The sequence below is a fragment of the Pseudomonas sp. TE31087 genome, assembly GCF_057284075.1.
Genome location: NZ_JBXVNN010000001.1, coordinates 2425586 through 2483256 on the forward strand (window position 1 = coordinate 2425586; position 57671 = coordinate 2483256).

The 57671-nt window shown below is 65.5% G+C and carries 44 protein-coding genes, 1 tRNA gene and 3 pseudogenes; 25 read left to right on the forward strand and 23 right to left on the reverse strand.

Going from position 1 to position 57671, the window contains the following annotated elements:
- Positions 1-45: 45 nt before the first annotated feature.
- Positions 46-489, forward strand: coding sequence for a universal stress protein (locus ACZ899_RS10825; protein WP_186733471.1), 444 nt, complete (start codon positions 46-48; stop codon positions 487-489).
- 82 nt (positions 490-571) lie between these two features.
- Here ACZ899_RS10825 and ACZ899_RS10830 read toward each other — a convergent pair whose 3' ends face one another.
- Positions 572-2503 carry an ATP-binding cassette domain-containing protein gene (locus ACZ899_RS10830; protein WP_234562011.1) on the reverse strand — a complete coding sequence of 644 codons (1932 nt, stop codon included), beginning with the start codon at positions 2501-2503 and terminating at the stop codon, positions 572-574.
- 207 nt (positions 2504-2710) lie between these two features.
- On the opposite strand from ACZ899_RS10830, the gene ACZ899_RS10835 reads away from it, so the two are divergent.
- Positions 2711-4639: a transglycosylase SLT domain-containing protein gene (locus ACZ899_RS10835; protein ID WP_234562009.1), complete on the forward strand. Its 1929-nt coding sequence runs from the start codon at positions 2711-2713 to the stop codon at positions 4637-4639.
- A gap of 66 nt (positions 4640-4705) precedes the next feature.
- Here ACZ899_RS10835 and ACZ899_RS10840 read toward each other — a convergent pair whose 3' ends face one another.
- Positions 4706-5509: an MOSC domain-containing protein gene (locus ACZ899_RS10840; protein ID WP_234562007.1), complete on the reverse strand. Its 804-nt coding sequence runs from the start codon at positions 5507-5509 to the stop codon at positions 4706-4708.
- A 40-nt stretch (positions 5510-5549) separates the two neighbouring features.
- Positions 5550-6479, reverse strand: a complete 930-nt coding sequence (locus ACZ899_RS10845) for a chemotaxis protein CheV (RefSeq protein WP_050704823.1) — start codon at positions 6477-6479, stop codon at positions 5550-5552.
- A gap of 338 nt (positions 6480-6817) precedes the next feature.
- Between ACZ899_RS10845 and ACZ899_RS10850 the strand changes: the two genes are divergently transcribed.
- The 3 genes from ACZ899_RS10850 (at position 6818) to ACZ899_RS10860 (ending at position 9242) form a co-directional block, all read left to right on the forward strand.
- The gene (locus ACZ899_RS10850) at positions 6818-7318 is read left to right on the forward strand and encodes a histidine kinase (protein ID WP_110738562.1); all 501 of its coding nucleotides are present in this window, start codon (positions 6818-6820) and stop codon (positions 7316-7318) included.
- 378 nt (positions 7319-7696) lie between these two features.
- Positions 7697-8593, forward strand: coding sequence for a sensor histidine kinase (locus ACZ899_RS10855; RefSeq protein ID WP_110738535.1), 897 nt, complete (start codon positions 7697-7699; stop codon positions 8591-8593).
- Positions 8583-9242 carry a response regulator gene (locus ACZ899_RS10860; protein WP_203647467.1) on the forward strand — a complete coding sequence of 220 codons (660 nt, stop codon included), beginning with the start codon at positions 8583-8585 and terminating at the stop codon, positions 9240-9242. Before ACZ899_RS10855 ends, ACZ899_RS10860 begins: the two co-directional genes overlap by 11 nt.
- Here ACZ899_RS10860 and yegS read toward each other — a convergent pair.
- Positions 9226-10113, reverse strand: a complete 888-nt coding sequence (gene yegS, locus ACZ899_RS10865; RefSeq protein WP_234562005.1) for a lipid kinase YegS — start codon at positions 10111-10113, stop codon at positions 9226-9228. The genes ACZ899_RS10860 and yegS overlap by 17 nt on opposite strands.
- A 266-nt stretch (positions 10114-10379) precedes the next feature.
- Here yegS and ACZ899_RS10870 point away from each other — a divergent pair, with 266 nt between their 5' ends.
- Positions 10380-11837, forward strand: coding sequence for a mannose-1-phosphate guanylyltransferase/mannose-6-phosphate isomerase (locus tag ACZ899_RS10870; RefSeq protein WP_234562002.1), 1458 nt, complete (start codon positions 10380-10382; stop codon positions 11835-11837).
- A gap of 63 nt (positions 11838-11900) precedes the next feature.
- A complete protein-coding gene (locus ACZ899_RS10875) occupies positions 11901-13136 on the forward strand; it encodes a glycosyltransferase family 4 protein (protein ID WP_234562000.1) in 1236 nt (411 codons plus the stop codon).
- On the opposite strand, the gene ACZ899_RS10880 is transcribed toward ACZ899_RS10875, so the two are convergent.
- Positions 13125-14345, reverse strand: a complete 1221-nt coding sequence (locus tag ACZ899_RS10880; protein ID WP_232856038.1) for a molybdopterin molybdotransferase MoeA — start codon at positions 14343-14345, stop codon at positions 13125-13127. The two genes, ACZ899_RS10875 and ACZ899_RS10880, sit on opposite strands and share 12 nt — an antisense overlap.
- Complete coding sequence (gene moaB / locus ACZ899_RS10885) at positions 14329-14868, reverse strand: molybdenum cofactor biosynthesis protein B (RefSeq protein ID WP_046856412.1); 540 nt, start codon at positions 14866-14868, stop codon at positions 14329-14331. The genes ACZ899_RS10880 and moaB overlap by 17 nt, the downstream gene beginning before the upstream one ends.
- 170 nt (positions 14869-15038) lie before the next feature.
- On the opposite strand from moaB, the gene ACZ899_RS10890 reads away from it, so the two are divergent.
- Together ACZ899_RS10890 and ACZ899_RS10895 are read left to right on the forward strand one after the other, a co-directional pair.
- Positions 15039-15260 carry a YgdI/YgdR family lipoprotein gene (locus tag ACZ899_RS10890; RefSeq protein ID WP_023632528.1) on the forward strand — a complete coding sequence of 74 codons (222 nt, stop codon included), beginning with the start codon at positions 15039-15041 and terminating at the stop codon, positions 15258-15260.
- 81 nt (positions 15261-15341) lie between these two features.
- A tRNA-Pro gene (locus ACZ899_RS10895) sits at positions 15342-15418 on the forward strand.
- Positions 15419-15668: 250 nt separating this feature from the next.
- Here ACZ899_RS10895 and mqo read toward each other — a convergent pair.
- The 4 genes and pseudogenes from mqo to ACZ899_RS10915 all read right to left on the reverse strand — a co-directional run bounded on the left by mqo (position 15669) and on the right by ACZ899_RS10915 (position 21208).
- Complete coding sequence (gene mqo / locus ACZ899_RS10900) at positions 15669-17234, reverse strand: malate dehydrogenase (quinone) (protein WP_234561998.1); 1566 nt, start codon at positions 17232-17234, stop codon at positions 15669-15671.
- A 396-nt stretch (positions 17235-17630) separates the two neighbouring features.
- Positions 17631-18398 carry a methyl-accepting chemotaxis protein gene (locus tag ACZ899_RS10905; RefSeq protein WP_409077831.1) on the reverse strand — a complete coding sequence of 256 codons (768 nt, stop codon included), beginning with the start codon at positions 18396-18398 and terminating at the stop codon, positions 17631-17633.
- A gap of 165 nt (positions 18399-18563) precedes the next feature.
- Positions 18564-18773: pseudogene (locus ACZ899_RS10910) on the reverse strand (methyl-accepting chemotaxis protein); the annotation flags it as partial.
- A 672-nt stretch (positions 18774-19445) separates the two neighbouring features.
- Positions 19446-21208 (reverse strand): annotated as a pseudogene (locus tag ACZ899_RS10915) (ABC transporter transmembrane domain-containing protein).
- A gap of 248 nt (positions 21209-21456) precedes the next feature.
- Between ACZ899_RS10915 and ACZ899_RS10920 the strand changes: the two are divergent.
- Positions 21457-21627, forward strand: coding sequence for a PA1571 family protein (locus ACZ899_RS10920; RefSeq protein WP_203647472.1), 171 nt, complete (start codon positions 21457-21459; stop codon positions 21625-21627).
- A 53-nt stretch (positions 21628-21680) separates the two neighbouring features.
- On the opposite strand, the gene pdxB is transcribed toward ACZ899_RS10920, so the two are convergent.
- From pdxB to rlmM, 3 genes are all read right to left on the reverse strand, one after another.
- Positions 21681-22823 carry a 4-phosphoerythronate dehydrogenase PdxB gene (gene pdxB / locus ACZ899_RS10925; RefSeq protein WP_234561996.1) on the reverse strand — a complete coding sequence of 381 codons (1143 nt, stop codon included), beginning with the start codon at positions 22821-22823 and terminating at the stop codon, positions 21681-21683.
- A 47-nt stretch (positions 22824-22870) separates the two neighbouring features.
- Positions 22871-23113, reverse strand: coding sequence for a sulfurtransferase TusA (tusA, locus tag ACZ899_RS10930; RefSeq protein WP_050704845.1), 243 nt, complete (start codon positions 23111-23113; stop codon positions 22871-22873).
- A gap of 140 nt (positions 23114-23253) precedes the next feature.
- The gene (gene rlmM / locus ACZ899_RS10935; protein ID WP_234561994.1) at positions 23254-24318 is read right to left on the reverse strand and encodes a 23S rRNA (cytidine(2498)-2'-O)-methyltransferase RlmM; all 1065 of its coding nucleotides are present in this window, start codon (positions 24316-24318) and stop codon (positions 23254-23256) included.
- Between the two features lie 219 nt (positions 24319-24537).
- On the opposite strand from rlmM, the gene acnA reads away from it, so the two are divergent.
- The 3 genes and pseudogenes from acnA to ACZ899_RS10950 all read left to right on the forward strand — a co-directional run bounded on the left by acnA (position 24538) and on the right by ACZ899_RS10950 (position 30050).
- Positions 24538-27279 carry an aconitate hydratase AcnA gene (acnA, locus tag ACZ899_RS10940; protein WP_234561992.1) on the forward strand — a complete coding sequence of 914 codons (2742 nt, stop codon included), beginning with the start codon at positions 24538-24540 and terminating at the stop codon, positions 27277-27279.
- A gap of 227 nt (positions 27280-27506) precedes the next feature.
- Entirely contained in the window at positions 27507-28283 is a 777-nt protein-coding gene (locus ACZ899_RS10945; protein ID WP_234561990.1) for a CPBP family intramembrane glutamic endopeptidase, read from the forward strand.
- A 200-nt stretch (positions 28284-28483) separates the two neighbouring features.
- Positions 28484-30050: pseudogene (locus ACZ899_RS10950) on the forward strand (methyl-accepting chemotaxis protein).
- A gap of 224 nt (positions 30051-30274) precedes the next feature.
- Here ACZ899_RS10950 and ACZ899_RS10955 read toward each other — a convergent pair.
- From ACZ899_RS10955 to ACZ899_RS10970, 4 genes are all read right to left on the reverse strand, one after another.
- Positions 30275-31159, reverse strand: coding sequence for a pseudouridine synthase (locus tag ACZ899_RS10955; RefSeq protein ID WP_234562018.1), 885 nt, complete (start codon positions 31157-31159; stop codon positions 30275-30277).
- A 50-nt stretch (positions 31160-31209) separates the two neighbouring features.
- On the reverse strand, positions 31210-31518 hold the full coding sequence (locus tag ACZ899_RS10960; protein WP_203647475.1) for a transcriptional regulator: 309 nt from the start codon (positions 31516-31518) through the stop codon (positions 31210-31212).
- A gap of 68 nt (positions 31519-31586) precedes the next feature.
- Positions 31587-31823, reverse strand: coding sequence for a glutaredoxin family protein (locus ACZ899_RS10965; RefSeq protein WP_050704806.1), 237 nt, complete (start codon positions 31821-31823; stop codon positions 31587-31589).
- Positions 31824-31895: 72 nt separating this feature from the next.
- On the reverse strand, positions 31896-33104 hold the full coding sequence (locus ACZ899_RS10970; protein ID WP_232856033.1) for an ammonium transporter: 1209 nt from the start codon (positions 33102-33104) through the stop codon (positions 31896-31898).
- Between the two features lie 304 nt (positions 33105-33408).
- Between ACZ899_RS10970 and ACZ899_RS10975 the strand changes: the two genes are divergently transcribed.
- The 6 genes from ACZ899_RS10975 (at position 33409) to ACZ899_RS11000 (ending at position 40898) form a co-directional block, all read left to right on the forward strand.
- On the forward strand, positions 33409-33720 hold the full coding sequence (locus tag ACZ899_RS10975) for an ElaB/YgaM/YqjD family protein (protein ID WP_186713711.1): 312 nt from the start codon (positions 33409-33411) through the stop codon (positions 33718-33720).
- A gap of 9 nt (positions 33721-33729) precedes the next feature.
- Positions 33730-34104 (forward strand): phage holin family protein, encoded by a 375-nt coding sequence (locus ACZ899_RS10980; protein WP_203647476.1) that lies wholly within the window; start codon positions 33730-33732, stop codon positions 34102-34104.
- Positions 34101-34430, forward strand: a complete 330-nt coding sequence (locus tag ACZ899_RS10985) for a hypothetical protein (RefSeq protein WP_203647477.1) — start codon at positions 34101-34103, stop codon at positions 34428-34430. The genes ACZ899_RS10980 and ACZ899_RS10985 overlap by 4 nt, the downstream gene beginning before the upstream one ends.
- A gap of 89 nt (positions 34431-34519) precedes the next feature.
- A complete protein-coding gene (locus ACZ899_RS10990; protein ID WP_234561988.1) occupies positions 34520-35851 on the forward strand; it encodes a deoxyguanosinetriphosphate triphosphohydrolase in 1332 nt (443 codons plus the stop codon).
- Positions 35852-36643: 792 nt separating this feature from the next.
- Positions 36644-37264 (forward strand): response regulator transcription factor, encoded by a 621-nt coding sequence (locus tag ACZ899_RS10995; protein ID WP_050704801.1) that lies wholly within the window; start codon positions 36644-36646, stop codon positions 37262-37264.
- Between the two features lie 7 nt (positions 37265-37271).
- Entirely contained in the window at positions 37272-40898 is a 3627-nt protein-coding gene (locus tag ACZ899_RS11000) for a transporter substrate-binding domain-containing protein (protein WP_442800002.1), read from the forward strand.
- 30 nt (positions 40899-40928) lie between these two features.
- Here the strand turns inward: ACZ899_RS11000 and ACZ899_RS11005 are convergent, their stop codons facing one another.
- Complete coding sequence (locus ACZ899_RS11005; protein WP_050704800.1) at positions 40929-41273, reverse strand: YggL family protein; 345 nt, start codon at positions 41271-41273, stop codon at positions 40929-40931.
- 186 nt (positions 41274-41459) lie between these two features.
- Between ACZ899_RS11005 and dacB the strand changes: the two genes are divergently transcribed.
- Positions 41460-42923, forward strand: a complete 1464-nt coding sequence (dacB, locus tag ACZ899_RS11010; protein ID WP_234561986.1) for a D-alanyl-D-alanine carboxypeptidase/D-alanyl-D-alanine endopeptidase — start codon at positions 41460-41462, stop codon at positions 42921-42923.
- A 919-nt stretch (positions 42924-43842) separates the two neighbouring features.
- Here the strand turns inward: dacB and ACZ899_RS11015 are convergent.
- Positions 43843-46239: a sensor domain-containing diguanylate cyclase gene (locus ACZ899_RS11015; RefSeq protein ID WP_232856031.1), complete on the reverse strand. Its 2397-nt coding sequence runs from the start codon at positions 46237-46239 to the stop codon at positions 43843-43845.
- A gap of 95 nt (positions 46240-46334) precedes the next feature.
- Positions 46335-48533, reverse strand: coding sequence for a bifunctional 23S rRNA (guanine(2069)-N(7))-methyltransferase RlmK/23S rRNA (guanine(2445)-N(2))-methyltransferase RlmL (gene rlmKL / locus ACZ899_RS11020; protein WP_203647480.1), 2199 nt, complete (start codon positions 48531-48533; stop codon positions 46335-46337).
- Positions 48534-49098: 565 nt separating this feature from the next.
- Between rlmKL and rmf the strand changes: the two genes are divergently transcribed.
- Positions 49099-49308 (forward strand): ribosome modulation factor, encoded by a 210-nt coding sequence (rmf, locus tag ACZ899_RS11025; protein ID WP_232856030.1) that lies wholly within the window; start codon positions 49099-49101, stop codon positions 49306-49308.
- A gap of 214 nt (positions 49309-49522) precedes the next feature.
- Here the strand turns inward: rmf and ACZ899_RS11030 are convergent, their stop codons facing one another.
- Positions 49523-50548, reverse strand: a complete 1026-nt coding sequence (locus ACZ899_RS11030; RefSeq protein ID WP_203647482.1) for a quinone-dependent dihydroorotate dehydrogenase — start codon at positions 50546-50548, stop codon at positions 49523-49525.
- 126 nt (positions 50549-50674) lie between these two features.
- Here ACZ899_RS11030 and ACZ899_RS11035 point away from each other — a divergent pair, with 126 nt between their 5' ends.
- The 4 genes from ACZ899_RS11035 (at position 50675) to ACZ899_RS11050 (ending at position 55659) form a co-directional block, all read left to right on the forward strand.
- Positions 50675-51889: a CmpA/NrtA family ABC transporter substrate-binding protein gene (locus tag ACZ899_RS11035; protein WP_234561247.1), complete on the forward strand. Its 1215-nt coding sequence runs from the start codon at positions 50675-50677 to the stop codon at positions 51887-51889.
- Between the two features lie 10 nt (positions 51890-51899).
- Entirely contained in the window at positions 51900-52475 is a 576-nt protein-coding gene (locus ACZ899_RS11040; protein WP_203647484.1) for an ANTAR domain-containing response regulator, read from the forward strand.
- 304 nt (positions 52476-52779) lie between these two features.
- A complete protein-coding gene (locus tag ACZ899_RS11045; protein ID WP_234561248.1) occupies positions 52780-53991 on the forward strand; it encodes a nitrate/nitrite transporter in 1212 nt (403 codons plus the stop codon).
- A 9-nt stretch (positions 53992-54000) separates the two neighbouring features.
- Positions 54001-55659 (forward strand): bifunctional protein-serine/threonine kinase/phosphatase, encoded by a 1659-nt coding sequence (locus tag ACZ899_RS11050; RefSeq protein ID WP_234561249.1) that lies wholly within the window; start codon positions 54001-54003, stop codon positions 55657-55659.
- A 220-nt stretch (positions 55660-55879) separates the two neighbouring features.
- On the opposite strand, the gene ACZ899_RS11055 is transcribed toward ACZ899_RS11050, so the two are convergent.
- The gene (locus ACZ899_RS11055) at positions 55880-56920 is read right to left on the reverse strand and encodes an OmpA family protein (protein WP_203647486.1); all 1041 of its coding nucleotides are present in this window, start codon (positions 56918-56920) and stop codon (positions 55880-55882) included.
- Positions 56921-57030: 110 nt separating this feature from the next.
- Complete coding sequence (gene sigX, locus ACZ899_RS11060) at positions 57031-57597, reverse strand: RNA polymerase sigma factor SigX (RefSeq protein ID WP_050704759.1); 567 nt, start codon at positions 57595-57597, stop codon at positions 57031-57033.
- Positions 57598-57671 lie beyond the last annotated feature (74 nt).

A 57671-nucleotide genomic window follows, 5' to 3' on the forward strand; every position in this document is an offset into this window, starting at 1 on the left:
AAAGCGACCATACTTCTACTATCGCGATTGTCAGGAGTACTGCACATGTCCTATGAACATCTTCTGGTCGCCGTCGACCTGACCGAAGAATGCGACCCGGTGATCAAGCGGGCCAAGACCATCGCCCTGGCCAGCGGCGCCAAGGTATCCCTGGTGCATATCGTCGAACCCATGGCCATGGCCTTCGGCGGCGACGTGCCGATGGACCTGTCGCAGTTGCAGCAGCAACAGTTCGACCAGGCCAAGGAGCGCATGGAGCGCCTGTTCAACAAGTACCCGGACATCCAGCGAGGTGACTCGCATCTGGTCTATGGCCAGCCGCGCCAGGAAATCCATGAACTTGCCAAGAAACAAGCCTGCGACCTGATCGTGGTCGGCAGCCATGGCCGCCATGGCCTGGCGCTGCTGCTGGGCTCCACAGCCAATGACGTGCTGCACGGCGCGCCGTGCGATGTACTGGCGGTGCGCTTGCAGAAGAAGGCCGAGTAAGCCTGTAATCGCGGGGCAAGCCCGCTCCCACAAAGCCCGTCAGACAGGGCTGCGTGGGAGCGGGCTTGCCCCGCGATGCATTTCAGCCTTCCAGCTCGGCCCAGCGCTCCACCAGCACGTCCAGCTCGCCCTGCAGCTTCTCCAGCTTGGCCAGCACCGCAGAGGTTTCATCGATCGGACGCTGGTAGAAGTTCGAGGCGCCGACCTCTTCCTGCACCTCGGCAATCTGCCGCTCCAGCGCATCGATCTGCCCTGGCAACGCCTCCAGCTCGCGCTGCAGCTTGTAGCTGAGCTTCTTCTTGCTGGCATCGGCAGCGGGCGCGGCGACGGCCGCAGGCGCCTGCTCTTCCACCGGCTTGGCCACCACCGCACTGTTGAGTTCGGACTTGCCGCCCTTGCTCTCGGTCACGCCCAGCAGCTTCGGCGAACCACCCTGGCGGATCCAGTCCTCATAGCCGCCCACATACTCGCGCACGCGCCCCTCACCCTCGAACACCAGGGTGCTGGTCACCACGTTGTCGAGGAAGGCCCGGTCGTGGCTGACCATCAGCACCGTGCCCTTGTAGTTGGACAGCACTTCCTCGAGCAGCTCCAGGGTCTCGACATCGAGGTCGTTGGTCGGTTCGTCCAGCACCAGCAGGTTGGCCGGCTTGCTGAACAGCTTGGCCAGCAGCAGGCGCGCACGCTCGCCACCGGACAACGCCTTGACCGGCGTGCGCGCACGCTGCGGGCTGAACAGGAAGTCGCCGAGGTAGCTCAGGACATGGCGGTTCTGGCCATCGATCTCGATGAAATCGCGGCCTTCGGCCAGGTTGTCGATGACGGTCTTTTCCAGGTCCAGCTGATGGCGCATCTGGTCGAAGTAGGCCACTTCCAGCTTGGTGCCGCGCTCGACCTTGCCGCTGGTCGGCTCCAGGTCACCGAGCATCAGCTTGAGCAGGGTGGTCTTGCCGGTACCGTTGGCGCCGAGCAGGCCGATGCGGTCTTCGCGCTGCAGGACCATGGAGAAGTCCTTGACCAGTTTCGGGCCATCCTTGTGGGCGAAGCTGACGTCCTCCAGCACCATCACCTGCTTGCCGGACTTGTCCGCCACCTCGATAAGGATGTTCGCCTTGCCCTGGCGCTCACGGCGCTCGCCGCGCTCCACGCGCAATGCCTTCAACGCACGCACACGGCCTTCGTTGCGGGTACGCCGTGCCTTGATGCCCTGGCGGATCCACACTTCTTCCTGGGCCAGGCGCTTGTCGAACAGCGCATTGGCGGTGGCCTCGGCGGCAAGCTCGGCCTCCTTGTGCACCAGGAAGCTGGCGTAGTCGCCGTTCCAGTCGATCAGCCCGCCACGGTCCAGTTCAAGGATTCGCGTGGCCAGGTTCTGCAGGAAGGAACGGTCGTGGGTGATGAACAGCACCGCGCCGTTGAAGCCGTTCAGGGCTTCTTCCAGCCAGGCGATGGCACCGATATCCAGGTGGTTGGTCGGCTCGTCAAGCAGCAGCAGGTCGGGCTCGGACACCAGTGCCTGGGCCAGCAACACGCGACGGCGCCAGCCGCCGGAGAGCTCGGCCAGGGTCTTGTCGGCCGGCAGTTGCAGGCGGCTCAGGGTGCTTTCCACCACTTGTTGCAGGCGCCAGCCGTCGCGGGCCTCCAACTCGTGCTGGACGTGCATGAGCTTTTCCAGGTCCTCGTCGCCGTGGATGTTCTGGCTCAGATGGTGGTACTCGGCCAGCAGCTCGCCCACGCCATCCAGGCCCGCAGCCACCACGTCAAAGACGCTGCGCTCGTCGGCCACCGGCAGTTCCTGCGGCAGTTCGCCGATCTTGAGCCCCGGCGCGCGCCAGATATCGCCGTCGTCGGGCTTCTGCTCGCCCTTGACCAGGCGCAGCATGCTCGACTTGCCCGTGCCATTGCGGCCGATGATGCACACCCGCTCGCCACGGGCGATCTGCCAGGACACTTTGTCCAACAGCGGCATGGCGCCGAAGGCGAGGGACACATCGCTGAATTTGAGCAGGGTCATGATCATCTCCAAAAACCGGGCGCGCATTCTACCTGACTTGCCCCTTCACGGCATCAAAAGCCCATCACCGGCAGCAGGGCGTCGGATAACAACTCGATACAAGCACAGTGCTTTCACCGGCCACCGGCAAACGGCTAAGCTAGGCAGTAATACCCAACAGTGCTGGCTCCGCCGTCACTTTCCATGGTTCTACTGCCCGGACGTATCATGCGCAGCCGCCTGTTACAAATTGCTTCCTGCCTGCTGCTCACCGCCACCGCCGCGAGCGCCGCACAGGCCATCGATATCACCCAGCAGCGTCAGTACTATGACGAGGCCAAGCGCGCCCTGGCCAAGGGCGACAAGGGCCCTTACCTGCGTTACGCGCAGGCGCTGCGCGACTATCCGCTCACGCCCTACCTCACCTACGACGAGCTGACCGCCCGCCTGAAGAGCGCCAGCAACGAGGAGATCGAGGGCTTCCTCAAGGCCCACGGCGACCTGCCCCAGGCCAACTGGATGAAACTGCGCTGGTTGCGCTGGCTGGCCGAGCGCGGCGAGTGGAACACCTTCACCCGCTACTACGACCCCAAGCTCAATTTCACCGAACTGGACTGCCTCAACGGCCAGTACCAGCTCTCCCATGGCCTGCGCGCCGAAGGCTTCGCCACCGCCGACAAGCTGTGGAACGTCGGCAAGTCGCAGCCCACCGCCTGCGACACCCTGTTCGCCATGTGGGCGGCCGAAGGCCAGCTGACCGAGGCCAAACGCTGGCAGCGCGCCAAGCTGGCGGCCCAGGCACGCAACTACGGCCTGGCCAGCAGCCTGGTCAAGACCCTCACCACCCTCGGCCCCCAGGGCAAGCTGCTGATCGACGTGGCGCAGAAGCCCGAGCTGCTCAACCAGCCGTCGCGCTTCACCCCGGTCAACGAGGCCATGTCCGACGTGGTCAGCCTCGGCCTGCGCCGCCTGGCTCGGCAGAACCCGGAGCAGGCCATGGCGCTGCTCGACGATTACGCCCAGCGCATGCACTTCTCCCGTGACGAGAAGGTTGCCATCGCCCGCGAAATCGGCCTGACCCTGGCCCGGCGCTACGACCCGCGCGCCCTCGACCTGATGACCCGCTACGACCCCGAACTGCGCGACAACACGGTCAGCGAGTGGCGCCTGCGCCTGCTGCTGCGCCTGGGCCGCTGGGAGGACGCCTATGAGCTGACCAAACGCCTGCCCCAGGACCTGGCCAGCAGCAACCGCTGGAAGTACTGGCAGGCGCGCAGCCTGGAACTGGCCCAGCCGAACAACCCGCAGGTTCCGCTGCTATACAAGACCGTCGCCCGCGAGCGCGACTTCTATGGTTTCCTCGCCGCCGACCGGGCGCAGACGCCTTACCAGTTGAACAACAAGCCGCTGGCGCTCAGCCAGGCGGTGATCAACAAGGTCCGCAACACCCCGGGCGTGCGTCGCGCCCTGGAGTTCCATGCCCGCGGCCAGATCGTCGAGGGCCGCCGCGAGTGGTACCACGTCAGCCGTCACTTCAACCGTGACGAAATGGTCGCCCAGGCCCGTCTGGCCTATGACATGCGCTGGTACTTCCCGGCCATCCGCACCATCAGCCAGGCCCAGTACTGGGACGACCTGGACATCCGCTTCCCCATGGCCCACCGCGACACCCTGGTGCGCGAAGCCAAGGTCCGCGGCCTGCATTCGAGCTGGGTATTCGCCATCACCCGCCAGGAGAGTGCCTTCATGGAGGACGCCCGCTCCAGCGTCGGCGCCAGCGGCCTGATGCAGCTGATGCCGGGCACGGCCAAGGAAACCGCGCGCAAGTTCAGCATCCCGCTGGCCTCGCCGGCCCAGGTGTTCAACCCGGACAAGAACATCCAGCTCGGCGCCGCCTACCTGAGCCAGGTGCACGGCCAGTTCAACGGCAACCGCGTACTGGCCTCGGCCGCCTACAACGCCGGCCCTGGGCGCGTGCGCCAATGGCTCAAGGGCGCCAAGCACCTGAGCTTCGATGTATGGGTCGAGTCGATCCCGTTCGACGAGACGCGCCAGTACGTGCAGAACGTGCTGTCGTATTCGGTCATCTACGGGCAGAAGCTCAATTCACCGCAGCCGCTGGTGGATTGGCATGAGCGGTATTTCGACGATATGTGATCGGACCCTATCGCGGGGCAAGCCCGCTCCCACGGTGCGTGGGAGCGGGCTTGCCCCGCGATGGCACTATTCGAGGACCTGGACGGCCATCCCCACCTTGAGCTCCCCCTCGCCATCCACCGCCAGGTTCTGGCCAAACAGCACATCCCCTTCCTTCTCACGGAACGTCTTGAGCGTGGTCAACGGCTCACGGTCAGGGCTGCGCTCGCCCGTGGCGGGATCGAGGGTGGTGAGGATGCAGCGCACACTCGGCTTGAGCACGCGAAAGGTCATGTCGCCGATACGGATACGCTTCCAGCGGTCCTCGGCAAAGGCCTCGCCCCCCTCGACCACCAGGTTCGGGCGAAAACGCAGCATCTCCATGGAGCGCCCGACCCGACGGCTCAACTCATCCAGCGAGGCCTGGCCGATCAGTAGCAATGGAAAACCATCGGGAAAGGCTGCCCGGTCACTATTCAGGCCGTAGCCGCTGGGCAGGTAGCGGGCCCGCTGCACGGGGCAGTACACCAGCCTTACTGGCTTGCCCAGCAGCTCGCTGAGCCAGGCCGCGGCGGCATCGCCGGCATCGGGCACGCGCAAGGTATCGCGCCAGATGGTGACGCCGCGCAGGGCGTCGTCGGCAGGCGGCACGGGCACCTCCAAGGGTGCCCGCCCCGGCGCCTGGAGCAGCAGTTGGCCCTGCTCGCCATAATCGGCGCCAACCTGCCCCAGCCGGGGCCAAGCCCGCTGGGTCAGGAAGCGGCCATTCTCCTCCTCCACCACCAACCAGCGGCGGTCACCGTCCAGGCCCAGATTGCCGACCGCGGACGCTTGCAGGCCCTGGGCCCGCCCCGATTTCACCGGGTATCGATACAACGCACTCAGAAACATCCCTGCTCACCTGGTTTCCATGGAAAAACCAAGCTTACACCTAGGCGTGATCCATGTTCAGACGCTGACGCACAACATCCACCAGGCGGTCGGGCTGGAACTTGGACAGGAAGTTGTCGCAGCCGACCTTCTTGACCATGGATTCGTTGAAGCTGCCCGACAGCGAGGTGTGCAGCACCACGTAGAGGCCGCGCAGGCGCGGGTCGTTGCGAATCTCGGTGGTCAGCCGGTAACCATCCATCTCGGGCATTTCGGCATCGGTGAAGATCATCAGCAGCTTCTCGCAGACATTCTCCCCGGCGTCGGCCCAGCCCTTGAGCAGGCGCAGGGCCTTGAGGCCGTCACTGGCCACGTGCAGCTTCACCCCCAGTTGCGACAGGGTGTCGCGCAACTGCGCCAGGGCCACGCTGGAGTCGTCCACCAGCAGCACTTCGCGGCCACGCGCACGGGCCAGCACCGGATCTTCCAGCTTGTCGCGGGACACCTTGGCGCTGTACGGCACGATCTCGGCCAGCACCTTCTCCACGTCGATGACCTCAACCAGCTTCTCGTCGACCTTGGTGATCGCCGTGAGGTAGTGCTGGCGACCGGCGCTGGCTGGTGGCGGCATGATGGCTTCCCAGTTCATGTTGACGATACGATCAACGCCGCCCACCAGGAATGCCTGCACCGAGCGGTTGTACTCGGTGACGATGATGGTGCTGTCCGGCCCAGGCTGCAGCGGGCGCATGCCGATCGCCTGGGACAGGTCGATCACCGGCAGCGTCTGGCCACGCAGGTTGACCACGCCGCAGACGAAGGAATGGCGCTGTGGCATGAGGGTCAGCTTGGGCAGTTGCAGCACCTCCTGGACCTTGAACACGTTGATGGCGAACAACTGTCGGCCGGCCAGGCGGAACATGAGGATTTCCAGGCGGTTCTCACCCACCAGTTGCGTGCGTTGGTCTACCGTGTCGAGAATGCCAGCCATTGGAAAGCCCCCAGGCTTGAGTCGGGAAAAGTGGATGCATCCCCCTGTATCGGCGGATGCGCGCGCAGCTTGACCCCTGATGGAAAAAGCCGCGCCGGGTGATTGATATCACTTTACCATCATGCTTTACTGCTGCCACATCCCGCCGCGTCCGTCGCTCGCAACGAACGACCCACCTGAATCCTCATCAGGGAATCCCCTAGTAGCAATCGGGTGCAACCTGATGTTCGCAATATCCATTAGCCATTAATGTGACGCCATTCTCACTGCATGAACGGAGTCAGGCTTTTGCGAGCGATCATCTTGGTACGGCCAATCCCTGACCACGGGGCGCCATGATGGATAGCACACCACTGCACAACGCCGCCGTGGCGGCCTTTCTGCAGGACGCACAGGTCCTGCTGGCCCGGTCCCAGGAATGCCTGCAGCACCTGGAACTGATCGCCAACGACCCGGACGCCTGCCACAGTCTCACCACGGCACTTGATACCCTGGCCCGCCGTGCCGACGCGCTCGGCCTGCTCGAGGTCGCCCACTATGCGTTCGCCTTGCAAAAGCTGCTCGCGCCCACCTGTGCCCAGCAGCACCTGCACGGCAGCAGCCTGCCCGCACTGGACGCCTGCCTGACCCTGCTCGACTGGCAACTGGAGCTGCTGGACCCGCAGACCGGCCAGCTAGGTATGGACACCGACGAACAACGGCTGCTGCTGGGCGAACTGGCCACCTCCCTGGGCCAGCCGTCCACGCAGCTGTGCGCGGACTGCCAGCAGACAGGGGTGTACTGCGCCCACCCTCATACGGCAAGCACCGGCATCGACTCGCCCGACCGGCAACATTAAATGCAGCCAACTGAGTCACAACTAAGGTCGGCTCAGGATGAAACTTGCAAAGTTGGACAAGTTTTTCCAAATGTTTTTGCGAAGCGGGATTATTAGTTGCCCTGTGCGCATTGGAAACATCATTTAATAATGGCACTCTGCTAGCCAAGCCCTCGACCGCCAGGCCCGCCACAGCCCGGAAAATACGAGGTTTCAAGCAGTTATCCCCCCGCGACCAAATTCAATCAAAGTGATAACATGCGCCCACTCGAACATGCGCGCCCAGGTTATCGGGCGATTGGATCCGCATTCCGCACTTGATTGCAAGCGGGGCGGTAAAACCCCTGGTCAGACGTGTGCAATGCCCCTAACCGCTATAATTCAGTGGCTTCCCTATCTATGCTCCCACGCTTGAAGTTTCTCCAGCGTTGCCGCTCCAGCGTTGCCCTGCTGCGCTGGACGACCGCCCTGCTGTGCGTTGCATCGCTGGCGGCGAACCTGGTGGTATACCTGAGCACCCAGCCGCTGTCGGCCAGCCTGCTGCTGCTGCAACTGCTGGCGATGCTCGGCGTCGGCTGGCACCTGCGCCACTGGGCGCGTTCGATCAGCCTGCGCCCGGCGGAACTGGCCACGCGCATGCTCAAGGTGCAGGAGAGCGAGCGCCAGCGCCTGAGCCGCGAGCTGCACGACGATATCGGCCAGTTGCTGACCGCCGCCAAGCTGCAGGTCGACTGGCTGCAACGCCGGGTACCGGCCGAGCTGCAGGAGCACTGCAGCACCTTGCGCAGCACCCTGGACCTGACCCTGAGCAACGTGCGCGACGTTTCCACCATTCTCAACCCGCGCCAGCTGGCCAGCCTGGGCCTGGAGGCAAGCCTGCGCGCGCATCTGCTGCGCACCCTGGAAAACACCGAGGTGCACTGGAGCCTGGAATGCAAGCAGCGCCTGGGCGGCATCAGCGAAGAGGTGGCCATGGCCGCCTTCCGCATCACCCAGGAGGCGGTCACCAACATGTTGCGCCATGCCGGTGCCCGCAACCTGGTGGTTCGCCTGCAACGCACCTCGGCCGGCCTTGCCCTGTCGATCCACGACGACGGCGGCGGCTTCGTGCCGGCCCAGTCCCCCGCGGATTACGGCCAGCGCGGCATGGCCGGCATGCAGGAGCGGGTGACCGCCCTGCGAGGCAGCCTGACCATCACCAGCCAGCCCGGCCAAGGCACCCAGATCGAAGCCCTCTTTCCATGGCCACCCCGCAGCCAAGAACGCGCCAGGACCCCTGCCCCCGATGACCTGTAGATTACTGCTGGTGGACGACCACTCCCTGATTCGCGCAGGCGTCAGGGCACTGGTATCGGACATCCCCGGTTACACCGTGATCGGCGAGGCCGACGACGGCAGCCAGCTTCTGGACCACGTCCTGCGCCTGGCGCCGGACATCGTCCTGCTGGACATTTCCATGCGTTCGACCAGCGGTCTCGACGCGCTCACGCAATTGCGCGCAAACGGTTGCACCTGCAAGGTCCTGATCCTGTCGATGCACACCGACCCGGAAATGATCATGCGCGCCCTGGAAAGCGGCGCCCACGGCTACCTGCTCAAGGACACCACGGCCACCGAGCTGGAACAGGCGCTCACTGCGCTGCGCAACGACGAACGCTACCTCAGCCCGGCCATCGCCCACACCGTCATCAACCAGGCCCTGCTACGCGCGCAGAACGGCCGCCAGCCGAGCAGCGAAGGTCATAACCTGACGGGGCGTCAGCTGGAGATCCTGCGCCTGATCGTGCGCGGCAAGTCGACCCGGGAGATCGCCGCCGGCCTGGGCCTGTCGATCAAGACCGTGGAGACCCACCGCTCGCAGATCATGAAGCGCCTGCAGATCTACGACGTGGCAGGGCTGGTGCTGTTCGCCGTGCGCGAGAAGATCATCAGCCTGGACGACTGAGCAGCGGCGAGTCCGTCGGCAGGTGCACGCGCAACGCTCGTGGCATGACCTCGAAGCGCAGGCTGGCGGCCTGCAGCGGCTCGCCGTCGAGGTTCATGTCCAGCCCCTGGGCGCCCTTGATTTCCACCCATGGCAACCGCGCACGGACGAACAGCCCGTCGCCGGCCAACAGGTCGCGCAGGGCGCCGGCCATCTCCTGTGGCGCAGGCAGGATGCCGATGTCCAACAGGCCGTCGTCCACCGTCGCCTCCGGGCACAACACGTGCCCGCCGCCGGCCTGGCGGCCGTTGCCGATGCCCAGCGCCAGCAACTCGCCCTGCCACTGGAAACCGGGGCCCTGCAGTTCCACCGAGGCGGCCTGCAGTTCGCTGAAGCGTGACAGGCCGGTGAACAGGTAGGCCGCCGCGCCGAGCACTTTCTTCAGGTCTTCCGAGGTGTTGGCCGTGACCTGACTGCCGAAGCCGCCGGTGGCCATGTTCAGGAACAACTGGTCACCCACCCGCCCCAGGTCGATCGGCCGCGCCGGCACCTCCAGCAGGTCGAGCGCCGCCTGTGGCTCGAGGGGCACGCCGGCCGCCTTGGCGAAATCGTTGGCGGTGCCCAGCGGCAACAGCGCCAGGCTGGCCTGGGTAGCGGCCAGACCCATCGCTTCGGCCACGTCACGCAAGGTGCCGTCACCACCACCGGCCACCACCTGGCCATAGCCTGCGGCCAGGGCCTCGCCGACCAGGCGCTGGGCGTCGCCGCCCTCCCAGGTCAGCCGCACGTCCAGGGTCCAGCCCCGCTCGCGCAGCTGGCCCACCGCGGCTCGCACCTCGTCGTTGCCGGCCTGTTTGCCATGCAGGATCAACAGTGCCTTGCGCTCGCTCATGCCGTTCTCCCCGAATAGAAATGCCCTACCGCAATCTCGACCACTGCGACGAGCAGATTGCTCCCGGCGACGCCGAAAAACCGCCGCCTCACACAAATACCATTGAAAGCCGGCCGCCACAGGTGCATCATCTGACAAATATTTGGCCATCACGGACGAAGCCGACTCGAAAAGTCATTTTATTGACTTTGTGCCGCCAGACGCCTGACAGGTCGTGATTTCCTTGCATTGCGCTGCCCCCGGCGCCCTGATTCGAGGCTGTGACTATGAGCGTTCTGATTCCCTGCATCATCGCTGGCGGCGCCGGTACCCGATTGTGGCCGGTCTCCCGCGAGGCCATGCCCAAGCCCTTCATGCGCCTGCCCGATGGCATGAGCCTGCTGCAGAAGACCTTCAGCCGCGCCAGCAGCCTGCCCGGCGTCGAACGGGTGCTCACGGTGACCAACCGCGAAGTGGTGTTCCGTACCCAGGACGAGTATCGCCAGGTCAGTACCCAGCGTATCGCCCTCGACTTCATCCTCGAACCTTTCGGCCGCAACACCGCCCCCGCCATCGCCGCCGCGGCGCTGCACTGCGCCCGCCTGCATGGCGAGGACAGCCTGCTGCTGGTGCTGCCCGCCGACCACCTGATCCAGGACCAGGGCGCCTTCGAGGCGGCCGTCCAGCGGGCCATGGCCCTGGCCGGAAAAGGTTGGCTGACCACCTTCGGCCTGCTGCCGACCCGCGCCGAAACCGGCTTCGGCTACATCGAACAAGGAGAGGTACTGGGTAACGACGGCTATCGGGTCGCCCGCTTCGTCGAAAAGCCCGACGCCGACACCGCCCAGGCCTACCTGGACGGAGGCCGGCACCTGTGGAACGCCGGCATGTTCTGCCTGCGCGCGGGCACCGTGCTGCAGGAGCTGCAGGCCCATGCCCCCGAGGTGCTGCACAACGTGACCCACTGCCTGGCGCAGAGCCTGTTCAAGGAGGGGACGTGCGGCCAGCAGGTGGAACTCGACGCCGACAGTTTCGCGCAGGCCCCCGACATCTCCATCGACTACGCACTCATGGAGCCCTCCACCCAGGTGGCCGTGGTGCCCTGCGCCATCGGCTGGAGTGATATCGGCAGTTGGGAAGCGGTGCGCGAGCTGCGCCCGGCCGACAGCCAGGGCAATCATTGCAACGGCGAAACCGTGCTGCATGACGTGAGCAACTGCTACATCGACTCACCGCGTCGGCTGGTGGGCGCGGTGGGCCTGGACAACCTGATCGTCATCGACACCCCCGACGCCCTGCTGATCGCCGATGCCGCGCGCAGCCAGGAGGTCAAGGTGATCGCCCAGCAACTCAAGCGCCAGGGCCACGACGCCTACCGCCTGCACCGCACCGTGACCCGCCCCTGGGGCCTGTACACCGTGCTCGAGGAAGGGCCACGGTTCAAGATCAAGCGCATCATGGTCCGCCCCGGCGAATCGCTGTCGCTGCAGATGCACCATCACCGCAGCGAGCACTGGATCGTGGTCAGCGGCATGGCCTGCGTGACCAACGGTGAAGAGGAGTTTCTGCTCGACACCAACGAGTCGACCTTCATCAAGCCCGGACGCAGCCACCGCCTGACCAACCCCGGCGTCATCGACCTGGTGATGATCGAGGTGCAAAGCGGCGAATACCTGGGCGAAGACGACATCGTACGCTTTACTGATATCTATGGACGCGCCCCGGCAGCAGCAGCACCTGCTTGACTGCCAGAGGGCGCGTTTTGCCATCCAGGGCCGACACCCGGCCAACCGCGAGGATTCGGGCTCATGCGCATACTCTGGACCCTGCCCTACCTGCCCTGGCCCACCACCAGCGGCAGCAAGACCCGGCAATACCACCTGCTGCGCGCCCTGGCGCAGCATGGCCACCGGATCACCTTGCTGGTGCAGTCCAAGGTACCCTTGAGCGACGCGGCGCGCGAGGCCCTGGAGCCGCTGGTGGAGCGCCTGGTGGTGCTGCCCCGGCGCGCGCTGCACAGCCCGCTGAACCTGCTGGCCTCGCCCATCATCGACTACCCCATGCGGGCCATCATCAATGGCCTGGCGCCCTGCCTGAGGCACCGCTTCGAGCAGTTGCTGGACGAACCCTGGGACGTGATCCAGATCGAGCACAGCTACAGTTTCCAGCCGTTCGAGAAGGCCTTGCAGGCCCGTGGCCTGCCCTACATGCTCAGCGAGCACTACCTGGAATCGGTGATGGGCGCCGCCTGCCACGACCGCTTGCCCCTGTGGCTACGGCCGCTGAACGCCTTCGACCGCTGGCGCTACCGGCGCTGGGAGCAGCGAGTGCTGCGCCAGCCCACCGAGGTGGTGGCGGTCAGCGCCCATGATGCCGAGCTTATCGGCCAGATCAGCGGGCGCCCGGTGAACGTGGTGGTCAATGGCGTGGACTGCGACCACTACCAGGAGGTTCGCCCCACGCCGCACAGCCAGCGTCTGCTGTTCGTCGGCAATTTCGAGTACGGCGCCAACCTGGAGGCCATCGAATGGGCGCTGGAAGAGATCCTGCCTCAGGTGTGGATGAGCAATCCGGCGGTGCGCCTGGCCATTGCCGGCCACGCCCTGCCGGCCAGCTGGAAGCTGCACTGGAACGACCCGCGCATCGAGTGGGTGGGCTATCGCCCCGACCTGCGCGAGCTGCAACGGCGCTCGGCGCTTTTTTTCGCGCCGCTGCGCCATGCTGGCGGCTCCAAGGTGAAGATCCTCGAAGCCATGGCCGCCGGGCTGCCGGTGATCACCACCAGCAAGGGCGCCTCGGGCCTGGCCATGAACAACGGCGAGCACTACCTGGGCAGCGACGACAGCGGCCAGCTGGCGCTGCTGGTCACCCAGTTGCTCAACCAGCCATGGCGCATGTGCCAGCTCAGCGAGGCCGGGCGCCAGTTCGCCCGCCAGCGTCATGACTGGAGCGTCGCAGCCCAGCAGCTGGAGAACGTGCACATGCGCCTGACCCAGCTGGCGCCGTCCGGCGCCGCAGCCGCCGGCGGCGTGCTAGCCAAGTAGCTCGCTGAACGGAATGAACGTCACCGCATCGCCCTGTTGCGGCGTCGTGCCTTCGAGCACTTCCACCACGCCATCGGCCCATGCCGCGCTGCGCAGCACGCCGGAGCTCTGGTTCTTGTAGATGCGCACGCGACCGTCCTCGATGCGTGCCCGCAGGTACTCGCGGCGCGTTCCGGCCTTGGGCCAGTCGAAACCTGCCGGCACGCTGAAGCGCAGCGGCGCAACATGGGCCACGCCCATTCGACGCAGCAGGTAGGGCCGGGTCAGCAGGCCGAAGGTGACCAGGGTCGAGGCCGGATTGCCCGGCAGGCCGATCACCGGCACCCCCTGGTAATGGCCGAAGGTCAGCGGCTTGCCCGGCTTGATCGCCAGCTTCCACAGCGCCAGCTCGCCCGCCTCGCGCAGGGCCAGGCCGAGGAAATCGGCCTCGCCCACCGACACGCCTCCGGTGGACAGGATCAGGTCGACATCGCCCAGCCCGCCCAGGCACTGGCGGGTGCGCTCGAGATCGTCCGGGAGGATGCCGGCGTCGACCACCGTGCAGCCCAGGCGTTGCAGCCAGCTGACCAGCAGGCGTCGGTTGCTGTTGTAGATCTGACCGGGGCCCAGGGCCAGGCCCGGCTCGACCAGTTCGTCGCCGGTCGACAGCACCGCCACCCGGGGCCGACGCCGCACTTCGAGCGTGCCGAAACCCAGGGTCGCGGCCAGCCCGAGCTGGATCGGGCCCAGCCGCGTGCCGGCGCTCATCACCTGTTCGCCGACACGGGTTTCCTGGCCCTTGGGGCGAACGTTCTGCGCCAGCGCCAGCGGTTCGAGGAAACGCACCCGACCATCCTCGAGCACCTCGGTGTTTTCCTGCATCTCGACGCAATCGGCACCTTCCGGCAGCGGCGCGCCGGTGAAGATCCGTGCGCAGGTGCCAGGTTCCAGGGGCTGTGGTGCATGCCCGGCGAAGATGCGCTGGGTCACCCGCAGCGGTTCGCCCTGACAGTCGGCCAGGCGCAGCGCGTAGCCGTCCATGGCGCTGTTGGGCCACGGCGGCAGGTCGAGGCCAGCCACCAGCTCATGGGCCAGGACCCGCCCTTCGGCCTCGGCCAGCGGTACCTGTTCGGTCTCGGCGATGGGCGCCGTGTCGGCCAGCGCCAGCAGGCGCTCCAGGGCCTCTTCCACCGGCATCAAGGGCCGGGCCACCTCAGCCACGGCTGTCACAGGCCGCCGCCTGCTTCAGGTGCGGCACGAAATTGCACGGCCGATGACGGGCGTCCAGCTGCTCGGCAAGGATGCCGTCCCAACCGGTGCGCACGGCGTTGGTCGAGCCCGGCAGGCAGCAGACCAGGGTGCCGTTGGCAAGCCCGGCCAGGGCGCGGGACTGCACGGTGGAGGTGCCGATATCGGCCACCGAGATCTGCCGGAACAGCTCGCCGAAGCCCTCGACCTGCTTGTCCAGCAGGCACGCCACGGCTTCCGGGGTACTGTCGCGGCCGGTGAAACCGGTGCCGCCGGTGATCAGCACCACCTGCACCTGGTCGTCGGCGATCCAGGTCGCGACCTGGGCGCGGATCTTGTACAGGTCGTCCTTGAGCAGCACCCGCTCGGCCAAGCGGTGGCCGGCGGCGCTCAGGCGATCGACGAACAGCTGGCCGGAGGTGTCGGTGTCAAAGGTGCGGGTGTCGCTGACCGTCAGCACGGCGATGTTCAGCGCAACGAAAGGGGTATCTGCCTTGGCTTTCATGGGAGTCCGTCGCAGGGTAACTGGGAATGTGCGCTGTTATATCACAGGCCGCCCGCGGCGTTGTTCTTGGTCAATGCCGCCGCGATGGCGCTATGCTGCACTGTGCAAGGAACTTGCGTGGACGCCCTGCGTCTTAATGACATCTAGCACCATCGCACTGGAGAAACACGATGATCCAACGGACCCTTCCCGCCTTCCTGCTTGCCCTGGGCCTGGGCGCCCTCGCCGGCTGCGCCTCGCCAACCGTCATCACCCTCAACGACGGCCGCGAGATCCAGGCGGTGGACACCCCATCCTATGACGACGATTCCGGTTTCTACGAATTCGAGCAGCTCGACGGCAAGCGCACGCGCATCAACAAGGACCAGATCCGCACCGTCAAGGAGCTGTGATCCAGTCCCGCTTTTTAGCGCAACTCCTTTTTGCAACAAGGGGTTGCGTTGAAAAAAGCGATGCAGTAGCATTTTGGACATCGGAGTGTAGCGCAGCCAGGTAGCGCGTCTCGTTCGGGACGAGAAGGCCGCAGGTTCGAATCCTGTCTCTCCGACCATATCCCGCAAAAAACCCGCTTCGAGCGGGTTTTTTGTTGCCTGCGAAAAGGCCTGGTAGCGCCCTCCATCGAGCAACACTGGCCCCTGTAGGAGCGGCCTTGTGTCGCGAAAGGGCTGCGCAGCAGCCCCAGGATTTCAGCGTTGCTGCAAAGATCGCCGGGGCCGCTTTGCGGCCCTTTCCGGCCGGTCCGACGCCTCGGCAAGGCCGCTCCTACAGGCTGGCGCCGCTCCCACGCTCAGCTCACACGGTTACTCCGGCAACACCGGCACGTACAGCAGTTGCAGGCGCGCACTGCTCCACTCACGGGTCTTGTTGGTCAGCTCGAGGTCGTTGTTCAGCTTCTGGCCGTAGGTCGGCACGATCTCCTTGAGCCTGGCTTGCCACTCGGCACTCTTGATCCGATCCTTGAAGGTCTTCTCCAGCACGCTCAGCATGATCGGCGCGGCGGTCGAGGCACCGGGCGAGGCACCCAGCAGCGCGGCAATGCTGCCGTCCTCGGCGGCCACCACTTCGGTACCGAACTGCAGCACGCCACCGTGCTCGGGATCCTTCTTGATCACCTGCACGCGCTGGCCGGCCTGGAGCAGTTTCCAGTCTTCGTTCTTGGCGTTGGGGAAGTACTCGCGCAGGGCCGCCATGCGGTCATCGAAACTGAGCATCAGCTGACCCATCAGGTAGGTGCTCAGGTCAATGTTGTCGATGCCGGCATGCATCATCGGGCTGATGTTGTGGGTGGTCAGCGAGCTGAACATGTCCAGCAGCGAGCCGTGCTTGAGGTACTTGGTGGAGAAGGTCGCGAACGGACCGAACAGCAGCACTTCCTTGCCATCGATCACCCGGGTGTCCAGGTGCGGCACCGACATCGGCGGCGCGCCGACCGAGGCCTTGCCGTACAGCTTGGCCTTGTGGCGAGCGACCAGGTCGGCATTGTCGGTCATCAGGAACTGGCCGCCGACCGGGAAGCCTGCATAACCTTCGGCTTCCGCAATACCGGACTTCTGCAGCAGCTTTAGCGCGCCGCCACCGGCACCGATGAAGACGAACCTGGCCTTGACCGAAGACGCCTTGCCGCCGTTGGCCAGGTCGGCCACTACCACGTTCCAGCTGCCATCGTCGTTGCGCACGATGTCGCGCACTTCATGGCTCAGGTGCAGCTGCACATTGGGATTGCGGGTCATGGAGGCGAACAGCTGGCGGGTGATCTCGCCGAAGTTCACGTCGGTGCCGATGGCCATGCGGGTCGCGGCCACTTTCTGCCCGGGATCACGGCCTTCCATTACCAGCGGCACCCACTTGCGGATCTGCTCGTGGTCCTCGGTGATCTCCATGCCACGGAACAGCGAGCTGTGTTGCAGGGCCTCGACGCGCTTGTGCAGGAAGGCGACGTTGTCGTCACCCCAGACGAAGCTCATGTGCGGCACATTGTTGATGAACGAACGCGGGTTGCTCAGCACGCCCTGCTCGACCTGGTAGGCCCAGAACTGCTTGGACACCTCGAACTGCTCGTTGACGTTGACCGCCTTGCTGATGTCGATGCTGCCGTCCTTGCCGACGCTGGTGTAGTTCAGCTCGCAGAACGCCGAGTGGCCGGTGCCGGCGTTGTTCCAGGCGTTGGAACTTTCCTCGGCGACCTGGTCCATGCGCTCGTAGACGTCGACCTTCCAGTTCGGTTCCAGCTCGGTGAGGTAGGTCCCCAGGCTCGCACTCATGATGCCGCCGCCGATCAGCAGGACATCGACGGACTTCTGTGGCTCCGCGGGCTTGGAGCAGCCGATGACGCTCAGGCACAGGAGCGTCAGCAGGATTTTTTTCATTAGCTCAATCCAATTGAAGTGAAGGACTGGCAGTCGTTGCCCCCGGCGTGCACGCCCGGATGTTGTTGTTCTGGTCAGCAGGAGTCTTGCGAAATCGGGGCACGATCGCCTCGGGCCGTGGCCCGGAGCGCCGTAAAGCAGGGAGTGTGCCAGGTTGGCCTGGGCCAATGGCGCAGTGGGCTTGGCAGGGGCGGGTTGGCGGCAATCCGCCAAATGGATGGGTACTTTGCCTGAGGAATGGCGGTTTTCCCCCGAACGCCTGTAGGAGCGGCCTCGTGCCGCGAAAGGGTTGCGCAGCAGCCCCAGGATATCAGCGCCATGGCGAAAATAGCCGGGGCCGCTTTGCGGCCCGTTCGCGGCACAAGGCCGCTCCTACACAGGGATCGTGCAGGCTTGTCAGGCAGTGAGGCGGGAAGTGACTTCGCCCAACTGGCCCGACAACCCATGCAGGCGCTGCCCGGCTTGCTCGGTGTGCTGCACGGCCTCCTGGTTGGCGGTGGCGATGCGGGTGATCTCGACCAGGTTGCGCGAGATGTCCTCGGCGACACTGGTCTGTTCCTCGGCGGCGGTGGCGATCTGCCGGTTCATGTCGCGGATCGCCTCCACCGCCGTGGTGATGCGCTGCAGCATTTGCCCGGCCTGCTGCACCTGCTCGGCGCCCTCCTCGCTGCGCTGCTGGCCGCTCTCGATGGCCTTGACTGCCTCCACCGCGCCCGATTGCACCGCCTCGATGATCTGGTGGATCTCGGCGATCGACGCCGCAGTGCGCTGGGCCAGGCTGCGCACTTCGTCGGCCACCACCGCAAAACCACGCCCGGCCTCGCCGGCGCGGGCGGCCTCGATGGCGGCGTTGAGCGCCAGCAGGTTGGTCTGCTCGGCGATGCCGCGAATCACTTCGAGCACCTTGCCGATGCGCGTGCTGTCGTGCTCCAGGTGACGGATCACCGCCGCGGTACCGGCGATCTCGCGGTTGACCACGGCAATGGTATCGATGGTCCGCTGCATGACCTGCTCGCCGGCCTGGGCACTGTGGTCGGCCTCGTCCGCGGCGCGGGCGGCGTCGGCGGCGTGGCGCGCCACTTCCTGGGCGGTGGCCGACATCTCGTGCATGGCCGTGGCGACCTGGTCGGTGCGCTGGAACTGGTCGTGGGTGCCATGGGCCATGTCGCCGGCGATACTGCGCAGCCGGCCGCTGGCACTTTCCAGCTCCTCGGCGTTGTCCTTGAGGCGGCCGACGGTGTCAGCGAGGAAGTCGCGCAGGGTGTTGGCGGCCAGCGCCAGGCGCCCCAGTTCATCCTCGCGGCGGCTGTCGACACGGGCGGCGAAACGCCCCTGGCTGAGCTGGGCGACATAGTCGATCAGCTGGCGAATCGGCTCGACCAGGCTGCGATTGACCAGCCACAGGCTGAACAGCCCGACCAGCACGGCCGAGCCCAGCATCACCAGCACGCCCAGCCACACCGTGCGCTCGGCGCTGGCGCTGATGGCGCCGGCACGCCCGTGGGCGTCGGCGCGCAACTGCTCCACCAGCGCGCTCATCTGGTCGCTGGTGGCCCGGTCCACGCCCTTGACCGCCAGGTCGCCCGCCACCGGGTCGCCGCCGGCGGCCAGGAACGCCTGGCGTCCCTGCTCATAGGCCGAGCCCAGCTGCCGGTGACTGGCCTTGAGCTGCTCCAGGCGCGCCTTGAGCGCCGGCTCACTGCTGTCGATCAATTGCCCCAGCAACTGCTGCACCTGCTGCTCGCGGCTCTGGAACTGCTGCCAGTACTTGTCCAGCTCCGCCGGCTGGCGACCGCGCAGCAGCACGTTCTTCCACTCCTGCACCTGGATCTTGAACTGCAGGTTGGCTTCGTCGATCAGTTGCGAGGCACGCAACGGCCCGTCCACCAGCTCGGCATAGCCGCGCACGCTGGACGACAGGAACTGGAAACACACCAGAGCGATCAGCAGGATCGCCACCAGGCTGCCACCGAGCAGGGAGAGAATTTGCACTCTGAGGGATTTACGCAAGATTGCGGATCTCGGAACAAGGAAGAGGGAAAACGGCGCGCGACGGCACCGCCGACGGAGGCATCCTTGTCCTCGTTCGCTGGCCCGAAAACGCCGCCATCGGGCGATGACAGCCAGGGCGAGCACCTGCGCAACAACCGAGGCAGATAGTCTCAGGCAATTGCTACAGAATTGTTACAAAACAGCGACAGCCACGGCCGCTCAGGCTGGGTTGAACTGCAGCGCAGCCAAGCGTGCGTAGAGTGGGCTTTGCTCGATCAATTGTCGATGGCTGCCGACTGCCGCCAGTCGGCCTTTGTCGATCACCGCGATGCGGTCGGCATGCTGCACCGTCGCCAGGCGGTGGGCGATGACCAGCGTGGTGCGCCCGGCCATCAACTGCGGCAACGCCTGCTGGATCAGGTGCTCGCTCTGCGCGTCCAGGGCGCTGGTGGCCTCGTCCAGCAGCAGGATCGGCGCATCCACCAGCAACGCCCGGGCGATCGCCAGGCGCTGGCGCTGGCCGCCGGACAAACCCACGCCGCCTTCACCCAGGAGCGTCTGGTAGCCCTGGGGCAACTGGGCGATGAACTCATGGGCATGGGCGCCGCGCGCCGCCGCCTCGACCTCGGCCAGACTGGCCTCGGGCCGACCGTAGCGGATGTTGGCCTCGACCGTGCCACGGAACAGCGCCGGCTGCTGGGCCACCAGGGCGAACTGGCGACGCAGCTCGGCCGGCTCCAGCCCGGTGATCGGTTGGCCGTCGAGCAGAATCGCGCCGCCCTGCGGGTCGTAGAAGCGCAGCAGCAGGTCGAACAGGGTCGACTTGCCGGCCCCCGACGGCCCGACCAGGGCCACGGTCTCGCCCGGGCGGATGTGCAGGCTCAGGCCATCGATGGCAGCGGCAGTGGGGCGTGACGGGTAGGCGAAGCGCACGTCGCACAGCTGGATGTCACCCGTGGCACGGCCCTGCGCCAGCCCCTGCGGTCGTGCCGGCGCCAGGATGGCCGTCTGCGCCGCCAGCAGCTCGGCGATGCGCTCGGCGGCACCGGCGGCACGCTGCAGTTCGCCGATCACCTCGCTCAGGGTGCCGAAGGCGCTGCCGACGATCAGGCTGTAGAACACGAAGGCGGCCAGCTCGCCGCCGGAGATGCGTCCGGCGATCACGTCCATGCCGCCGACCCAGAGCATCACCCCTACCGCCCCGAGCACCAGCACGATCACCAGGGTGATCAGCCAGGCACGCTGGGCGATGCGCCGGCGCGCCACGCCGAACGCCGCCTCCACGGTCTCGGCGAAGCGCGCCTGGTCATGCCCTTGATGGTTGTAGGCCTGCACCGTCTTGATCTGACCGAGGGTCTCGGCGACATAGCTGCCCACGTCGGCCACCCGGTCCTGGCTCTGCCGCGACAGGCTGCGCACGCGCCGCCCGAACAGCAGGATCGGCGCCAGCACCAGGGGCAAGGCCAGCACCACGATGCTGGTCAGCTTGGGGTTGGTGACGAACAGCAGGATCACCCCGCCCAGCACCATCAGCGCGTTGCGCAGGAACATCGACAGCGACGAACCGATCACCGACTGCAGCAAGGTGGTGTCGGCGGTCAGCCGCGACTGGATTTCCGAGCTGCGGTTGTCCTCGTAAAAACCCGGGTGCAGGCCGATCAGGTGGTCGAACACCGCCCGGCGGATATCGGCCACGCAACGCTCGCCGATCCACGACACCAGGTAGAAACGGGCGAAGGTCCCCACCGCCAGCGCCATCACCAGCAGCAGGAACAGGCCAATGGTCTGGTTGAGCTGGTGCGCCGAACCGGTCATGAACCCCTGGTCGACCAACAGGCGGATGCCCTGCCCCATGGACAGGGTGATGGCGGCGGTGACCACCAGCGCCAGCAAGGCCAGTAGCGCCTGGCGGCGATAGGGGCGCACGAATGCCAGCCCAGGTGCAGGGCGCGGCGCTGGCGGGGAGAGATTGGCTCGGGCATGGCGAAAGTCGTTCTTTGCACGGATTAGACCAAGACTACCACTCGTCGGCCCCATGCAACGCCTGGGAATCCGTCGCCGTCCCATGATCGAACAGAACAACAGTGACTATGCTCATTCGTTCTAACCTGTGTCTGGAGCTTTGTCGCGCTTTCTGTTGGACTGTTCCGGCATGACGTCGAAGAAACTGTCACAGACCAGTCACGGCGAAGCACTACCTTGAGCTTGAACCTGAAAGAGGAGACAGGATATGAGCTTGCAGCACACCGATACGCCCAAGAACCAGAACCGTCCGCAACCTCAGGTCTGCGGCTCGATCATCGATGCCCAGGGCCGCGAGGTCCCGATCACCGAGCAGATGATCCAGAAGGCCTGCAAGGACCTGGAAGACAGCCGGGTCAAGAAAGTCGGCAAGGCCTGACCCCCGAATTGCGTGCAACCCGGCGCTTGCGCCGGGTTTTTATTGGCTGGCCGTCAGGCCAGCACCGCCCCCAGTGCGCTGACCAGTTGCACCAGCTGCGGCGCCTCTCCACGGACACGTACCGCCAGCCCCTCGATCTCGCGCCTTACCGGGTAGTGCTTGCGCAGCAGGTCGAACGCTGCACGCTGTTCGGCCGGATCTTCGCTCAGGCTGCGACGAAAATCCGCATCGTCGCGACGTGGGTCGTAGACCGCCCGGCACAGGGTGGCCAATGCCCACGCCGGATCCGCGCTCGGGTCAAACTCGATCTGCGCCAGACCCGGCGCCGGCAACAGGTCGGCCAGGCGCACCTGCTCGGGCTCCCCGCGCCAGCGGCAGAAGGCCTGGTAGATCTGCGCCGTGCCCCGCTGCTTGCCGTCCAGGCTGTAGCCGGCGATATGCGGCGTGGCCAGGGTGCACAGGTCGGCCAGTTGCAGGTCCACCTGCGGCTCGCCCTCCCACACATCAAGCACCGCGTGCAGATCCTCGCGATCCAGCAGCAGTTCGCGCAGGGCCGCGTTGTCCACCACCGGGCCGCGGCTGGCGTTGATCAGCCAGGCGCCGGCACGCAAGCGGGCCAGGCGCGGCTGGTCGAGCAGGTGCCAGGTCGGGTGATCGCCGCCGCGTTGCAGCGGCGTGTGCAGGCTGATCACGTCGCACTGCTCGAGGATCGTCTGAAGGTCGACAAAGTCGCCGCCCTCGCTGGCCTGGCGCACCGGGTCGCACACCAGCACCTTCCAGCCCAGGCCATGCAGCACCCGCACCAGGCGCCCGCCGACCTCGCCGGCGCCGACCACGCCATAGACGCGCTTGGCCAGGTCAACGCCGTCGAGTTCGGCCAGGGTCAGCAGGCTGCCCAGCACGTAGTCCACCACGCCACGGGCGTTGCAGCCCGGCGCGCTGCTCCAGTGGATACCGGCCTGGGCGAAATAGTCGAGGTCGAGGTGATCGGTGCCGATGGTGCAGGTGCCGACAAAGCGCACCCGGCTGCCTTCGAGCAGTTGCCGGTCGACGCGGGTCACCGAGCGCACCAGCAGCACGTCGGCGTCCTTGACGCAGGCGGCGTCGATGGCCCGGCCGGGGTAGCGGCGGATCTCGCCGAAACCGGCGAAGAAGGCATCGAGCAGCGGGATATTCTCGTCGGCAACTATCAGCATGGTGCTCTCCTGTCAGGGGAGCGCAGTGTAGCGCGATCGCAGCCGGCTCAGTCGGCCTTCTTGCGGATCCAGTACAGGTAGGTGCCGGCCTCTTCCTGCTGGCCGAGCAACTCGTGGCCGAGGAAGATGCAGAACTTGGGAATGTCGCGACGGGTCGACGGGTCGGTGGCGATCACCTTGAGCACGCCGCCGCCGGCCAGCTCGCGCACGTGCTTGTGCAGCATCATCACCGGCTCCGGGCAGTTCAGGCCGGTGGCGTCGAGGATCGCGTCGTGGGTGAAATCGGTCATGAAAGGCTCCGCAAAATGATCGTCATTGTGGCGCATCGGTCGGTGGGCTCCAAGGGGCTGCGCGCAGCCCATCGCCGGCAAGCCGGCTCCCACAGGGGAATCACCAGGTTCCGTGGGAGCGGGCTTGCCCCGCGATGGCCTCAGCGCGGCTTCAGGTCCAACCGGCGCAGGTGGCAGGTCACTTCCTCGCGGTCGTGATAAAGCTGCTTGCAGGCGATCGACACCTTGACCTTGCGCGCTTTGAAGCCTTCCTCGATCCGGTCGAGCAACTTGCGCACCTCGGCGTGACGCTGCTTCATCGGCAGCTTGAGGTTGACCACTGCCTCGCGGCACAGCCCCTCGCCCAGCCAGGTCTCGATCAGCGACGCGGTGCGCGCCGGCTTCTCGACGATATCGCAGACCATCCAGTCCACGGTCTGTTTCGGCTTCCAGGTAAAGCCGTCGGCCATCAGGTGCGTGACCAGCCCAGTGTCCATCAGGCTTTCGGCCATCGGCCCGTTGTCGATGGCGGTGACCAGCATGCCGCGCTTGACCAGCTGGTAGGTCCAGCCACCGGGCGCAGCCCCCAGGTCGACACCGGTCATGTCGTCGTTCAGGCGCTGGTCCCACTGTTCGCGCGGGATGAACTGGTGCCAGGCTTCTTCCAGCTTGAGGGTCGAACGGCTGGGTGCTTCCCGTGGGAACTTCAGGCGCGGGATGCCCATTGGCCACAGCGCCTGGTTACCCGCTTCGGCCTGGCCCAGGAATACCCGCCGGCCACTGATGAAGGTCAACAGCAGGCGCGGACGCTGCGCGTCGTCAACCAGCCGCCCGGCCTTCTCCAGCGCCTTGCGCAGCGGCACTTCGAACTTGCGGCAGAAGGTCGACAGCTCCTTGCCGTCGTTGGTGTCGAGCACCTCCAGCCACAGGCTGCCGAACACCGGCAGCTCGGCCAGCTGCTCAAGCAGCACGCTGATGCGGTCGGTCTCGGGCAACTCGATGTAGCTGCCGCACGCCCACTGGCGCGGGAAGATCAGCCGGTCGAAACGCATTTCACGCATCAGCCGCGCGGCACCGTCGGGCTCGCTGCAGACGAATTCGGCGCAGGCGCTGCTTGGCTTGCCCTTGGCATAGCCGGCCACGCCCAGGTGGGCGGCGTGTTCGCTGATTTCGGCGCAGACCTCGCCCTCGAAGCCGGGCCGGCAATGCATGAACAGGGTATTCATTTCTCACTCCACATCACTGGCGCAGACGGCGCCAGGGCGGCGAATGATAAAGGAAGATCGGAACCGACGACACGCCCCATCGGTCCAGAAAAGGGTCAGGGCGGACAAACCGGTCTAACCTGACTGTTCAGCCAGGTCCGTGCCGTGCGGACCGGTCCAGAGCGGTGACACCGGCGAGCGACCCACAGTCGCCGGGCACCGGAGCACAAGGAGTTGTAAATGCCCTCGCTCGATAGCCTGAAAACCCTCAAGACCCTCCAGGTGGCCGACCGCGCCTACCACTATTTCAGCCTGCCCGACGCCGCGCGCCAGCTTGGCGACCTGCAACGCCTGCCCATGTCGCTGAAAGTGCTGCTGGAAAACCTGCTGCGCTGGGAAGACGGCAAGACCGTCACCGGCGACGACCTGCGCGCCCTGGCCCAGTGGCTGCAGGAACGTCGCTCCGATCGCGAGATCCAGTACCGCCCGGCGCGGGTGCTGATGCAGGACTTCACCGGCGTGCCGGCGGTGGTCGACCTGGCCGCCATGCGCGCTGCGATGGCCAAGGCCGGCGGCGACCCGCAGCGGATCAACCCGTTGTCGCCGGTGGACCTGGTGATCGACCACTCGGTAATGGTCGACCGCTACGCCAGCCCCAATGCCTTCGCCCAGAACGTCGACATCGAGATGCAGCGCAACGGCGAGCGCTACGCCTTCCTGCGCTGGGGCCAGAGCGCCTTCGACAACTTCCGCGTGGTACCGCCGGGCACCGGCATCTGCCACCAGGTCAACCTCGAGTACCTGGGCCGCACAGTATGGACCCGTGAAGCGGACGGCCGCACCTACGCCTTCCCCGACACCCTGGTCGGCACCGACTCGCACACCACCATGATCAACGGCCTGGGCGTGCTCGGCTGGGGCGTGGGCGGCATCGAAGCCGAGGCGGCAATGCTCGGCCAGCCGGTGTCGATGCTGATTCCCGAGGTGATCGGCTTCAAGCTCACCGGCAAGCTGCGCGAGGGCATCACCGCCACCGACCTGGTGCTGACGGTAACGCAGATGCTGCGCAAGAAGGGCGTGGTGGGCAAGTTCGTCGAGTTCTATGGAGACGGCCTGGCCGACCTGCCGCTGGCCGACCGCGCCACCATCGCCAACATGGCTCCCGAGTACGGCGCCACCTGCGGCTTCTTCCCGGTGGACCAGGTGACCCTGGACTACCTGCGCCTGTCCGGTCGCCCCGAGGAGGCCGTGCAACTGGTCGAGGCCTACAGCAAGGCCCAGGGCCTGTGGCGCCTGCCGGGCCAGGAGCCGCTGTTCAGCGATACCCTGGCGCTGGACATGAACGACGTCGAAGCCAGCCTCGCCGGGCCCAAGCGCCCGCAGGACCGGGTCGCCCTGGGCCAGGTCGCCCAGGCCTTCGACCACTTCATCGAGCTGCAGCCCAAACCACTGGCCAAGGAGGTCGGCCGCCTGGAAAGCGAAGGCGGTGGCGGTGTGGCGGTGGGCAATGCCGACCAGGCCGGCGAGATCGACTACACCCACGAAAACCAGACTCACACCCTGCGCGACGGCGCCGTGGTGATCGCCGCCATCACCTCCTGCACCAATACCTCGAACCCCAGCGTGATGATGGCGGCCGGGTTGGTGGCGAAAAAAGCCGTGGAGAAGGGCCTGACCCGCAAACCCTGGGTCAAGAGCTCACTGGCGCCAGGTTCCAAGGTGGTCACCGACTACTACAAGGCCGCGGGCCTGACACCTTACCTCGACCAGCTTGGCTTCGACCTGGTTGGCTATGGCTGCACCACCTGCATCGGCAACTCCGGCCCCCTGGACGAGGCGATCGAGAAGGCCATCGGCAGCGCCGACCTCACCGTCGCTTCGGTGCTGTCGGGCAACCGCAACTTCGAAGGCCGGGTGCACCCGCTGGTCAAGACCAACTGGCTGGCCTCGCCGCCGCTGGTAGTGGCCTATGCCCTGGCCGGCAGCGTGCGTCTGGACCTGACCAAGGACGCCCTGGGTACCGGCAAGGACGGCAAGCCCGTGTACCTGCGCGATATCTGGCCAAGCCAGCAGGAAATCGCCGAGGCCGTGCGCAGGGTCGACACGGGCATGTTCCACAAGGAGTACGCCGAAGTGTTCGCCGGCGACGCCCAGTGGCAGGCCATCGAGGTGCCCCAGGCGGCCACCTATGTCTGGCAGGACGATTCCACCTATATCCAGCACCCGCCGTTCTTCGACGACATCGGTGGTCCACTGCCGGAAATCGGCGATATCCACGGCGCGCGCATCCTCGCCCTGCTCGGCGACTCGGTGACCACCGACCATATCTCCCCGGCCGGCAACATCAAGGCCGACAGCCCGGCCGGCCGCTACCTGCGCGGCAAGGGCGTGGAACCACGGGACTTCAACTCCTACGGTTCACGGCGCGGCAACCATGAGGTGATGATGCGCGGCACCTTCGCCAACATTCGCATCCGCAACGAGATGCTCGGTGGCGAGGAAGGCGGCAACACCCTGTACGTACCCACGGGCGAAAAACTGTCGATCTACGATGCCGCCATGCGCTACCAGCAGGACGGCACGCCACTGGTGGTGATCGCCGGGCAGGAATACGGCACCGGCTCCAGCCGCGACTGGGCGGCCAAGGGCACCAACCTGCTGGGGGTCAAGGCGGTGCTGGCGGAGAGTTTCGAGCGCATCCACCGCTCAAACCTGGTGGGCATGGGTGTGCTGCCGCTGCAGTTCAAGGCCGGCGACGACCGCAAGCGCCTCGGGCTGACCGGCAAGGAACGCATCGATGTGCTGGGCCTTGGCGGGGCGCAGATCCGCCCGGGCATGAGCCTGCCGGTGCGCATCACCCGCGAGGACGGGCGCCAGGAGCAGATCGAGGTGCTGTGCCGGATCGATACCCTCAATGAGGTGGAGTACTTCAAGTCGGGGGGGATCCTGCATTATGTGCTGCGGCAATTGATCGCAGGGTAGGTATTCACCCCTCGCGCCCGCGCCTTCAGTGCTGACTGTTGTGGGAGCGACGGTGCGCCGCTGCGACTTGCCCCGAGATGGCGTTCGCCTGGACCGCCGCCATCGCGGGGCAAGCCCGCTCCCACGCCCCCCCCGCTTTAATATCGTTACTGCTGCAGACCATGGTGTCCTGAAGCCGCCAGGTTGAGTCCTACCCTCCTCGGATTCACCGGCACTAAGGAAATGTCATGCCTCTTCCCCACTGGATCGCCCTGCTCCTGCTCGCCCTCGGCTATGCGATCGCCCTGGCCTACGGCAGCCTCGGCCTCGCCGCCCTGCCCGCCTTGCTTGCCCTGCTGTGCAGCGCCCTGCTCGCCCGCCGTGCGGTGCGCTGGCAACAAAGCCTGGGCCATCTGTTGTTCATCCTCCTCGCCCTCGCCCTGGCCCTGCACTGGCTGCCCGGCTTCCACAGCGCCAAAGTGATCGACAAGGCCGTGCTCAGCGACGGCGCCGTGCCCTTCTCCCTGTACCTCAACCTGGACAAGCCTCTGATCGGTCTGTGGTTGCTGCTGGCCTGCCCGTGGCTGGTGATGCTGCGCCCACGCGGCCTGCTGCCCGGCCTGGCACTGACCCTGCCATTGACCCTGCTCGCCTGCCTGGGCGGCGCCTGGGCACTGGGCATGGTCGCCTGGGCACCGAAATGGCCCGACCAGGCCTGGCTGTGGCTGCTGAACAACCTGCTGTTGGTGAGCCTGACCGAAGAACTGTTGTTCCGTGGCTATATCCAGGGCGGCCTGCAACGTCTGTTCAGGCATGAAGGGCTGGCGTTGCTGGTGGCCGCGCTGTTGTTCGGCCTCGCCCACCTGGCCGGTGGCTGGCAATGGTTCTACCTGGCCACCCTGGCCGGGGTGGGGTATGGTCTGGCCTATCGCCATGGCGGGCTGGCGGCGGCGGTGCTGTGCCACACCTGCGTCAACCTGGCGCACTTCGCCGCTTTCAGCTACCCGATGCTGGCCCCGAATTGAACAATCGGTCATGATCAGACCTGATCGTCATCATTTATAAAGAAAACTGCAATATTGGCGGCAACGGCTGCGATCAGGTGGGCTGCATTAGCTCAGCCGCACTGATGGCACCTTGCCCCAGATCAAGCCAGTTAAATATTCATTCAATAAAACCAGAGGCTTGCCGATACCCGTCGAAAGCCTTGCGGATTGAACAGCCAATGCGTAACAACCAGCCGATTACCCAGAGAGAACGGACTTTCCCTGCCCAGCAGCGGTTGATCTCCACCACCAACGCCAAGGGCGTGATCACCTACTGCAACGATGCCTTCATCGAGATCAGCGGTTTTTCCCGCGAGGACCTGATGGGCGCGCCGCACAACCTGGTGCGCCACCCCGATGTGCCACCGGCCGTGTTCGCCCACATGTGGCAGACCCTCAAGCAAGGCCTGCCGTGGATGGGCATCGTCAAGAACCGCTGCAAGTCGGGCGACCATTACTGGGTCAACGCCTACGTCACGCCGATCTTCGACAGCAACCAGGTGGTCGGCTACGAGTCGGTACGGGTCAAGCCCACCGCCGAGCAGATCCGCCGCGCCGAAGCGCTGTACCAGCGCATCAACCAGGGCCGCTCGGCCATCCCGAAACGCGACAAGTGGCTGCCGGTGCTGCAGGACTGGCTGCCGTTCATCCTGGTCAGCCAGATCGGCTTCCTGATCGGCAACTGGCTCGGCCATTCCTGGGGCTTCGCCCTGGCCGCCGGCCTGTCGGTGCCGCTCGGCCTGCTCGGCCTGAGCTGGCAGCAGCGCGGCCTCAAGCGCCTGCTGCGCCTGGCCGAACAGACCACCTCCGACCCGCTGATCGCGCAGATGTACACCGACAGCCGCGGCGTCCAGGCGCGCCTGGAAATGGCCATGCTCAGCCAGGACGCACGGATGAAGACCTGCCTGACCCGTCTGCAGGACAGCGCCGAGCAGCTCAGCGACCAGGCCCGCCAGTCCGACGCCCTCGCCCACCAGAGCTCGTCGGGCCTGGAGCGCCAGCGGGTGGAGACCGAGCAGGTCGCCGCCGCCGTCAACCAGATGGCCGCCACCACTCAGGAAGTGGCCAACCATGTCCAGCGCACCGCCGACGCCACCCAGGAAGGCCAATCGCCTGACCAGCCAGGGCCGCAACATCGCCGGCGAGACCCGTGACGCCATCGAGCGGCTGTCCGCCGCCGTGGGCGAGACCGGGCTGACCGTCACCCAGTTGGCCAAGGACAGCGACGAGATCGGCGGCGTGGTCGATGTGATCAAGGGCATTGCCGACCAGACCAACCTGCTGGCGCTCAACGCCGCCATCGAAGCGGCGCGCGCCGGCGAGATGGGCCGCGGCTTTGCCGTGGTGGCCGACGAGGTCCGTCAGCTGGCCCAGCGCACCGCCGAATCCACCGGGCAGATCCACACCCTGATCGCCAAGCTGCAACAGACCGCCAACAACGCGGTGCAGACCATGGAAACCGGCCACCGCCAGGCCCAGGAAGGCGTCGAGCGGGTGATGGAGGCCGACCAGGCGCTGGTGGGTATCAGCGAGGCGGTGGCCAATATCACCGACATGGCCACCCAGATCGCCGCCGCCACCGAGGAGCAGTCCGCGGTGGCCGAGGAGATCAGCCGCAACATCAGCACCATCGCCGACCTGGCCGACCAGACCTCCGGCCAGGCCCAGCGCTCGGCGCTGCTCAGCGAAGAGCTGACCAGCACGGCGGGTACCCAGTACTCGCTGGTGGAACGCTTCAACCGCTGACCAGCGGTGACAGACTGTAGGCGCCAGCCGTGCTGGCGCCTACAGCGGTGGTGCCGGCCTCAAGCCATGCCCCATGCCTGTGGGAGCGGGTTTACCCGCGAAGCAAGCGACGCGGTGCCTGGCACCGCCTGCGCCGGTTCGCGGGCAAGCCCGCTCCCACAGGGATCGCGCCAGCTTGAGACATTTGCCCAAGACAGCGCCGGGCGAAGATGTGGGACTGGCCTTTACCAATCCAACTTCAAGCGGCTTTCGAAATAACGCACCTCACCCGTCAACGGATCCTCGAAGCGCAGGCTGTGGGCCAGCAGCTTGAGTGGCCGCGCGTAATCATCCTGTTCGTTGACCAGCTGCGGATAAAAAGGATCGTTGCAGATCCCCGCGCCCAACGCCGCCATATGCACCCGCAACTGATGGGTCTTGCCGGTGACCGGTGACAGGCCATAGCGCCACAGCTCGCCATTCTTCTCCAGCACACAGGCGTGGGTTTCGCTGTTGTCGGCCCCTTCCACTTCATGCATGCGGAAGAACGGCTCGCCATGCACCAGACGGCTGCGGTGCACCAGCGGGTAGTCATGCTGCGGCATGGCCGCGGCGATGGCCTGGTAGTGCTTGTCGATGCGCCGCTCGGGGAACAGGCGCTGATAGGCGCCACGGCTTTGCGGGTTGGCGGAAAACAGCACCAGCCCGGCGGTGTGCCGGTCGATGCGGTGCAGCGGCACCAGGTGCGGGTTGTCCAGGCGCCGGATGAGCCGGCGCAGCAGCGTCTGTTCGACGTACTCGCCCGTGGGAGTGACGGGTAGGAAGTGCGGCTTGTCCGCCACCACAAGGTGCTCGTCGACATGCAGGATTTCTTCCTGCACCGGGATCACCTTCTCGTTGGGCACTTCACGAAAATAGTGCAAGCGCATGCCCCGCCGATAGAGCGTATCCGCCGCAATAGGCTGGCCGTCGGCATTCAGCACCCGGCCCCGGGCGAAGCGGTCAAGCCACTGCTCACGGTCGATGCCCTTGAAATGATCGCACAGGCAGTCGAGCACGTTTGCCCAGGGCCCCGGAGGCAGGCATACGGTACTGGCTTGCTGGTGGGCGGGGTCGAAAGGCGTGGTCATCATCGGGCTCGGTTCTACGTGGGCGGACATTATCTCCTACCCCCTGCCCCTCAACCAGCCTCGCTGGCCGGCTCGCAGCGCGCCTTGAGCCAGCGCAGCACCTGCACCGCGTCCCAGCGCCCCGGATCGTAGAGGGCGTAGCTCAGGCCCTGATAGCCCACCACGTCCAGCGGACGGTGAAAGCCGGCGCGCTGGAACAGCGCCTCGATCTCGGCAAAGCAGGTGTTGAAATGCACCTTGCCGAACGGCGTGCGTTCGTCGGTGACGATGCCGTCGAGGCGCAATTCCAGCACGGCCTCGCACACACGCTCGGGAGCCATGTGATTGACGCTGTACTTGAGTTGCTCGACATTGAGCATGGCTTCACCTCGGATACTGTATTTATATACAGCATACGGAGCGAGCCACCCGCTCGTCAATGCGCGACTCAGCCGAGGAAGGCCACCACCTGCTCGGCATCGAACGGCCAGCCCAGCTCGGCGCCGGTATCGCAACGGCGCAGCACCGGGATGCTCAGCCCGTAGCGTTCGAACAGCGCCTCGCTGTCGGCGATATCGACCAGCTCGACCAGCAGGCCGTGCTCGACGAACGGCATCAGCACGGCCTCGGCCACTTCACACAGGTGGCACCCCACGGTGCCGAACAACTGGGTTTCTGGGAGCATGCAGACATCCGTAATTCGCATGAATGGATGCTCATTCTAGGTCCGTCCCCGCCAACGCGCACCTGACCTGGCTCAATCCTGGCTGGTGGCGCCGATCCGGTGCACGGCCAGGTCCGCGCCCTGGAACTCCTCCTCGTGGCTCAGGCGCAGGCCATGCAGCGCCTTGATCAAGCCATACACGGCAAAACCGCCGACCAACGCCACCAGCACACCCGCCAGGCTCCCCAGCAGCTGGCTGACCAGGCTGACGCCGCCCAGGCCACCCAGGGCCGCCTGGCCGAACACGCCGCAGGCAATGCCGCCCCAGATGCCACACACGCCGTGCAAGGGCCATACCCCCAGCACGTCGTCGATCTTCCAGCGGTTCTGCGCGGCAGTGAAGCACCAGACGAACAGGCCACCGGCCACCAGCCCGGTGACCAGCGCGCCCACCGGGTGCATCAGGTCGGAGCCCGCGCACACCGCCACCAGGCCGGCCAACGGGCCGTTGTGCAGAAAGCCCGGGTCGTTACGCCCGGCCAGCAGGGCCGACAGCGTGCCGCCGACCATGGCCATCAGCGAGTTGATCGCCACCAGCCCGCTCACCCCCTGCAGGGTCTGCGCGCTCATGACGTTGAAGCCGAACCAGCCGATGATCAGGATCCACGAGCCCAGCGCCAGGAACGGAATGCTTGACGGCGCGAACGCCACCAGGCGTCCGTCGCGGTAGCGGCCACGGCGCGCGCCGAGCAGCAACACCGCCGCCAGCGCCAGCCAGCCGCCCATGGCGTGTACCACCACGGATCCGGCAAAATCATGGAACGGCGCGCCGAAACGCGCCTGCAACCAGGCCTGCAGGCCAAAGTTGCCATTCCACACCACGCCTTCGAAGAACGGGTAGATGAACGCCACGATCAACGCCGTCGCGCACAGTTGCGGCGCAAAGCGCGCGCGCTCGGCGATACCGCCGGAGATGATCGCCGGAATGGCCGCGGCGAAGGTCAGCAGGAAGAAACACTTGACCAGCGCATAGCCGTGATCGCTGGCCAGCGTCGCCGCCGGTTGCAGGAAACTCACGCCATAAGCGATCCAGTAGCCGATGAAAAAATACACCAGGGCCGAGACGGCGAAGTCACTGAGGATCTTCGACAGGGCGTTGACCTGGTTCTTGTGCCGCACCGTGCCGACCTCGAGAAAGGCGAACCCCGCGTGCATGGCCAGGACCAGGATCGCGCCCATGAGGATGAACAAGGTGTTGGAGCCATGGACCAGGGAGTCCATCGCGCTGTGCATGTTTTCCATGAAGTGGCAGACCTGCAAAAAGGCACCAGGACAGTTCAAGAACCGGCATCCATGCACCGGATCGGTGCCAGGCCCCTGCCCCGTTTCGGTGAGCCGGGCGGCGCCTGCGTGGTTTTTTCTTGGGTTTGTCGTGGATTGGGTTAAGGTTTAGCGGTATCCGCAACGCTGGCGCATGGTTTCGGCGCAAGCCGCGGCGGACACGCACCGCTTTTTAGCAAGCGCTGTACCAACACATCCCGCTGAACCTTCCGCGCCACCGATCACTCGAAATAACCAGCACACATCCACAGGGAGAGGCCCATCCATGGCCAGCAAATCGGCAAAGACTGCACAGGAAATATTGATGGCTGACTTCCAGGCTCTGGTCCGCGATACCGAGAAGCTGCTCGCCGACACCGCCAACCTGGCCGGCGACCAGGCCGACGAACTGCGCGAGCAGATCCACGAACGCCTGGTGCAGGCCCGCGAGACCCTGCAGTTGACCCAGGATTCGGTGCGCGCTCGCGGCCAGGCGGCCCTTGGCAGCGCCGAGGAATACGTGCAGGAGAACCCGTGGCAGGCCATCGGCATCGCCGCCGGCGTCGGCCTGCTGATCGGCCTGCTGGCCAAGCGCTGAGGAGCCGGCATGGACAACGACGCCATCGGCACGGGCGCCTCCGGTCGGCGCCTGGGCGCGGCCATATTGGGCCTGCTGCACAGCCATATCGAGTTGTTCGGCATCGAGTTGCAGGAGCAGAAGGCCCGCACCCTCAGTCTGCTGTTGTTCGCAGGTCTGGCCCTGGTGTTCGCCCTGCTGCTGCTGACCGCGCTGTCGGGCCTGGTGCTGGTGCTGCTGTGGGACAGTTACCGACTGGCCGGGATCATCGGCCTGTGCGTGTTCTACGGACTCGCCGCGCTGTACTGCGGCCTGCGCCTGAAAGCCGCGGTGTTCGATGAATCCTCGCCGTTCAATGCCACCCTCGAGGAGTTGGCCAAGGATCGGGAGCGCCTGCTGCCATGAGCCTGCCCGAACTGCCCAACACCCGTAACCCCCGTGAGCTGCGCAAGGCGCTGCTGCGCCTGCGCATGGAAATGCACCGCCAGGAAATCCGCCACGAGTCCGGCCAGTTGCTCGAACCGGTCCGCCGCCTGCGCGGCATGGGCGGCTCGTTCGGCGAGGGCCTGGGCGTCAAGCACGGCTCGCTGTGGGGTATCGGCGCCGTCGTCGCCCTGGGTTTTCTCACCGGCAAGGGCGTGCGCAGCGGCAACCTGGCACGCCTGGTGCGCCTGGGCACCAGCCTGGTACCGCTGATCCGCCTGTTCCTCGGCAACAGCCGCCGCCCCTGAGGCCAAGGCGCGCACGACGCTTGCGCGGGCGCGCCGGACGCAGGAAGCTAGGGTTTGCCTAGCTCGACTCTACGATGGGAGAAAACGCCTTGGACTGGCACACCCTGCTGACCCGCGAACGACTGGGCAAGGCCCTCTACAGCCCCGAGGAACTCGGCCGCAGCCCGTTCCACAAGGACCACGACCGCATCATCTTCTCCGGCGCCTTCCGCCGCCTGGGGCGCAAGACCCAGGTGCACCCCGTATCCAGCAACGACCATATCCACACCCGCCTGACCCACTCCCTGGAGGTCAGCTGCGTCGGCCGCTCGCTGGGCATGCGCGTCGGCGAGACCCTGCGCGAGCAACTGCCGGACTGGTGCGAACCCAGCGATCTGGGAATGATCGTGCAATCGGCCTGCCTGGCCCACGACATCGGCAACCCGCCGTTCGGCCATTCCGGCGAGGACGCCATCCGTCACTGGTTCCAGCAGGCCGCCGGGCGCGGCTGGCTGGACGACATGAGCGACGATCAACGCACCGATTTCCTCAACTTCGAAGGCAATGCCCAGGGCTTTCGCGTGCTCACCCAGCTCGAATACCACCAGTTCGACGGCGGCATGCGCCTGACCTATGCCACCCTTGGCGCCTACCTCAAGTACCCATGGGCGGCACGCCACGCCGACGCCCTGGGCTACAAGAAGCACAAGTTCGGCTGCTACCAGAGCGAACTGGGGCTGCTTGAGCAGATCGCCGGCAAGCTCGGCCTGCCGCAGCTGGAGCACCAGCGCTGGGCCCGTCACCCCCTGGTGTACCTGATGGAGGCCGCGGACGACATCTGTTACGCCCTGATCGACCTCGAGGATGGGCTGGAGATGGACCTGCTGCAATACGTCGAGGTCGAGGCGCTGCTGCTGGACCTGGTGGGCGATGACCTGCCGGAAACCTATCGCCTGCTGGGGCCCGGCGAATCACGTCGGCGCAAGCTGGCGATCCTGCGCGGCAAGGCCATCGAGCACCTGACCAATGCCGCCGCCCAGGCCTTCGTCGAACAGCAGCAGGCCCTGCTCGCCGGCAGCCTGGCGGGTGACCTGGTCGAGCACATGCATGGCCCGGCGCAACGCTGCGTACTGCAGGCCAAGGACATGGCGCGCAAGAAGATCTTCCAGGACAAGCGCAAGACCCTGCACGAGATCGGCGCCTACACGACCCTGGAGATCCTGCTCAATACCTTCTGTGGCGCGGCGCTGGAACAGCATGGCGGGCGTACCCCGTCGTTCAAGAGCCGGCGGGTACTGGACCTGATCGGCAACAACGCCCCCGACCCGCATGGTTCGCTGCACGACGCCTTCCTGCGCATGATCGACTTCATCGCCGGGATGACCGACAGCTACGCCAGTGAAATGGCTCTGGAAATGACCGGGCGGTCCAGTCCGAAGTGAGGGGATGACGGGGTGTTCGGCGCGAAGCTTTCGGCGCCTATGAGATCGAGCGCCGCCCGCGCGGCGCATCGCGACGCAAGGCCGCTCCCACATCTGTTTCGGGCCAGTCAATCCTGTTCCATTACCTGGTCCGCCTTGTTGGCCCGACGCAATTTCAGCATGGACACCAATGCCGCACCGCAGGACTTGAGGCATGCACCAAGGCAGGCGCCGTCTCATTCACAGGATTAATTGGCCCGAAACAGATGTGGGAGCAACTGTCTTGCTCAATTTCTAGAATCTGGCGCGATCCCTGTGGGAGCGGGTTTACCCGCGAAGCAGACGACGCGGTGCCTGGCACCGGCTGCGCCGGTGTTCGCGGCTGAAGCCGCTCCCACAGCGACCGCGCGGCCCTCAAGCCACGCGCTATGCCAGTGTGAGCGGCCTTGTGCCGCGATGCGCCGCGCGGGCGGCGCTCGATCTCATAGGCGCTGCATGGATCGCGGCGGACACCTGGTGGCCCTCACCCGGTCAATAACCTCGCGCCCAAACATCCTTGAAACGACTGACGTTTAATACGCATGAAATTTCCCACGCAATATTGATCCCCAATAAACACGCTCACTACGCAACCCCACCAAAACGATCAAACCCTGACAAATCCCTGTCAATATCTACATCACTCGTAGCAATGTTTCGCCAACACTGTAAGTAAATTCCTATATCCCGGTTTTGGCAGCCACTTCCCTGCCCGTCGACATTCAACTGAGCTAATGTGCCGGCTGCCTTCACGCGCCGCATGGAATGTTGAATATGCACTCAGTCTTTATAGTTGATGACCATCCCGTCATACGTTTGGCGATACGGATGTTGCTGGAAAACCAGGGATACAAGGTGGTCGGGGAATCGGACAACGGCGTGGACGCCATGCAGTTGATCCGCGAGACCCCGCCGGACCTGGTCATCCTCGACATCAGCATTCCCAAGCTCGACGGCCTGGAGATGCTCTCGCGCCTGCAGGCCATGGCCATCCCGCTGAAGGTCCTGGTACTCACAGCCCAATCGCCGGCACTGTTCGCCGTGCGCTGCATGCACTCCGGCGCGGCCGGGTACGTGTGCAAGCAGGAAGACCTCAGCGAACTGCTCAGCGCGATCAAGGCCGTGCTGTCCGGGTACAACTATTTCCCCAGCCAGGCGCTAAATCCACCGCCGACGGGCAGCAACCAGGAGCTGGAACTGTTCCGCCAGGTCAATGATCGGGAACTCATGGTTCTGCAACTTTTTGCCCAGGGGCGCAGCAACAAGGAGATTGCCAAGGGCATGTTTCTCAGCAACAAGACCGTCAGCACTTACAAGAAACGTCTCATGCACAAGTTGCGCGCCAGCACTTTGGTGGAATTGATCGACGTCGCCAAACGCAACGCGCTGGTCTGAGGTCATGATGTGGAGGTGCATCGTTACATCGCTGCTGTGCCTGGGCATGCCGCTGCAAGGTGCCGGCGTGACCGTCGACACGGGGCGAACCTATACCCTGCTCAGCCGTTCAGCGCCGGCATCGGTCCAGCCCAGCCTGACACCGGCCCAGCACGACTGGCTCGCGCAGCGCCGGGAACTGGTGCTGGGCACCTCGGCTCCTGACTACCCGCCGTTCGACATCGCCACGGGCGGGCGCGAGTACCAGGGGCTGACGGCCGACTACGCCGGCCTGATCGGCAGCGCCCTGGGCCTGCCGGTGCGGGTGCAGCGCTTTCCCAGCCGGCCGGCGGCGGTCGCGGCGCTCAAGAGTGGGCATATCGACCTGCTGGGCAGCGCCAACGGCTATGAAGCGGTGACCCAGGGCCTGGCGCTGTCGCGGCCCTACGCCATCGACCAACCGGTGCTGGTGACCCGCGAGGATGAAACCCGGGCGCTGGACACGGGCCTGACGGGCATGCGCCTGAGCATGCTGTATCACTACCTGCCGCCCGGGGAGATTCACGCCAACTACCCCAAGGCCGAGCTGCTGACTTTCGAGTCCTCCACCCAGGCGCTGAATGCCGTGGCCTTCGAGCAGGCCGACGTGTTCATCGGCGATACCATTTCCACCCACTACCTGATCAGCCAGGGGCACCTGCCGCACCTGCGCATGGCCAATTTCGGCAAGCACGAAGCCGTGGGCTTCAGCTTCGCCATGCGCGAGGACGCACTCACCCTCCAGTCCCTGGTGGACGCCGCCCTCGACGCCCAGCCCAACACCACCCGCAACGATATCTTCAAGCGCTGGAGTGCCAGCAGCGGTAGCCTGCTGACCGATCGCAAGCTGCAGTTGTCGGCGCGCGAGGAACAGTGGCTGAGCGAACATCCGATCATGCGCGTGGTGGTCAACGACACCGCCGCGCCCCTGACCTTCTTCGACAACAATGACCGCCTGCGTGGCATCGTCGCCGACCTGCTCGAACTCATCCGCCTGCGCACCGGCCTGCGCTTCGAGATCCGTCGCGCCAGCGGCGATGGCGACATGGTCGACCAGCTCGAGTCCGGTCGCGCCGATATCATCGCCAGCCTCTCCACCGACGCCCGTCGCGGCAGCCCGCTGCAGGTCAGCAGGCCCTACCTCGAAAGTGCCTACGTGCTGGTCAGCCACACCGGCAACGACCAGCCCAGCAACCTCAAGCAACTCAAGGGCAAGCGCGTCGCCGTGCCACGCGACAGCAGCGTGGCCGCCCTGCTCGCGGCACGTCACCCACGGATTCACCAGGTCGCCACCGAAAGCACCTACTACTCCATGGTGCTGCTCGGCAGCGGCGCGGTGGATGCGGCAATCGCCACCCTGATCGACGCCAACCACATGCTCGCCACCAGCAACAACCTGGTGATCCGCAGCACGGTGGGCACGGAACCGGCAGCCTTCGCCATGGCGACCGCCGCCGGGGCCAGCGAGCTGGCGGCGATCCTCGACAAGGCGCTGTTGAGCATTTCGCCGGAGGAACTGGGGGTGATCAACAGCCGCTGGCGCGACCATGGCCTGCGTGACGACGCCTACTGGCGCAGCTACCGCCGGCTGATCCTTCAGGTGGCGGGGGGCATTGCGGTGCTGCTGGTCCTCGCACTGGTGTGGAACGCCCGGCTGCGCCGTCAGATCAAGCAGCGCCAGCGGGCCGAGCGAGCGCTCAACGACCAACTGGAATTCATGGGTGCGCTGCTCAATGGCACGCCTCATCCGATGTATGTTCGCGACCGTGACGGACGCCTGCAAAGCTGCAACGACAGCTACCTGCAGGCCGTCGGCGCCAGTCTCGAGGAAGTCCTGGGCAAGAGCCTGGACGAGGCCCCCTTCAGCGACTGCGACTATACCCGCCAGGTCCAGGACGACTACCAGCGGGTGATGGCCCAGGGCAAACCCTTGATCCTCGATCGTCCCCTGCGCCTGCGGGACCGCGAGCTGACGATCTATCACTGGATCCTGCCCTACCGCGACTCGGTGGGCGAGATGCAGGGCATCATCGGTGGCTGGATCGATATCAGCGAGCGCCGCAATCTGGTCCAGGACCTGCGCCTGGCCAAGCAACAGGCCGATGACGCCAATCGGGCCAAGAGCACCTTCCTGGCCACCATCAGCCATGAGATCCGCACGCCGATGAACGCCCTCATCGGCATGCTGGAACTGGCCCTCAAGCGCGCCGACCAGGGCAAGCTGGACCGCCCTGCGCTGGAGGTCGCCCATCATTCGGCCAGTGACCTGCTGGGGCTGATCGGCGACATCCTGGATATCGCCCGGATCGAGTCCGGACAGATGTCCCTGGTCCCCGAAGCAGTCGACCTTGCGGCCCTGGTCGAGTCGGTCGGCCGCGTATTCGACGGCCTGGCCCGGCACAAGGGCCTGGTGCTGGACGTGGTGATTGCTCCCGAGGCCCGCTGCCACGCCATGCTCGATCCGCTACGGTTCAAGCAGGTGCTGTCGAACCTGGTGAGCAATGCGATCAAGTTCACCGAACAGGGGCAAGTGCGTATCACCGCCAGGTTGCGCAACGATGGCGAACCTGCCATGCCGACGCTCGACCTGGAGGTGCGCGACAGTGGTATCGGGATCCACGAGCAGGACCTGCAACGCCTGTTCTCCCCCTTCGTGCAGGCCAACCCCTACAGCGACGGCGCCAGGGCTGGCACCGGGTTGGGGCTGGTCATCAGCCGTGACCTGTGCACGATGATGGGCGGCGAGCTCACCCTGCAGAGCCTGCAGGGCGTCGGTACCCGGGTCCGTCTGGTGATGCCGCTGCAATGCGTCGATCCGGTCACGCCCCAGCCCCGATCGGCCACGGAAATCCCGCAACCGGACCAGCAGCTGCGCATCCTGGTGATCGACGACCACCCGGCCAACCTGTTGCTGATGGCACAGCAACTGAACTACCTGGGCCTTGGTCAGGAAAGCGCCGAAGATGGACGCGAAGGGCTGCGCAAGTGGCGCGCGGGTTGCTTCGATATACTCATCGTCGACTGCAACATGCCGCAGATGAATGGCTTCGAACTGGCCAGGACCGTGCGCCTGGAGGAGCAACTGCGCAACCGGCCACGCTGCACCATCCTCGGCTACACCGCCAACGCCCAGCCCGAGGTGCGCCAGCAATGCCTGGATGCAGGCATGGACGATTGCCTGCTCAAGCCCATCGGCCTGCAGGTGCTGGGCCAGCGGTTGAAGGCCCTTGCACGGATTGCCTACCAGGAAGACGAGCCCCATACGCCCGCCGTGCGGTTCGATCTCGATGGCCTGTCGGCGATCGTTGGCGACAACCTCGCCGACCGCGACCGCATCCTCGACACCCTGCTGCTGAGCCTGCGCCAGGACCTGCAGGCGCTGATGGCCATCGACCCGCAACGCGAGGGCGGCGAGCTGGCATTACAGGCACACAAGATCCTCAGCGCGGGACGGATGCTGGATGCTCAGGCGTTGATCGAGGCGTGCGAGGCGCTGGAGGTGACGGACTTGCCCCAGGCTGAACTGAAACGGCGCCGTCAGGCGCTGGCGCGGCATATGCGCCGCGTGGAGAAAGCCCTGGCCAGGCAGCGGGAGCGCCTGGCCGAAGCCGGATGAGGGCGGTACAAGGCGTACCGCCGCCATTCATCAGGAAGCCGGGTTGACCGGTTTTTCCGGGTACCAGGCGTCCAGCAGCGGGCTGACTTCGATATTGGTCAGTTCGCTGCGGCCCTTGAGCCAGGCTTCGACAGCGGCGCGCTGTTCTTCGTTGACCGAACCACGGGTGGCCTTGCAAACCAGGCCGAAGTCGTCGCCACCGACGTAGTCCAGGCCGTTGGCATCCATGGCTTCAGCCAGGAAGGCGTCGAGGAAGGCATCGATGGCTTCATCGGACAGGTCTTCCTTGAAGCCCAGGTTCAGTTCGAAACCCAGCTCCTGGAATTCGTCCACGCACAGTTTCTTGCGCAGGCGACGGGAACGGTTGGTAGCCATGAAACAATCCTCTCAATTAATTACGCGCGGCACTTTACCAGTTTCCGGCGCCTAGCGGCGCTTTTCCGTCGAATGAGGCCCATGCTCGTGCTGCTTGGGGCATAATGCGCACTACATTTTGTCCTGGGGCCATCACTTCCTACAGCCCCGTTGTCTTTTCCCCTCGCCTGCAGGGTTTGTCCATTTATGATCAAGACGCTCCGCCCACTGCTGCTCGCCGGCCTGTTCCTGCCCCTGTCGCTGTCCGTGCAGGCCGCCGCCGTCAACACCAGCCTGCCACCTAAGGTGCAGCAGGCGCTCAAGACCAACAAGCTGCAGGATTCGGCCCTGTCGCTGGTCATGCTGCCGCTGGACGGCCCGGGCACGGCGACCGTGTTCAACGCCGATGTGTCGGTCAACCCGGCCTCGACCATGAAGCTGGTCACCACCTACGCCGCGCTGGAACTGCTGGGCCCCACTTTCCAATGGAAAACCGAGTTCTACACCGACGGCACCCTGAGCAACGGCGTGCTTAACGGCAACCTGTACCTCAAGGGTGGCGGCGACCCCAAGCTGAACATGGAGAAACTCTGGCTGCTGATGCGCGACCTGCGCGCCAATGGCGTTCGTACCGTGACCGGCGACCTGGTCCTGGACCGTAGCCATTTTGTGCAGCCCAACTTGCCGCAGTTCGATGACGACGGCGGCGACGAGAACAAGCCGTTCCTGGTCAAGCCGGACTCGCTGCTGGTCAACCTCAAGGCTTTGCGCTTCGTTGCCCGCAACGACGGTGGCAAGGTCAACGTCTCGGTCGAGCCGCCGATCGCCAGCATCCGCATCGACAACCAGGTCAAGGCCGTGGCCGGCAAGCAGTGCACCGGAGAGGTGCGCTACAACCCGGTAGTCCAGCCGGACGGTGTCAGCGTCACGATCAGTGGCCAGCTCGCCGACGGCTGCAACTCGCAGACCTATCTGGCGCTGCTGGACCACCCGACCTACGCGGCCGGTGCCGTGCGGGCGATCTGGAACGAGCTGGGCGGCAGCATCCAGGGTCGCGATCGCATCGAAAACGTGCCCAAGAGCGCCCGCCTGCTGGCCCGCGCCTTCTCGCCGGACCTGGTGGAAGTGATCCGCGACATCAACAAGTACAGCAACAACACCATGGCCCAGCAGCTGTTCCTGAGCCTTGGCGCGCAGTTCCGCACCGACGCCGACGGCGACGATGCCCGTGCCGCCCAGCGTGTGGTGCGTCAGTGGATGGCGAAGAAAGGCATCACCTCGCCGCACCTGGTGATGGAGAACGGCTCGGGGCTGTCCCGCGCCGAGCGGGTCAGCACCCGCGAGATGGCGGCGCTGTTGCAGGCGGCCTGGAAGAGCCCTTACGCGGCGGAGTTCATCAGCTCGATGCCGCTGGTGGGGATGGACGGCACCATGCGCAAGCGGCTCAAGCGCACGGCCATGACGGGCGAAGGGCACATCAAGACCGGGACCCTGAATACCGTGCGGGCGATTGCCGGGTTCAGCCGGGACAGTAACGGGCACACCTGGGCGGTGGCGGCCATTCTCAATGATCCCAAGCCTTGGGGGGCTTCCCAGGTTCTCGACCAGGTGTTGCTGGATCTTTACCGGCAGCCCAAGGCGGGGAATGGGACTGTTGGGGTGATGCCTTGATTTGAGTGGGCTGGGGCTTGGCCTTGGCTTTTAAGGTGTTGGTTTTAAGGGTTGTAAGCGCATTCATTGGCGATGGTGACGCATAGTCACCTTTTCGCCCTTACGGCGAGTTCCTTTTTGAAGGATCAAAAAGGAACCAAAAAATCATCGCTCCATTCATCAGTCCCGCCCGTGGCGGGATTCCCTCGCTCCGTTCTTGCTCCCGGGAGGACCGCGCTGAACGCCCCATCCTGGGGCGCAGCGCTTGACGGGCATCCATGCCCGTCACCTCCCTCCGCAAGAACTCCGCTCGGCCTCCTGAAGTCGCAATTGGCGGCGCCTGGACTATCGCGTGCTTAGAAGCAAGAGCAAGAGCAAGAGCAAGAGCGAGAGCGGGAGCGGGAGCGGGAGATGCGAAGTTAGTTGTTTGACAGTTAATTATGTATTGGCTGTTCCGGCCCTTTCGCGGGACAAGCCCGCTCCTACAGGGTTATATATAACGGCGACTATTGCGTGGGAGCGGGCTTGCCCCGCGATACAATCGAGAGATCAACTAAGCTTTCAACTAGCGACAGCTGCGCCAGCCCAGGCGCCGCCCGTAACTTCGCGACTTCAGGAGGCCGAACGGAGGTCTTGCGCAGGGAGGTGACGGGCATGGATGCCCGTCAAGCGCTGGGGCCCAGGATGGGCCCTGCAGCGCGGCCCTCCCGGGAGCAAGGCCGGAGTGAGGGAACCCGGAGCGAAGCGCAGGGCCGGATGAATGGAGCGAGGATTTTTTGGTGACTTTTTGATCCTTCAAAAAGTTACCCGCCGTAAGGGCGGAAAGGTGAATAAGCGTCGACATCACAAATGAATGCACATAAAACTTTAAAAACAATCAAACAATCAAACAATCAAACAACCAAACAACCAAACAACCAAACAACAGACCAAACTTAACTCAAGACAACTCCCCCTCAACCCGATCCCTCCCCCCCTGCTTGGCCACATAAACCCCAGCATCCGCCCGCAACAACAACGCATCCGCCCCTTCCCCAACCCGCCACCCCGCCACCCCAAAACTCGCCGTCACCCGCCCCACCCCCTCGACCGGCACACTGCGCACCCCCTGCCACAACTCCTGCGCCAGCACCCGCGCCTGCTCGGCATTACTCCCCGGACACAACACCATGAACTCCTCCCCCCCCAACCGACAAAACACATCGGTCCGCCGCAACCGCTGCCCGATCCGCTGGCACAGGCTGCGCAGCACATGATCCCCCACCGCATGCCCGTATTGATCGTTGATCCGCTTGAAGTGATCGATATCCAGCATGATCACCGCCAGGTCCAACCCATCCCGCTGCGCCCGATCCAGTTCGTTGCGCAGCCGCTCCTGGAAATACCGCCGGTTGTAGATCCCGGTCAGCGCATCGGTCACCGACAGCGCCCGCAGCTCCTCCTCCACCCGCTTGAGGTCCGAGATATCGGTCAGGTAACCATGCCAGAGCGTGCTGCCGTGCTCGCCGACCTCCGGCGTCGCCTCCCCCCGCACCCAGCGCAACCCCGCCCGCGGCAGGCACACCCGGTACTCCTCCCGCCACGGCGTCAGGTACTCGGCGGAGTAACGCACCGAGCGCCGCACTCGCTCCAGGTCGTCCGGGTGGATACGTTCGAACACCGCCGCGGCGTCCTCGCGCAGCACTGCCAGGTCCACCTCGTAGATGTCGTGCAGACCTTGGCTGGCGTAGGGGAAACAGGAATGACCATCGGCGTCCAGGCGATACTGGTAGATCCCGCCAGGCACCTCGGCGCTGAGTTTTTCCAACAGCCGGTCGCGGGCCGCCAGGGCTTCGTGCACCCGGCGCCGCTCGGTGACATCGATGCAGATCGCCAGATAGCCCACCCATAACCCCTGCTCGTCCAGCACCGCCGTCACCAGCATGTTGGCCAGCAGGTGGCTGCCATCCTTGCGCACCAGGGTCCAGTCCGCCGGCTCCGCGCCGCCCTCCTGCACCGTCTCGGCGAACATCGCCTGGCCCGCGCCAACCTCGCGCCCGAAGCGCACGCTCAAGGCATGGGCCCGCTGGCGCAGCTCCTCGGGCAAGACCAGGTCCTCAAGGCGCAGCTGGCCCAGCGCTTCGCCGGCCGAATAGCCCAGCATGCGCTCGGCGCCCGCGTTGAACGTGCCGATCACCCCGCGCAGGCTGGTGGCGATGATCGCCACCTGGGTCGCGGCATCAAGCACGCTGCGCAACTGGTTGTGGGTCTCGCGCAATGACTGCTCGCTGATACGCAGCTCGGCGGTACGCCGGGCCACCAGGCCCAGGGCACGCTGGCGCTGGCTGAACAGGCTGTACAGCAGCAGCGCCAGCAAGACACTGAGCAGGCCACCGAGCAACGCCACCACCGGCACCGCCGACGAGCGGTTGGCGGCAAGAAAGCCCTGGCTGGGACGAATGTCGAGCTGGTAGTGGTGGTCCGCCAGGTGCAGCAGGTGACTGCTGGCAAAGCCCATGCGCGCCGGCGGCATCCCTGAGTCGAACAGCACCTCGTGACCACCCTCTGTGGACAGGTCGAGGATGCGCACCACCAGGTTGTCGTCAGCCACCGTCGGCAGGCTCTCGGCGATCAGCTGATGCAGGCTCAGCAAGGCCATGACGTACCCTCGAAGGGGATCGCCCACAGACGCTTCATCGGCGAACACCGGGGCGACTATCAGCAGGCCACGGGTATAAGTCGGTTCGACGTTGATCATGTCCAGCGGCGCCGACACCGCCATGCTGCCGGGGCTGGCGGCCCGGGCCAAGGTCGCGGCGCGCAGCGGCTGCCCACCCAGGTCGAAGCCGTAGGGCTGGGCCTGGCGACTCGCCGCCTGGGTGTACAGCACCGGATAGTAGTGATCACGCGCAGGCGCGGCCTGCCAATCGCCCTGGGCGTCCAGGTCGCGGATCTGATAGGGCTGGCCCAGCCAGGCACTGGCGCGCCGCTCGAAGTCCTCGCGCTGCGCGGCCGCTACCCGCGGTGCCCAGGAGTAAGCCTGGGTGCGGTGCAGCAAGGGACGTGCGTAGCCATCGAACTCGCGGGGGGTGATTTCAGTGGAATAGGCGAAGAACCGGCGCAAGCCATCCAGGCGTTGCTCCTGCTCCTCGAAACGCTCGGCGATGCGGCTGTAGCGCTCACTGGCCAGCAGCTCGAAGCGCTGGCGCAGTTGCTGCTGGTAGAAGGTCTGGGTGGCGATCGCCAGGGCGGCCGTGAGCAACGCCCCGGCGACCAGCGCCGCCAGGGCCACGCCCCAGGCCGACAACTCGTCGCCGAGCAGGCCAAGCCGCTTTGCAGGTACGCCCGGGTTCGACATAGAGGACTCCAACCAAGGTCAGCGTCCTGCGTATTGTCCCGCCCTGTCCTGAGTTATAGCCACTGGCCAGCAGGCGTGCCACGTACCTCGTCGGCTCAGCGCAGACGCAGCTGCCAGGCGCGGTGGATACGATTGTTGCGGGCGAAGTCCGGGTCCAGGGTCTGGGCACTGATCTCCTCCACTACGTAGCGCGCGGCCAAATGCTCGTCGAGCTGGAACTTGCGGAAGTTGTTGGAGAAGTACAGCACACCCCCCGGGGCCAGGCGCGCCATGGCCAGGTCGAGCAGTTGCACATGGTCGCGCTGCACGTCGAATACCCCTTCCATGCGCTTGGAGTTGGAGAAGGTCGGCGGGTCGATGAAGATCAGGTCGTAGCTGTCCTGGGCGTTCTCCAGCCAGGCCATGACATCGCCCTGCTCCAGGCGGTTGCGCTCGGAGAAACCGTTGAGCGACAGGTTGCGCCGGGCCCAGTCCAGGTAGGTCTTCGACAGGTCCACGCTGGTGGTGCTGCGCGCGCCGCCCTTGGCTGCGTGCACGGTGGCCGTGGCGGTGTAGCAGAACAGGTTGAGGACGCGCTTGCCCGCCGCCTCGCGCTGGATGCGCATGCGCATCGGCCGGTGATCGAGGAACAGCCCGGTATCCAGGTAGTCGGTGAGGTTGACCAGCAGCTTGACGCCGCCTTCGTTGACCTCCTGGAAGCGCCCTTCGGTGGCCTGGCGCTCGTACTGGCGGGTGCCGCTCTGGCGCTCCCGGCGCTTGAGCACCACACGCTGCGGATCGACGCCCAGGGCCTGGGGAATCGCGCTCAGCGCGTCGAGCAGGCGCGCCTGGGCCTTGTCCGGATCAATCGAACGCGGCGCGGCGTACTCCTGCACGTGCACCCAGTCGTGGTACAGGTCCACTGCCAGGGCGTACTCGGGCATGTCGGCATCGTACACACGGTAGCAATCGACCTTCTCGCGGCGGGCCCACTTGCCCAGCTGCTTGAAGTTCTTCTGCAGGCGGTTGGCGAACATCTGCGCGCCTTCCGACAGGCGCGCCGGCTCGCTGGCCACCGGGGCCTGGCGACGAGGCTCGCCCTCAGCCGCCTCGGCCTGGGCCGAACGACGATCACCGGTGACGAACTGGTCGGGCTGGACCTTGAACAGCAACAGCTTGCACGGCAACGCGCCGTTCCAGAAGGCGTACTGCTTGTGGCTGCGGATGCCCATGCGCTTGCCCAGCTCCGGCGCGCCGGTGAACACCGCCGCTTCCCAGCCCATGCAGGCCTGGCGCAGGCGCTCGCCGAGGTTCTGGTAGAGGTACAGCAGGCTGGCTTCGTCGCCCAGGCGCTCGCCGTAGGGCGGGTTGCTGATCACCAGGCCTTTCTGGTTCTGGTCCGGACGCGGCTCGAAACTGGCCACCTCGCCCTGGTAGATCTTCACCCAGTCGCCCAGGCCCGCGCGCTCAACGTTGTTGCGCCCCGGCTGGATCAACCGTGGGTCGGCCTCATAGCCGCGGATCCACAGCGGCGGCTTGGCCAGGCCGGCTTGAGCACGGGCCTGGGCCTCGTCGTGGACCTTGCGCCACAGCGCCGGCACATGGCCGAGCCAGGCGCTGAAGCCCCAGCGCTCGCGCTTGAGGTTGGGAGCGATATCGGCGGCGATCATCGCCGCCTCGACCAGGAAGGTGCCCACGCCGCACATCGGGTCGGCCAGGGCGCCGCCCTCGGCCGCGATACGTGGCCAGCCGGCGCGGATCAGCACCGCCGCCGCCAGGTTCTCCTTCAGGGGCGCAGCACCCTGCTGCAAGCGATAGCCACGCTGGTGCAGGCTGTGGCCGGACAGGTCGAGGGAAAGGATCGCCTCGCCACGGTCCAGGCGCAGGTGCACGCGCACATCCGGGTCGACCTTCTCCACCGACGGGCGCAGGCCTTCGCGGTTGCGCAGCTTGTCGACGATCGCATCCTTGACCTTGAGCGCGCCGAAGTGGGTGTTGTCGATGCCTGAGCCATGGCCGCTAAACTCCACCGCCAAGGTGCCATCAGCCGCCAGGTGGTCGGCCCAGTCGACGGCATTCACGCCGTCGTACAGGTCGTCGGCGTTCTTCATCGAGAAGCGCTTGAGCACCAGCAGCACGCGGTTAGCCAGGCGCGACCAGAGGCACAGGCGATAGGCGGTTTCCATGTCGGCGTCGCCGCGAATGGCCGAGGTGTGCTCACGCACCTCGTTCAGGCCCAGTTGACGGGCTTCCTCGGCGAGCAGGCCTTCAAGACCCTTGGGGCAGGTAAGGTAAAGTTCGAAACGGTCCGACATGTGCAATCCAGAGCCTTTGGCTAGGTAGATGGCGAGCCGACGCATCGGCTGCCGCTGTTAGCCCGCACGCCTTTCCAGCAGGCGTCCGGGTGGCCCGACGAAACGCTCGCCAGGCCTGGCCGCCCGGTCGATCATGCCTTTGCCGGGTGGCGAAAGAGGCTTTGATCGTCGGGCAGTATGAAAATTGCGTGGACGTCGGGCTCAGATGTGACCCTTCGTCGCATTACCAAATATTACTGTCATCATCCAGCAACGCTGGCCAATTGACGTCAAGGTTGGGTAAACCCTGATCATAGCGGGCTCAACGGCAAACAAGGTTGAGTCGCATTTATTTACTTATCCCCTCACCTTCGGAAAGGTTACGTCCTTATGACAAATCGATCATTCACACTGTGACCTGCATTCGTTAGAACTGATCTCAGGTCGCACCGCAACGGGGCGGCACTTTCAACCCGCCACGCCAGCAGCGGGTGCACTTCGGCAGAACGATTCTGCCCGGCCTCGGAGAGGCCGACGGGACATTTCAGTCAACAAGTGAGGGCAATACCTTATGAGTGGAAAAAGAATGAAACGTAGTTCCGAGGAGAAAGAAAAAGCACGCGGTTTTCTTTACGGCATACAAGGTAAATCCCGAGAACTGTGCCCAAAACAGGAAGGTACAGCTGGCCATCAAAACTGGATGAACGGTTGGCGCAACGGCCGTGAAGCTTACTGGAATGCAGAGACCGGCATCGCTGGCATTTCTACCCGAAACGAGAACCACGCACTTGGCTGAACGAGGACACTGAATTCGAGTCACCATGCGCGCCCTATCCGGGCGGCGGGCTGCGGCCCAGGGGCCCCTTTGAAGGGGCCCTTTTTTATGCCCTTTTTTTCATCCTATCCGGTGGGCAACGTGGGAGCGGGCTTGCCCCGCGATGGCGTCCGCCCAGGCAACTTGTCCTGGCGCCATCGCGGGACAAGCCCGCCCCCACGGCTACCGGTTCATTTCATGCTTTCGGCATCGCGGCAATGGCATCCACTGCTTCACGAATCAGCGACGGGCCTTTATAGATGAAGCCCGAATAGATCTGTACCAGGCTCGCCCCTGCGGCGATCTTCTCGGCCGCATGACGCCCCTCGGTGATCCCGCCCGCCGCAATGATCGGCAGCTTGCCACCCAGCTCACCAGCGAGCACTTTCACCGTGTGAGTGCTCTTTTCCAGCACCGGCGCACCCGACAAACCACCAGCCTCGCCACCGAACGGCAGGCCTTCGACGCCCTCGCGCCCCAGGGTGGTGTTGGTGGCGATCACCGCATCCATTCCCGATTCGACCAACGCCGCCGCCACCAGGGCGGTCTCCTCGTCACTCATGTCCGGCGCGATCTTGATCGCCAGCGGTACGCGCTTGCCGTTTGCCTGCGCCAATTGCTCACGGCGCTCGGCCAGGGCATCGAGCAGTTGCTTGAGCGAATCGCCGAACTGCAGCGAACGCAGGCCGGGGGTATTCGGCGAGCTGACGTTGACGGTGATGTAGCTGGCGTCGTTGTAGACCTTCTCCAGGCAGATCAGGTAGTCGTCCTGGGCCCGCTCGACCGGGGTGTCGAAGTTTTTGCCGATGTTGATACCCAACACGCCGGTGTACTTCGCGGCACGCACCCGCGCCAGCAGGTGGTCGACGCCCAGGTTGTTGAAGCCCATGCGGTTGATGATGGCCGTGGCCTCCGGCAAGCGAAACAGCCGAGGCTTGGGGTTGCCCGGCTGCGGGCGCGGCGTCACGGTGCCGATCTCGACAAAGCCGAAGCCCAGTTGGGCAAAGCCATCGATGGCCGCGCCGTTCTTGTCCAGGCCGGCGGCCAGGCCGACCGGGTTGGCGAAGTTCAAGCCCATCACTGTCACTGGCAACGCCGCCGGCTGCTTGCACAGCAGGCCGTTGAGCCCGAGACGGCCACCGGCGCCGATCAGGTCCAGCGAGAGGTCGTGGGAGGTTTCCGGGGAGAGCTTGAACAGCAACTGGCGGGCCAGGGTATACATGGGTGGGCGGACTCGCGGTGTGTGAGGGGGCGATTATAGCCAGCGCGCCGCCGGGGCGACAGGGCAATGGCACATGGGTTGCTAAGTCCGTTGCATGCAGTCAATCGCGAACGCCTGAGGATTCTCGTGAACACAGCCCTCCCGACAACGCCCCTGGCCTGGGTCAACGGCAGCGACGCGCCGGAAAAGCCCAGCCTGGACATCGGTTTCATGGCCCTGACCGACTGCGCCTCGGTGGTGGTCGCCGCCACCCAGGGCTTCGCCCAGCAGTTCGGCCTGACCCTCAACCTGCGCCGCCAGGCGTCCTGGGCCGGGCTGCGCGACAAGCTGGTCAGCGGCGAGCTGGACGCCGCCCACTGCCTCTATGGCCTGGTGTACGCGGTGCACCTGGGCATCGGCGGCGTGCCCGCCAGCCCCTTGGCCGTGCTCATGGGCCTTAACCAGAACGCCCAGGCCATCAATCTCTCCCCCGCGCTGCAGCGCAAGGGCGTGACCAGCCCCGAGGCACTGGCGCGGCTGGTGCACCAACAGGGCGCACAACTGACGTTCGCCCAGACCTTTCCGACCGGTACCCATGCCCTCTGGCTTTACTACTGGCTGGCCAGCCAGGGTATCCACCCGCTGCGCGATGTGACCAGCGTGGTGGTGCCCCCTGCGCAGATGGCCGCCCACCTGCAGGCCGGGCGCATCGACGGCTTCTGTGTCGGCGAACCCTGGTCGGCGGACGCCGTCGCCAAGGGGCAGGGCTTCACCCTGGCCACCAGCCAGTCGATCTGGCCCGACCATCCGGAAAAGGTCCTGGCCAGTGCCCGCGGCTTCGTCGAACAGTACCCCAACAGCACCCGGGCGCTAATCAAGTCGGTACTCGCCGCCGCACGCTTCATCGAGCAGAGCCAGGAGAATCGCCGTGGCACGGCGCAACTGCTCAGCGGCAGCGCCTACCTGGGCTCCCCGGTCGGCAGCATCGAGCCGCGCCTGATCGGCGACTACCAGGATGGCCTGGGCCATCGCTGGCACGATCCCCACGGCCTGCGCCTGTTCGACCAGGGTCGGGCCAACCTGCCGTACCTGTCCGATGGCATGTGGTTCATGACCCAGTTCCGCCGCTGGGGCCTGCTGCGTGACGACCCGGACTACCTGGCGGTCGCCAGCCAGGTGCAGCAGCTGACGCTGTACCGCGAAGCCGCCACGGCGTTGGGCGTACCTTGTGCCGACCCGCCCATGCGCAGCAGCCTGCTGATCGACGGCAGCCGCTGGGACGGCAGCGACCCCCATGGCTATGCGCGCAGCTTCGCACTGCACGCCCTGGACGCGGCGTCTGACGCCCGCGCCCATCGCTGAGGGTCCAGCCATGTTGCGTATCCTGCTGATCGACGACACGGAAAAAAAAGTCGGCCGCCTCAAGGCCGCCCTGATCGAGGCCGGCTTCGAGGTGATCGAGGCCAGCAGCCTGAGCATCGACCTGCCCGCGTGTGTCGAAACGGTGCACCCGGACGTGGTGCTGATCGATACCGAGTCACCAGGCCGGGACGTGATGGAACAGGTGGTGCTGGTCAGCCGCGACCGCCCGCGTCCCATCGTGCTGTTCACCGACGAGCATGACCCCGGTGTGATGCGCCAGGCGATCCAGGCCGGGGTCAGCGCCTACATCGTCGAGGGTATCCAGACCACGCGCCTGCAACCGATCCTTGATGTGGCCATGGCCCGCTTCGAAAGCGACCAGGCGCTCAAGGCTCAACTGCTGGCCCGCGACCAGCAGTTGGCCGAGCGCAAGCTCATCGAGCAGGCCAAGGGCCTGCTGATGAAGATGAAGGACTGCAACGAGGAACAGGCCTACACCCTGATGCGCCGCCAGGCCATGAGCCGCCAGCAGAAGCTGATCCAGGTGGCGGAACAGATCATTGCCATGTCGCAGATGCTGGGGTAGCGCCATCCGTACCGACGTTACGCCCCTCTGTAGGAGCGGCCTTGTGCCGCGAAAGGGGCGCGCAGCGGCCCCAAGATTTCAGGGTTTACATAAAGATCGCTGGGGCCGCTTTGCGGCCCTTTCGCGACACAAGGCCGCTCCTACAGGGTTCGCGCGAGACTGGATATTGGCCCGCCTCTTGCTCTGAAAACCCCGGTAGCCAACGGCGGTTGCCCCCATACCCTGACAAAGACGTCGCTCGCCCCTCCACAGCCATGGACCGGGCAGCGGCGTCTTTTCGTTTCCGCGCCCAACGAGGTGTTCGATGAATACGAGCTTCTGGAAATCCGGGCATGTGCCCACGCTGTTCGCCGCCTTCCTGTATTTCGACCTGAGCTTCATGGTCTGGTACCTGCTCGGCCCCCTGGCGGTGCAGATCGCCGCCGACCTGCAACTGAGCGCACAACAACGGGGCCTGATGGTGGCCACGCCGATCCTGGCCGGCGCGGTACTGCGCTTCGCCATGGGCCTGCTGGTCGATCGCCTGTCACCCAAGACCGCCGGGCTGATCGGCCAGGTCATCGTGATCGTCGCCCTGGCCTGCGCCTGGCACCTGGGAGTGCGCAGCTATGAGCAGGCGTTGCTGCTGGGTGTGTTCCTCGGCTTCGCTGGGGCCTCGTTCGCCGTGTCCCTGCCCCTGGCCTCGCAGTGGTATCCACCCCAGCACCAGGGCAAGGCCATGGGCATCGCCGGCGCCGGCAACTCCGGCACGGTGTTCGCCGCGCTGCTGGCCCCGGCGCTGGCCGCGGGCTTCGGCTGGAACAATGTGTTCGGCTTCGCCGTGCTGCCCTTGCTGCTGACCCTTGTGCTGTTCGCCCTGCTGGCGCGCAATGCCCCGCAACGGCCTAAGCCCAAGGCCATGGCCGACTACCTGAAGGCCCTGGGAGATCGCGACAGCTGGTGGTTCATGTTCTTCTACAGCGTGACCTTCGGCGGCTTCATCGGCCTGGCCAGTGCCCTGCCCGGCTACTTCAGCGACCAGTACGGGCTGAGCCCGGTGACCGCCGGCTACTACACCGCCGCCTGCGTGTTCGCTGGCAGCCTGATGCGCCCACTCGGCGGTGCTCTGGCCGATCGCTTCGGCGGGATCCGCACCCTGCTGGCGATGTACGGCGTGGCCGCCGTATGCATCGCCGCAGTGGGCTTCAACCTGCCCAGCGCGGCGGCGGCCCTGGCGCTGTTCGTCAGCGCCATGCTCGGATTGGGCGCCGGCAATGGCGCAGTGTTCCAGCTGGTGCCACAGCGTTTTCGCCAGGAGATCGGTGTGATGACCGGGCTGATCGGCATGGCCGGTGGCATCGGCGGCTTCCTGCTTGCCGCAGGCCTGGGCACCATCAAGCAGCATACCGGCGACTACCAGCTCGGCCTGTGGCTGTTCGCCAGCCTCGGCCTGCTGGCCTGGTTCGGTCTGCACGGGGTCAAGCAACGCTGGCGCACCACCTGGGGCTCGGCGGCAGTGACGGCGGCGCGGGTCTGAGGCCGCGCCATGAGCCTGCAACTGAGCTTTGCCCAGGCCAGCGCCACCGGGCCGCGTCCGGAAAACCAGGACGCCCTGCGCCTGGTAACACCCGTACCGGAGCTGGCCGCCAGCAAGGGTTACCTGTGCGCGCTGGCAGACGGCGTCAGCCAGTGCGCCGATGGCGGCCTGGCGGCGCGCGCCAGCCTGCAGGCCCTGGCCCTGGACTATTACGCCACGCCCGCCACCTGGAGCGCTGCCCAGGCCCTGGACCGCCTGCTCACGGCACAGAATCGCTGGCTGCGCGCCCAAGGCAATGGCCAGCCGCTGCTGACCACCCTCAGCGCCCTGGTGCTGCGTGGGCGACGTTTCACCCTGGCCCATGTCGGCGATTGTCGGGTGTACCGCTGGCAGGCCGACCAGCTGCACTGCCTGAGCGAAGACCATGTCTGGGACCAGCCCGGCATGCAGCATGTGCTCAAGCGCGCGCTGGGGCTGGACCAGCAACTGCTGGTGGACTACCTGGAGGGCGACCTGCGCGAGGGCGAGTGCTTCGTGCTGCTCAGCGACGGCATATGGGCCAGCCTGAGCGATGCGCATATCCAGTCGATCCTGCGCGAACAACCCGACCTGCAGGTGGCCGCCGACACCCTGGTGGCCAGCGCCCACCATCGCGGCAGCCAGGACAACGCCAGCGCCTTGCTGGTGCGAGTGGATCAACTGGGCGCCAGCAACCTGGGCGACACCCTGGCGCAACTCCAGCAGTGGCCGCTGCCAGTCGCGCTGCGTGACGGTCAGTCGATCGATGGCTGGCAGGTCGACGGCTTGCTGACCCAGAGCCGGCAATCGCTGCTGTACCGGGTCCGCGACCCGCACGGCCAGCCCTGGCTGCTAAAGACCCTGCCGCAGTCTCGCGACCAGGAGCCCGGGGCCGCCCAGGCCCTGCTGCTGGAAGAATGGTTCCTTCGCCGTGTCGCCGGCCGCCACTTCCCTGAAGTGCACCCGGCCAGCCAACGCCAGCACCTGTACTACCTGATGCGCGAATACCCAGGCACGACCCTGGCCGGACAGCCCCCGTTACCGCTGGCGCAATGGCTGGAGGTCGCCCGCCAGCTGCTGCAAGCGGTGGGCGTACTGCATCGGCGCAACCTGCTGCACCGCGACATCAAGCCGGACAACCTGCACCATGGCAGCGATGGCCAACTGCGTCTGCTGGACTTCGGGCTGGCGTACTGCCCGGGGCTTTCCGAGGACCCGCCCCATGCCCTGCCGGGCACGCCTTCGTTCCTCGCCCCTGAAGCCTTCGACGGCCTGCCCCCCGCACCGCGCCAGGACCTCTATGCCGTGGGCGTGACGCTTTATCATCTGCTCACCGGGCACTACCCCTACGGCGAGGTCGAAGCGTTCCAGCGCCCACGCTTCGGCACGCCAGTGAACCCGGCGCGTTATCGGCCGGATTTGCCGGAGTGGTTGCAGCGCAACCTGTTACAGGCGGTGGCGGCAGACCCGGCGCAGCGCTTCGAGACCGCCGAGCAGTGGTTGCTGTTGCTGGAACGGGGAGATCGCCAGGAGCTGGCCGAGCGGCCACGGCCGTTGCTGGAGCGCGAGCCGTTGAAGGTGTGGCGCACGATTGGGTTGGTGTCGTTGCTGTTGAACCTGGTGTTGTTGCTGGTGTTGCTCAAGCACTGAGCGCACAGGCAAGTGACGTACCATGTAGGAGCGGCCTTGTGTCGCGAAAGGGGTGCGCAGCAGCCCCGGCAATCTCGCATGATGCCGAAATTCTGGGGGCGCTACGCACCCCTTTCGCGACACAAGGCCGCTCCTACAAAGGGGTACGAGGTTTACCCCAAGAAATTCGGGCAAAGAAAAACCCGGCCGAGGCCGGGTTTTTCGTGAAGCGTCAAACCAATTACTTGGCCTGTGCTTCTACCTGAGCTTCTACGCGACGGTTGACGGCGCGGCCAGCATCGGTGGCGTTGTCGGCGACCGGACGGGTCTCACCGTAGCCAACCGAGTCAACACGGCTCGATTCGATGCCGTACTGCTGGGTCAGGACTTGCTTGACAGCGCTGGCGCGACGCTCGGACAGCTTCTGGTTGTAAGCGTCTGGACCGACGGAGTCAGTGTGACCTTCCACGGTGGTGGTGGTCTGTGGGTACTGCTTCATGAAGTCAGCCAGGTTCTTGATGTCGCCGTAGCTGTTAGGCTTGACGACCGACTTGTCGAAGTCGAACTTGACGTCCAGCTCAACGCGAACGACTTCGGCAACAGCCGGGCAGCCATCAGCGTCAACGGTAACGTTGGCTGGGGTGTCAGGGCACTTGTCGACGTTGTCGCAGACGCCATCGTTGTCGCTGTCGGAGCAGACTTCGGCAACTGGAGCTGGCGCAGGAGCGGCTTTCTGGCCACCGCTGCCACCGAAGTTCAGACCCAGACCAACGGTCGGACCCCACTCGGTGTTGCCGTTGTCGATGTTGTACATGGCTTCGACGCCGGCACGGGCGAAGAACATGTCGGTGATGTACCACTTGGCGCCAGCGCCAACGTTGGCGAAGGTGGAGTGGTCACGGCCGCCACGAGTGGCCTGGCCCAGGCTTTCGTGAGCGAAACCAGCGGAAACGTACGGACGCAGGGCGTCACCGACGGTACCGAAGTGGTAGGTGGCGTCCAGCTTGGTCTTGGAGCCTTTGATGTCTTTGTTGAAGACTTCACCACGAGCGTTGTGGGTCTCGTTGTAGCCCAGGTCCAGGGACACGTCGTCGGTCAGGAAGTAACCGAGGCGGACACCAGGGTTGGTGCCGGTGTTCTTGAAGTTACGCTCGCTGTCGTAGTACTGCTTGGTGACGTTGCCTTCGATTTCGACAGCGCCTTGGCCTTGAGCCAGAACGCCGAACGAAGTAGCGGCCACGAGCGAGCCAATGGCCAAGCCCAAGGTGTTTTTCAATTTCATCCGTTAAATCCCCATCTGGTGATAGTTAAGCAGTCCCACCAACATCCGGGGGACAACTCGACGGCAAGTCTAGCAGAACTTGCCGGTTGGTTAGAGGTATTTGCTGGCCACTAAGTTTCAGCCAGGCCTGCAAATTTCTCTCTAAGCTTGTCGAGCGCACGCTTGTAGCGCATTTTCGTGGCGCTCAGGCCCATGTGCATGATGTCCGCGATCTCCTGGAATTCCAGCTCTGCGACAAATCGCAGCACAAGGATTTCCCGGTCGATCGGGTTCACATGCACCAGCCATTTATCCAGCCCGCCCTTCTCTTCCGGCTTCGGTGCCTTGTCCTCGGACGCCTCTTCGACAGGGTCCAGGCTCAGGGCATCCATCAACCGGCGCTTGCGGCGCTCCTTGCGGTACTGGGTGATGCATTCGTTGTAGGTGATGCTGTAGAGCCAGGTCTTGAACTTGGACTTGCCCTCGAAGTTCTTCAACCCGTACAGCACCTTGAGCATCACCTCCTGACAGACATCGTCGGCATCCCGATCGTTCCCCAGGTAGCGCGCGCAGACGTTGAACAGCGTGCGCTGGTAGCGGCGCATCAGTTCCTCGTAGGCGCGGGTGACGTGAAACAGCTCCTCATGCGAACGCGCCACCAACTCCTCGTCGGTGAGCTCGCGGGGGTCATAGCGCATGGGCGGCGAATGAACTTTATTCAAAACGGATCTGGCCGACAGTCAGGTCAATGTCGCCGCTCGGCCCCGTGGGC

Bases quoted from the DNA above. Each gene is read 5' to 3' on its own strand.
- ACZ899_RS10825 (WP_186733471.1), top strand. From the start codon at position 46: ATGTCCTATGAACATCTTCTGGTCGCCGTCGACCTGACCGAAGAATGC.
- ACZ899_RS10830 (WP_234562011.1), bottom strand. From the start codon at position 2,503: ATGACCCTGCTCAAATTCAGCGATGTGTCCCTCGCCTTCGGCGCCATG.
- ACZ899_RS10835 (WP_234562009.1), top strand. From the start codon at position 2,711: ATGCGCAGCCGCCTGTTACAAATTGCTTCCTGCCTGCTGCTCACCGCC.
- ACZ899_RS10840 (WP_234562007.1), bottom strand. From the start codon at position 5,509: ATGTTTCTGAGTGCGTTGTATCGATACCCGGTGAAATCGGGGCGGGCC.
- ACZ899_RS10845 (WP_050704823.1), bottom strand. From the start codon at position 6,479: ATGGCTGGCATTCTCGACACGGTAGACCAACGCACGCAACTGGTGGGT.
- ACZ899_RS10850 (WP_110738562.1), top strand. From the start codon at position 6,818: ATGGATAGCACACCACTGCACAACGCCGCCGTGGCGGCCTTTCTGCAG.
- ACZ899_RS10855 (WP_110738535.1), top strand. From the start codon at position 7,697: ATGCTCCCACGCTTGAAGTTTCTCCAGCGTTGCCGCTCCAGCGTTGCC.
- ACZ899_RS10860 (WP_203647467.1), top strand. From the start codon at position 8,583: ATGACCTGTAGATTACTGCTGGTGGACGACCACTCCCTGATTCGCGCA.
- yegS (WP_234562005.1), bottom strand. From the start codon at position 10,113: ATGAGCGAGCGCAAGGCACTGTTGATCCTGCATGGCAAACAGGCCGGC.
- ACZ899_RS10870 (WP_234562002.1), top strand. From the start codon at position 10,380: ATGAGCGTTCTGATTCCCTGCATCATCGCTGGCGGCGCCGGTACCCGA.
- ACZ899_RS10875 (WP_234562000.1), top strand. From the start codon at position 11,901: ATGCGCATACTCTGGACCCTGCCCTACCTGCCCTGGCCCACCACCAGC.
- moaB (WP_046856412.1), bottom strand. From the start codon at position 14,868: ATGAAAGCCAAGGCAGATACCCCTTTCGTTGCGCTGAACATCGCCGTG.
- ACZ899_RS10890 (WP_023632528.1), top strand. From the start codon at position 15,039: ATGATCCAACGGACCCTTCCCGCCTTCCTGCTTGCCCTGGGCCTGGGC.
- mqo (WP_234561998.1), bottom strand. From the start codon at position 17,234: ATGAAAAAAATCCTGCTGACGCTCCTGTGCCTGAGCGTCATCGGCTGC.
- ACZ899_RS10905 (WP_409077831.1), bottom strand. From the start codon at position 18,398: ATGGCCCATGGCACCCACGACCAGTTCCAGCGCACCGACCAGGTCGCC.
- ACZ899_RS10920 (WP_203647472.1), top strand. From the start codon at position 21,457: ATGAGCTTGCAGCACACCGATACGCCCAAGAACCAGAACCGTCCGCAA.
- pdxB (WP_234561996.1), bottom strand. From the start codon at position 22,823: ATGCTGATAGTTGCCGACGAGAATATCCCGCTGCTCGATGCCTTCTTC.
- tusA (WP_050704845.1), bottom strand. From the start codon at position 23,113: ATGACCGATTTCACCCACGACGCGATCCTCGACGCCACCGGCCTGAAC.
- rlmM (WP_234561994.1), bottom strand. From the start codon at position 24,318: ATGAATACCCTGTTCATGCATTGCCGGCCCGGCTTCGAGGGCGAGGTC.
- acnA (WP_234561992.1), top strand. From the start codon at position 24,538: ATGCCCTCGCTCGATAGCCTGAAAACCCTCAAGACCCTCCAGGTGGCC.
- ACZ899_RS10945 (WP_234561990.1), top strand. From the start codon at position 27,507: ATGCCTCTTCCCCACTGGATCGCCCTGCTCCTGCTCGCCCTCGGCTAT.
- ACZ899_RS10955 (WP_234562018.1), bottom strand. From the start codon at position 31,159: ATGACCACGCCTTTCGACCCCGCCCACCAGCAAGCCAGTACCGTATGC.
- ACZ899_RS10960 (WP_203647475.1), bottom strand. From the start codon at position 31,518: ATGCTCAATGTCGAGCAACTCAAGTACAGCGTCAATCACATGGCTCCC.
- ACZ899_RS10965 (WP_050704806.1), bottom strand. From the start codon at position 31,823: ATGCTCCCAGAAACCCAGTTGTTCGGCACCGTGGGGTGCCACCTGTGT.
- ACZ899_RS10970 (WP_232856033.1), bottom strand. From the start codon at position 33,104: ATGGAAAACATGCACAGCGCGATGGACTCCCTGGTCCATGGCTCCAAC.
- ACZ899_RS10975 (WP_186713711.1), top strand. From the start codon at position 33,409: ATGGCCAGCAAATCGGCAAAGACTGCACAGGAAATATTGATGGCTGAC.
- ACZ899_RS10980 (WP_203647476.1), top strand. From the start codon at position 33,730: ATGGACAACGACGCCATCGGCACGGGCGCCTCCGGTCGGCGCCTGGGC.
- ACZ899_RS10985 (WP_203647477.1), top strand. From the start codon at position 34,101: ATGAGCCTGCCCGAACTGCCCAACACCCGTAACCCCCGTGAGCTGCGC.
- ACZ899_RS10995 (WP_050704801.1), top strand. From the start codon at position 36,644: ATGCACTCAGTCTTTATAGTTGATGACCATCCCGTCATACGTTTGGCG.
- ACZ899_RS11000 (WP_442800002.1), top strand. From the start codon at position 37,272: ATGTGGAGGTGCATCGTTACATCGCTGCTGTGCCTGGGCATGCCGCTG.
- ACZ899_RS11005 (WP_050704800.1), bottom strand. From the start codon at position 41,273: ATGGCTACCAACCGTTCCCGTCGCCTGCGCAAGAAACTGTGCGTGGAC.
- dacB (WP_234561986.1), top strand. From the start codon at position 41,460: ATGATCAAGACGCTCCGCCCACTGCTGCTCGCCGGCCTGTTCCTGCCC.
- ACZ899_RS11015 (WP_232856031.1), bottom strand. From the start codon at position 46,239: ATGTCGAACCCGGGCGTACCTGCAAAGCGGCTTGGCCTGCTCGGCGAC.
- rlmKL (WP_203647480.1), bottom strand. From the start codon at position 48,533: ATGTCGGACCGTTTCGAACTTTACCTTACCTGCCCCAAGGGTCTTGAA.
- rmf (WP_232856030.1), top strand. From the start codon at position 49,099: ATGAAACGTAGTTCCGAGGAGAAAGAAAAAGCACGCGGTTTTCTTTAC.
- ACZ899_RS11030 (WP_203647482.1), bottom strand. From the start codon at position 50,548: ATGTATACCCTGGCCCGCCAGTTGCTGTTCAAGCTCTCCCCGGAAACC.
- ACZ899_RS11040 (WP_203647484.1), top strand. From the start codon at position 51,900: ATGTTGCGTATCCTGCTGATCGACGACACGGAAAAAAAAGTCGGCCGC.
- ACZ899_RS11045 (WP_234561248.1), top strand. From the start codon at position 52,780: ATGAATACGAGCTTCTGGAAATCCGGGCATGTGCCCACGCTGTTCGCC.
- ACZ899_RS11050 (WP_234561249.1), top strand. From the start codon at position 54,001: ATGAGCCTGCAACTGAGCTTTGCCCAGGCCAGCGCCACCGGGCCGCGT.
- ACZ899_RS11055 (WP_203647486.1), bottom strand. From the start codon at position 56,920: ATGAAATTGAAAAACACCTTGGGCTTGGCCATTGGCTCGCTCGTGGCC.
- sigX (WP_050704759.1), bottom strand. From the start codon at position 57,597: ATGCGCTATGACCCCCGCGAGCTCACCGACGAGGAGTTGGTGGCGCGT.